At 59.7% G+C, this 57,671-nt stretch carries 43 protein-coding genes (2 of these 43 only partly in view); 20 read left to right on the top strand and 23 right to left on the bottom strand.

Annotated features, from left to right (window positions below):
• Window positions 1–1,136 carry the 3' portion of a PhoH family protein gene (locus LG409_RS04645; RefSeq protein ID WP_227407713.1) on the top strand. It extends 274 nt beyond the left edge of the window, so the window shows 1,136 of its 1,410 coding nt (coding positions 275–1,410); the start codon falls outside the window, past its left edge; it ends in the stop codon at window positions 1,134–1,136.
• A 70-nt stretch (window positions 1,137–1,206) separates the two neighbouring features.
• Here LG409_RS04645 and LG409_RS04640 read toward each other — a convergent pair whose 3' ends face one another.
• The 10 genes from LG409_RS04640 to LG409_RS04595 form a co-directional block, all read right to left on the bottom strand.
• Window positions 1,207–2,211, bottom strand: a complete 1,005-nt coding sequence (locus LG409_RS04640; protein WP_227407712.1) for a YihY/virulence factor BrkB family protein — start codon at window positions 2,209–2,211, stop codon at window positions 1,207–1,209.
• Window positions 2,208–3,977: a proton-conducting transporter transmembrane domain-containing protein gene (locus tag LG409_RS04635; protein WP_227407711.1), complete on the bottom strand. Its 1,770-nt coding sequence runs from the start codon at window positions 3,975–3,977 to the stop codon at window positions 2,208–2,210. The genes LG409_RS04640 and LG409_RS04635 overlap by 4 nt, the downstream gene beginning before the upstream one ends.
• On the bottom strand, window positions 3,974–5,479 hold the full coding sequence (locus LG409_RS04630; protein WP_144979896.1) for a complex I subunit 5 family protein: 1,506 nt from the start codon (window positions 5,477–5,479) through the stop codon (window positions 3,974–3,976). The genes LG409_RS04635 and LG409_RS04630 overlap by 4 nt, the downstream gene beginning before the upstream one ends.
• The gene (locus LG409_RS04625) at window positions 5,476–6,966 is read right to left on the bottom strand and encodes a complex I subunit 5 family protein (RefSeq protein ID WP_227407710.1); all 1,491 of its coding nucleotides are present in this window, start codon (window positions 6,964–6,966) and stop codon (window positions 5,476–5,478) included. Before LG409_RS04625 ends, LG409_RS04630 begins: the two co-directional genes overlap by 4 nt.
• On the bottom strand, window positions 6,963–7,652 hold the full coding sequence (locus LG409_RS04620; RefSeq protein WP_227407709.1) for a hypothetical protein: 690 nt from the start codon (window positions 7,650–7,652) through the stop codon (window positions 6,963–6,965). Before LG409_RS04620 ends, LG409_RS04625 begins: the two co-directional genes overlap by 4 nt.
• Window positions 7,653–7,702: 50 nt before the next feature.
• Window positions 7,703–8,368, bottom strand: coding sequence for an alpha/beta hydrolase (locus LG409_RS04615; RefSeq protein WP_227407708.1), 666 nt, complete (start codon window positions 8,366–8,368; stop codon window positions 7,703–7,705).
• Window positions 8,369–8,440: 72 nt separating this feature from the next.
• Entirely contained in the window at window positions 8,441–10,210 is a 1,770-nt protein-coding gene (locus LG409_RS04610; protein ID WP_227407707.1) for an SLC13 family permease, read from the bottom strand.
• A 222-nt stretch (window positions 10,211–10,432) separates the two neighbouring features.
• Complete coding sequence (locus LG409_RS04605) at window positions 10,433–10,636, bottom strand: cold-shock protein (RefSeq protein WP_009101184.1); 204 nt, start codon at window positions 10,634–10,636, stop codon at window positions 10,433–10,435.
• Between the two features lie 190 nt (window positions 10,637–10,826).
• Window positions 10,827–12,494 carry a GMC family oxidoreductase gene (locus LG409_RS04600; protein WP_446719098.1) on the bottom strand — a complete coding sequence of 556 codons (1,668 nt, stop codon included), beginning with the start codon at window positions 12,492–12,494 and terminating at the stop codon, window positions 10,827–10,829.
• A 51-nt stretch (window positions 12,495–12,545) separates the two neighbouring features.
• Entirely contained in the window at window positions 12,546–14,057 is a 1,512-nt protein-coding gene (locus LG409_RS04595; protein WP_081136048.1) for a CoA-acylating methylmalonate-semialdehyde dehydrogenase, read from the bottom strand.
• A gap of 139 nt (window positions 14,058–14,196) precedes the next feature.
• Between LG409_RS04595 and LG409_RS04590 the strand changes: the two genes are divergently transcribed.
• On the top strand, window positions 14,197–15,108 hold the full coding sequence (locus LG409_RS04590; protein WP_039175710.1) for a LysR family transcriptional regulator: 912 nt from the start codon (window positions 14,197–14,199) through the stop codon (window positions 15,106–15,108).
• A gap of 167 nt (window positions 15,109–15,275) precedes the next feature.
• Window positions 15,276–16,658: an NAD-dependent succinate-semialdehyde dehydrogenase gene (locus LG409_RS04585; RefSeq protein WP_227407705.1), complete on the top strand. Its 1,383-nt coding sequence runs from the start codon at window positions 15,276–15,278 to the stop codon at window positions 16,656–16,658.
• Window positions 16,659–16,759: 101 nt separating this feature from the next.
• Here LG409_RS04585 and LG409_RS04580 read toward each other — a convergent pair whose 3' ends face one another.
• From LG409_RS04580 to LG409_RS04560, 5 genes are all read right to left on the bottom strand, one after another.
• Complete coding sequence (locus tag LG409_RS04580; protein WP_373294976.1) at window positions 16,760–17,239, bottom strand: phosphatidylglycerophosphatase A family protein; 480 nt, start codon at window positions 17,237–17,239, stop codon at window positions 16,760–16,762.
• Between the two features lie 8 nt (window positions 17,240–17,247).
• The gene (locus LG409_RS04575; RefSeq protein WP_039175704.1) at window positions 17,248–17,973 is read right to left on the bottom strand and encodes a tellurite resistance TerB family protein; all 726 of its coding nucleotides are present in this window, start codon (window positions 17,971–17,973) and stop codon (window positions 17,248–17,250) included.
• A 103-nt stretch (window positions 17,974–18,076) separates the two neighbouring features.
• Window positions 18,077–20,677: an AAA family ATPase gene (locus LG409_RS04570; protein WP_227407704.1), complete on the bottom strand. Its 2,601-nt coding sequence runs from the start codon at window positions 20,675–20,677 to the stop codon at window positions 18,077–18,079.
• Window positions 20,674–21,822: an exonuclease SbcCD subunit D gene (locus LG409_RS04565; protein WP_144979872.1), complete on the bottom strand. Its 1,149-nt coding sequence runs from the start codon at window positions 21,820–21,822 to the stop codon at window positions 20,674–20,676. The genes LG409_RS04570 and LG409_RS04565 overlap by 4 nt, the downstream gene beginning before the upstream one ends.
• A 153-nt stretch (window positions 21,823–21,975) precedes the next feature.
• Window positions 21,976–23,559, bottom strand: coding sequence for an SLC13 family permease (locus LG409_RS04560; protein ID WP_227407703.1), 1,584 nt, complete (start codon window positions 23,557–23,559; stop codon window positions 21,976–21,978).
• Between the two features lie 343 nt (window positions 23,560–23,902).
• Here LG409_RS04560 and LG409_RS04555 point away from each other — a divergent pair, with 343 nt between their 5' ends.
• The 3 genes from LG409_RS04555 (at window position 23,903) to LG409_RS04545 (ending at window position 25,431) form a co-directional block, all read left to right on the top strand.
• A complete protein-coding gene (locus tag LG409_RS04555; RefSeq protein WP_039175697.1) occupies window positions 23,903–24,532 on the top strand; it encodes a CDP-alcohol phosphatidyltransferase family protein in 630 nt (209 codons plus the stop codon).
• Between the two features lie 154 nt (window positions 24,533–24,686).
• Window positions 24,687–24,863 (top strand): hypothetical protein, encoded by a 177-nt coding sequence (locus LG409_RS04550; protein WP_227407702.1) that lies wholly within the window; start codon window positions 24,687–24,689, stop codon window positions 24,861–24,863.
• A 247-nt stretch (window positions 24,864–25,110) separates the two neighbouring features.
• Window positions 25,111–25,431 (top strand): hypothetical protein, encoded by a 321-nt coding sequence (locus LG409_RS04545; RefSeq protein ID WP_227407701.1) that lies wholly within the window; start codon window positions 25,111–25,113, stop codon window positions 25,429–25,431.
• A 67-nt stretch (window positions 25,432–25,498) separates the two neighbouring features.
• Here the strand turns inward: LG409_RS04545 and LG409_RS04540 are convergent, their stop codons facing one another.
• Window positions 25,499–25,828, bottom strand: a complete 330-nt coding sequence (locus tag LG409_RS04540) for a hypothetical protein (protein WP_039175695.1) — start codon at window positions 25,826–25,828, stop codon at window positions 25,499–25,501.
• Between the two features lie 257 nt (window positions 25,829–26,085).
• On the opposite strand from LG409_RS04540, the gene sstT reads away from it, so the two are divergent.
• Window positions 26,086–27,309 (top strand): serine/threonine transporter SstT, encoded by a 1,224-nt coding sequence (sstT, locus tag LG409_RS04535; protein WP_193461628.1) that lies wholly within the window; start codon window positions 26,086–26,088, stop codon window positions 27,307–27,309.
• Window positions 27,310–27,429: 120 nt separating this feature from the next.
• On the opposite strand, the gene LG409_RS04530 is transcribed toward sstT, so the two are convergent.
• On the bottom strand, window positions 27,430–28,734 hold the full coding sequence (locus LG409_RS04530) for an MFS transporter (RefSeq protein ID WP_227407700.1): 1,305 nt from the start codon (window positions 28,732–28,734) through the stop codon (window positions 27,430–27,432).
• Between the two features lie 145 nt (window positions 28,735–28,879).
• Here LG409_RS04530 and LG409_RS04525 point away from each other — a divergent pair, with 145 nt between their 5' ends.
• From LG409_RS04525 to LG409_RS04495, 7 genes are all read left to right on the top strand, one after another.
• Window positions 28,880–29,620, top strand: a complete 741-nt coding sequence (locus LG409_RS04525) for an AzlC family ABC transporter permease (protein WP_227407699.1) — start codon at window positions 28,880–28,882, stop codon at window positions 29,618–29,620.
• Window positions 29,617–29,952 (top strand): AzlD domain-containing protein, encoded by a 336-nt coding sequence (locus LG409_RS04520; protein WP_096921328.1) that lies wholly within the window; start codon window positions 29,617–29,619, stop codon window positions 29,950–29,952. The genes LG409_RS04525 and LG409_RS04520 overlap by 4 nt, the downstream gene beginning before the upstream one ends.
• 118 nt (window positions 29,953–30,070) lie before the next feature.
• The gene (locus tag LG409_RS04515; RefSeq protein ID WP_227407698.1) at window positions 30,071–31,546 is read left to right on the top strand and encodes a DHA2 family efflux MFS transporter permease subunit; all 1,476 of its coding nucleotides are present in this window, start codon (window positions 30,071–30,073) and stop codon (window positions 31,544–31,546) included.
• Window positions 31,543–32,556 (top strand): ABC transporter substrate-binding protein, encoded by a 1,014-nt coding sequence (locus LG409_RS04510; protein WP_227407697.1) that lies wholly within the window; start codon window positions 31,543–31,545, stop codon window positions 32,554–32,556. Before LG409_RS04515 ends, LG409_RS04510 begins: the two co-directional genes overlap by 4 nt.
• Window positions 32,550–33,554, top strand: a complete 1,005-nt coding sequence (locus tag LG409_RS04505; protein ID WP_039175685.1) for a FecCD family ABC transporter permease — start codon at window positions 32,550–32,552, stop codon at window positions 33,552–33,554. Before LG409_RS04510 ends, LG409_RS04505 begins: the two co-directional genes overlap by 7 nt.
• The gene (locus LG409_RS04500; protein WP_227407696.1) at window positions 33,551–34,588 is read left to right on the top strand and encodes a FecCD family ABC transporter permease; all 1,038 of its coding nucleotides are present in this window, start codon (window positions 33,551–33,553) and stop codon (window positions 34,586–34,588) included. The genes LG409_RS04505 and LG409_RS04500 overlap by 4 nt, the downstream gene beginning before the upstream one ends.
• 44 nt (window positions 34,589–34,632) lie before the next feature.
• On the top strand, window positions 34,633–35,256 hold the full coding sequence (locus tag LG409_RS04495) for an RraA family protein (RefSeq protein WP_227407695.1): 624 nt from the start codon (window positions 34,633–34,635) through the stop codon (window positions 35,254–35,256).
• 49 nt (window positions 35,257–35,305) lie between these two features.
• Here LG409_RS04495 and LG409_RS04490 read toward each other — a convergent pair whose 3' ends face one another.
• From LG409_RS04490 to LG409_RS04465, 6 genes are all read right to left on the bottom strand, one after another.
• Entirely contained in the window at window positions 35,306–37,222 is a 1,917-nt protein-coding gene (locus LG409_RS04490) for an IucA/IucC family protein (protein WP_227407694.1), read from the bottom strand.
• A 43-nt stretch (window positions 37,223–37,265) separates the two neighbouring features.
• A complete protein-coding gene (locus tag LG409_RS04485; RefSeq protein ID WP_227407693.1) occupies window positions 37,266–38,039 on the bottom strand; it encodes an HpcH/HpaI aldolase family protein in 774 nt (257 codons plus the stop codon).
• Window positions 38,033–39,913, bottom strand: a complete 1,881-nt coding sequence (locus LG409_RS04480) for an IucA/IucC family protein (RefSeq protein ID WP_227407692.1) — start codon at window positions 39,911–39,913, stop codon at window positions 38,033–38,035. Before LG409_RS04480 ends, LG409_RS04485 begins: the two co-directional genes overlap by 7 nt.
• A 48-nt stretch (window positions 39,914–39,961) precedes the next feature.
• Window positions 39,962–41,221, bottom strand: a complete 1,260-nt coding sequence (locus tag LG409_RS04475; RefSeq protein WP_227407691.1) for a type III PLP-dependent enzyme — start codon at window positions 41,219–41,221, stop codon at window positions 39,962–39,964.
• A complete protein-coding gene (locus LG409_RS04470) occupies window positions 41,214–43,007 on the bottom strand; it encodes an IucA/IucC family protein (protein WP_227407690.1) in 1,794 nt (597 codons plus the stop codon). The genes LG409_RS04475 and LG409_RS04470 overlap by 8 nt, the downstream gene beginning before the upstream one ends.
• 218 nt (window positions 43,008–43,225) lie before the next feature.
• Window positions 43,226–45,367, bottom strand: a complete 2,142-nt coding sequence (locus LG409_RS04465; RefSeq protein WP_227407689.1) for a TonB-dependent receptor — start codon at window positions 45,365–45,367, stop codon at window positions 43,226–43,228.
• Window positions 45,368–45,624: 257 nt separating this feature from the next.
• On the opposite strand from LG409_RS04465, the gene LG409_RS04460 reads away from it, so the two are divergent.
• The 6 genes from LG409_RS04460 to LG409_RS04435 form a co-directional block, all read left to right on the top strand.
• The gene (locus tag LG409_RS04460; protein ID WP_227407688.1) at window positions 45,625–46,437 is read left to right on the top strand and encodes an ABC transporter ATP-binding protein; all 813 of its coding nucleotides are present in this window, start codon (window positions 45,625–45,627) and stop codon (window positions 46,435–46,437) included.
• Window positions 46,434–47,336: a sucrase ferredoxin gene (locus LG409_RS04455; protein WP_227407687.1), complete on the top strand. Its 903-nt coding sequence runs from the start codon at window positions 46,434–46,436 to the stop codon at window positions 47,334–47,336. The genes LG409_RS04460 and LG409_RS04455 overlap by 4 nt, the downstream gene beginning before the upstream one ends.
• A gap of 235 nt (window positions 47,337–47,571) precedes the next feature.
• Window positions 47,572–49,419 carry a 3'-5' exonuclease gene (locus LG409_RS04450; RefSeq protein WP_227407686.1) on the top strand — a complete coding sequence of 616 codons (1,848 nt, stop codon included), beginning with the start codon at window positions 47,572–47,574 and terminating at the stop codon, window positions 49,417–49,419.
• A gap of 801 nt (window positions 49,420–50,220) precedes the next feature.
• Entirely contained in the window at window positions 50,221–51,978 is a 1,758-nt protein-coding gene (locus LG409_RS04445) for an HsdM family class I SAM-dependent methyltransferase (protein ID WP_096921341.1), read from the top strand.
• Complete coding sequence (locus LG409_RS04440) at window positions 51,971–54,472, top strand: hypothetical protein (protein ID WP_096921342.1); 2,502 nt, start codon at window positions 51,971–51,973, stop codon at window positions 54,470–54,472. The genes LG409_RS04445 and LG409_RS04440 overlap by 8 nt, the downstream gene beginning before the upstream one ends.
• Window positions 54,459–57,671 carry the 5' portion of a helicase-related protein gene (locus LG409_RS04435; RefSeq protein ID WP_227407685.1) on the top strand. The gene runs 969 nt beyond the window's last position, so only the first 3,213 of its 4,182 coding nucleotides appear in the window; its start codon is at window positions 54,459–54,461; its stop codon lies beyond the right edge, outside the window. Before LG409_RS04440 ends, LG409_RS04435 begins: the two co-directional genes overlap by 14 nt.

The following is a 57,671-nucleotide window of genomic DNA, read 5'->3' as shown; positions in this document are numbered from 1 at the left end:
GGCTGCACTTTTTGTGCTACAACGACCTGAAGCCGCTCGACGCGCTGGATGACAGTCCCGACAACCGCATCCTGGCAGAGACCTGCCGCCTGCGTGACGAGCGCCCGGATGCCTCGGTGATTCTGATCACCAAGGACATCAATCTTCGCGTCAAGGCTGCCGCGCTGAAAGTGCCCGTCGAGGACTACCTCAACGACCGCGCCTTCTCCGATAGCGATGCGATGATCGAAGGGGCCAAGGTGTACGAGGCCGCAGGCCTGGGCGGTGCCTCGCTTTGGGAAAGTCTCAACGTGGAGGTCAATGTCGAGCGCGTCGCGCACCACACTTTCTACCAGCTCAGCGGCACCATGCCCCGGGACTGGCATGTCGGCATGCTGGTGTCGGATAGCGAAAACGGCGCGGAATTCGAAGCCATCGTTCGGGAGCTATCGCCCTCCTCTGCCCGCTTGCAGCTGCTTACCAACTACCGCCACCACGCGGGCGTCTGGGGGGTGCACGCCCATGACAGCCGCCAGAATTTTACCCTGAACCTGCTCATGGACCCCGAGATCGACCTGGTGACCATTGCCGGTAATGCGGGCACCGGTAAAACCTTCATGACCCTGGCCGCCGCGTTTCAGCAGACCCTGGACAGCAAACGCTTCGAACGCATCGTGTTCACTCGAGCACCCATCCCCATGGGCGAAGACATCGGCTTTCTGCCGGGCACGGAAGAGGAAAAGATGTCGCCGTGGATGGGGGCCTTCCATGACAACATGGATAACCTGCTGCGCAACGAGGAGGGAGAGTCGAGCTGGGACAACGGTGCCACGCGGCAGCTGATCGGCTCGCGGGTGCAGATCCGCTCGCCCAGCTTCATGCGCGGGCGCACGCTCAACGATACGTTTCTGATCATCGACGAGGCGCAAAACTTCACGCCCAAGCAGCTCAAGTCGCTGGTGACGCGGGCAGGACGCAACACCAAGATCGTCTGCCTCGGCAACGTGGGGCAGATCGACACCCCCTACCTGACCGCCAACACCTGCGGCATGGCCGCCGTGGTGGAGCGGTTCCGGGATTGGCCCCATGCAGGTCACATAACGCTGAAAAGCGTCGAGCGTTCACGGCTGGCACTGGCAGCAGAGGAACTGCTTTGAACAGCCGCTGACGTCGTTGCCCTACCATCCAACCCACGACCGCCCAGCCTGGCTGGGCGGTCGCCGCTGCTCAATCCTGCGAGTCGCGATCCTGCCAAGGGGTCTTCACGCCCACCGTATCCGCGGCAAAAGCGTCTCTTTCACCCAGCGGGCGCGGCTCGCCGGTGGTGGTGTCCTGGTAGGTCTGGCGCTCCATTTCACAGTTGATTTCGGCCCCCAGCAGCACCACGAAAGCCGACATCCAGAACCACAGCATCAGCGCCACCACGGCGCCCAGTGAACCGTAAAGCTCGCTGAAAGAGGAGAAGTAGCGCACGTAAAGCGACAACCCCCCAGACCCCAGCAGCCAGGTGGCGGTGGCCAGCAGCGTGCCGTAGCTCAGCCAGCGCCACTTGGCCGCTCGGCGGTACGGTGCAAAGCGATACAACAGCGCAATCAGCAGGCTCATCAGCACCAGCAGCGCTGGCCAGCGCAGCCACTGCAACAGCTTGTCAAAGGGAGGCTCCACCATCAGCCACTCCACCAGCATGGGCACCACGGCAATGAACCCCAGCGACACCAGGGTCATGCCGATGAGCCCAAACGTCAGCGCCACTAGCACGACCAGGCGCAGCAGTGCGGGCCGCTTCTCACGCTCGCCGTAAACCACGTTGAGCCCCACCACCAGCGCCGACACCCCTTTGGAAGCGATGTACATGGCCACTAGCAACCCTGCCAGGGCGGCCATGACGTTGCCACGCTGGGCACTTTCCACCACGTCCTGGGCCTGCTGGTCGATCAGGTTGGCCGCATCGGGCGGCATGAAACGGCTGATTTCATAAAGCTGGCGCCCTGCTTCTACCGGGTCGAACAGCAGCCCCCAAATGGAAATCACGGCGGCTATGGTGGGGAACAGCGCCAGCAAGGCGTAGAACGCCACGCAGGCAGCGTACATGGTCACCCGGTCTCGGCGGGCCGCCCTCAACACGCGCCAGCCGATATCCAGCCAGCCCAGCCGGGGTATGTCATCCGGCGTCACGGCCTGACGCCCTCGGTCTTCCTGGTACGCTTGCGACCCCGTCTGCGGCTTGCTCATGCCCGTCCCTCCCACATCAACAGTAGCGCCAGCAGCACGGCCATGGCCATCATCAGCCCGCTGCCGTGCTGGCGCAGCCAGGGCTCTGCACGCAGGCTATGCCTGAGCAGTTGCATGGCCGTTCGCTCGAAAGCCAGGCTGTGCGCCACCGACGCAGCTTTGACGCGCCCCAGCGCATCACTGAAGCGCTGACAGCCCTGCAGGGCATAGCCTGCCAGCGGCGCGTATAGCCACCATAGATCGCCCGCTGGCGGTAGAGAAACTTTCACACGCTGGCGCAGGGAAAGCGCTACCACCAACGCCAACAGACCCACCGGGAAAGGCCAGACGATACCGGCCCACTCGGCCAACGGCGGCACCTCGGCACCGTACAGCGGCAGCCATAGCGGGGTGGCCAGCGCGGCCACCACGGCGGCCAACCAGGCGCCCCACTGCATGGGGTGGCTGCCCCCGCTCTTGCGCAGCTGCCACTGCCGCCACAGGCACACGCTCACCAGCAGCGAGGTGCCCACGGCCGCCCAGGTCAGCAACAGCACCAGCGTGGTCAGTTGGGCATCGTAAAGCACCGATTTGACTCCCCACTTGCTGACCAGCCCGGCTGCCAGGGCACCTGTCAGCGATACGCCCGGCAGCGCCATCAGCGCAAACAGCAGCGGTACACGCCAGCGGGGCATGTGTTCGCTGACGCTGGTTCCCATGAACAGCGCCCCTTTGGCCAGCGCATGATGGGCCGCAAACAGCACCAGTCCGGGCAGCAGCAGTAGCCACGCCTGAGGCACCGTCAACCCGGTGCCTACCAGCGCCGTCAGCATGCCCATCTGGCTGATACTCGAATAGGCCAGTACGGCCTTGGGGTGACGCTGCCACACACCATACAGGGCAGCCCCGAACGCGGCGGCCAGCCCCAGCGCCATCATGGCCTGGCCAAGCAGTACCAGTTCAGGCGCCAGGCCCGACTCGCCCAGGGGCAGCACGTTCAGCCAGCCCAATAGCCCGGCCTTGATCATGGCACCGCTGAGCACGGCGCTGGCAGGCGCAGGGGCGACCGGGTGGGCCAGCGGGAGCCACACATGCAGCCCCACCACCCCGGCCTTGACGCCAAACCCCAGCCATAGCAGCAGTGCCATCCAGGCACCGTGCTCCGAGCGAGCAATGGCCTCGCGAACGCCCTCCAGGGTCAAGGTGTCGATGGAGCCAGCCGCCCATAGCAGCCCCCCCAGAATCAGCCCTTCGCCCAGCACGGCAAGGATCAGGTAGGCCCGAGCCCCCAGCCGCGCCTCGGCGCTGCCGCTATGCACCACCAGCGCGTAGGCGGCAAAGGTCATGAGCGCAAAGCCCAGGTAAAAGCTGGCAATGTCCTGGGCAAGGATCAGCAGGACATTGCCCAGCAGGGCCAGGGGCCACAACAGCGTCAACCGCTGCAAGCGCCGCTGGGCGTCGTCATCGCCCCCCCGAGCCAAGGCTTCCTCGGCGGCAAAGTAGCCCCGGGCATGCAGCGCTGCCAGGCTCCATAGCAGCGCGCTGAAGGCCAGCCAGGGGCGGCTGAGCGCATTCAGCTCCCACCAGCCCCCCAGCATCCAGGCTTCCAGCACCCAACGGCCTTCAGCCATATAAGCCAGCAGTAACGCGGGCCAGGCGGCGCTGCCCCATAGCCAGGAACAGTAGCGCCGCTGCGCTGGCGGGGTGCGGTAGGCATGCCATACCGCCCCGGCAGCCACGCACAGCGGCCAGAGCAAGGCCACGGCCAGCAGCAGTGTCGTCATCATGGTAGATACTCCCCTACCGCCACCCGAGTTGCCCAGTCCAGAGGGCTAAACGGCAAGCCTGCCAGCAGCCCGGCCCCCAGGCTGGCCAGCGCGGTAAACACGGCTGGCCACAACAGCCAGCCATGGGTTTCCAGGCGCCCCAGACGCTGCTCGTTGGGCCACGCACCCACCCCGTGATCGGGCCCCTGCCGGAACCAGAGCCGATGCAGGATAGGCAGAAAGTAAATGGCGTTCAGCGTGCTGCTGGCCACCAGCACCGCCACCACCCAATACATCTCGGCCTGAATGGCACCAATGCCCAGGTACCACTTGGTGATGAACCCCGCGATGGGCGGCAGCCCGATCATGCCCAGCGCCCCCACGGTAAAGGCCAGACTGGTCAGCGGCATGCGTTTGCCAGCACCGTCCATCTCATCGATGCGATGGATGCCCAGCTCTTCGGCGTAGTTGCCCGCGCAGAAAAACAGCGTGACCTTCATCAGCCCCTGGTGGAGCAGATGGGCGAGCGCACCGATGGTGCCGAAAGGCCCAAACAGGCTGACCCCCAGAATCACATACGACACCTGACTGATGGTCGAGAAGGCCAGCCGTGGCTTGAGTTCCTGCTGGGCGATGGCCCTCAGCGAGCCGTAAATGATGGTGATGGAGGCCGCGATGGCCAAGGCCGTGGTCACCCCCAGTTCGACGCTCAGCTCGATCCCGTAGAGGTCATAGATCACGCGGAGAATGCCGAAGGCCCCCGCCTTGACCACCGCCACGGCATGCAACAGCGCGCTCACCGGAGCAGGCGCCACCATGGCTCTGGGCAGCCAGCCGTGCAGCGGCACCATGGCCGCCTTGACCGCCAGGCCGCCGACCAGCAGCACGAAGATCAGCGTCAGCAGGCCACGGTGGTCGGCCAGATAAGGCGACAGCCCCCGCTCGGAGGCAAAGGAGTGGTCGCCTGTCAGGCTATACAGCAGCACGACCCCCAACAGCAGCACGACACCGCCGGTCAGGGTGTAACGCAAATACACGCGCCCTGCCGCCAGCGCCTTGGCCGTGCCCGAATGCACTACCAGCGGGTAGGTCGAAAGCGTCAGCATTTCGTAAAAAATCAGGAAGGTAAACAGGTTGCCGGAGAGCGCAATGCCCAGCGTGCTGGCCACGCAGAGGCTGAAAAAGCCAAAGAAGCGCTTGCGGTTGGCCGCATGCTCCAGGTAGCCAATGGCGTACACCGTGGTGCACAGCCAGAGCAGCGATGAGAGGCCGGCAAACATCACGCCCAGCGCATCGGCGCGCAGTACGAAATCGACGCCCTCGACAATCTGGAAGCTGAAGGTGTCCTCGTAGCCTTCCGCCACGCGCCCGACCATCAGCACGACCAGCACGATCTTGCTGACCGCCGCCAGCAGGTTGATGCCGGTACGCCAGCGCCGCGCCTCTTCGGGTAGCGCAAAAATGGCCACGGCGGCCAGCATGGACGTCGCCAGTGTGGTCAGCGGTAACCAGGCTGCGTTCATGCGCCACCTCCTTGTAGCAGGGCCAACGGCAAGTGGGCCAACAGACCCAGCAGCAGCGCGGCCAGGGCGAGCGCCAGTGCCACCGCATCCATGCCCGGTGCCAACGGCTGGTAGTCATGGCGCGGTGCGGTTTCATCGAACGAGTAGCGAAAGACCCTGAACACGTAGGCCGCGGTCAGCAGCGTTCCCGCCAGTAATGCTGCAACGGCAAGCCACTGCTGAGTGAGCACCATGGCCTGCAGCAGTAGCCACTTGGCCGTGAAACCGCTGCTGGGTGGCAGGCCCATCAGCGTGATGGAGGCGATGCCGAAAGTCAGCAGCGAGAGTGGCAATCGGCGGCTGGTGCCCGCCAGCGCCTGCAGAGCGCTCTTGCCGGTGGCCAGCAGCAGATTGCCGGCCGCCAGAAACATCGCCGCCTTGGCCAGCGAGTGCCCCATCAGCTGTAGCCAGAAACCCTCCCAGGCCAGCGCCTGGGGCAGTGGCGAGGCTTGCGGCCCCAGCAGTAGCGGAAATGCCACCATCAAATAGCCCAGCTGGCCCACCGTGGACGAGGCGATCAGGGTTTTCAGCGACGCTGCCCGCCATGCCACCAGCCCGCCCCACAGGATGGCCGCCATTCCCAGCCAGCCCACCAACTGCGGGGCCAGCCAGGTATCGGGCAGCAGCACGCTCCATACCATCAGCAGAATGAACAGCGAGGCCTTGATGACCAGCGCCGCGTGCAGGGCACTCACCGGCGTCCAGGCGTTTTCGTGCACCGGGGTCAGCCAGCCATGCAGCGGAAACAGCGCAGCCTTCAGCGCCAGCCCCGCGCCCATCAGTGCCGCCGCGACCCAGCTCACCGGGCCCGGCTCGACCACTTGAGCCAAGCCCATCAGCGTCAGTTCCCCCCAGTACCCCAGCAGCAGGGCAATGCCCAGCAGGAACGCCAACGACCCCACCAACGCCAGCAGCAGGTAGCGCATACCGGCCTTGAGCGCACTGCCCTTGCCCGACAGCAGCAGCATGCCGACGGCGGCCAGCCCCATCAGCTCCAAAGCGGCGTAGAGGGTCAGCAAATCGGCCGCCATCCAGATCAACGACAGCGCGCTCACCAGAACGCCCATGAGCGGCCACAGCCAGCGCCCCTGGGGGCCAGGCCGGGAAAGCGCCAAGTGCCCAGGGGTATACAGCGCAGCGGCCAACGCGACCCACTGGGTAATCAGCAGCATGAAGCCGCTCACGCCACTGAAGCGCAGCGCCAGATCCACCCCTGCCAGCTGCCACTGCCAGCGCAACACGCCCGCCTGCTGGGCATCCATGACCATCCACAGGCCTGCTACCAGCACCGGCGTACAGGCCAGCAGGACGGGCACCATGCGCGCGGGACGCAACCAGGCCCCCAGCAGGCCTAACAGGGCAGGTAGCAGCAGAACGACCAGCAGCGCCCAGTGGGTCGACCACAACGGCTCGAAAGTGCTGTCATGCAAGCCAAAACGCCAGCTCATTGCGAAGCCTCTCGGGTTGCCTGGGAGTCTGACGGCTCATCGACCAGGGCCGACACCCCTTCCAGCTGCAGCAGATGTCGTATCAACAGCACGCCCAGCAGGGTGCCCAGCCAGGCAATCAGCAAGCCCACGCCAATCAACGCCTGGGCATTGGGCAAGGGGCCCGCCATGCCTACCAACAGCAGAAACACACCCGACCCCAGCACGTTGAAGGCCATCAGCCGACGCAGCCAGTGTCGATGCAGTGCAAAAGCCCCCATGGCCGCCGAGACCATGACGACCGCCGCCAGCATCAAGGGGTGTTCGCTCAACGAGTAGGCCATGTCGGGCAAGAGGTAGCGCAGCGCGGCGCCGATCATCACGCTCCACGCCAGCGCCAGCAGCCCACGGCTGATGACATGCCCGGCCCCGTGCTGCACTCGGTCGTAGTGGGCAGCCTCCGGGTGAGCCGAGGGAAATGCCTTCAGGGCATAGAAGAAGCTGCCGCCGGTGAGCGCGCCCCCCAGCACCAGCTCCATCAGCCCCAACCAAGGCGCCTGCCACTGCCACCAGGCCAGGCTCATCAGCAGCGTGAACAGCAAAAACAGCCGACAGGTCCGCAGCAGATGGCGGTCCAACAGACAGGCAAGCGCCACTGCCACCAGGCACAGCGCCAGCCCAGCTTCCAACATATCCACCGACATCATGAAGTGCCTCCGCCTATCCTGTGCATTGGCCAGCGAAAAAGGAGGCCGTACTACGCGAGACGTTCGCTCAACCACCTGCCAATATCGTTGACCTGCTGCGGGCAGAGCGCGTGGGCCATGGGATATTGACGATAGTTCACCGAGTAACCGAGCGCCTTGAGACGCTCGGCGCCAGTGCGGCCAAGCGTTTCAGGCACGATGGGGTCAAAGTTACCATGATGCACCTCAATGGGGATATGGCGGTTGGCCTCGGCAAGTTCAATGCTGTCGGCGGTGGCAAAGTAGGTCGACATCGCTAGCAACCCGCCCAGCGGCTGGGGGAACGAGAGGGCCGCCTGATAGGCCACCGCGCCGCCCTGAGAGAACCCCGCCACGATGATGCGCTGGCTATCGATGCCTTGATCGATCTGCTCCTGAATCAGCGCCTGAATGCGCGCAGCGGAGGTTTTCAGCTGCACTTCGTCGACCCGGCGCCCCAGGTCCATGGCCAGAATGTCATACCAGGCAGGCATCACCATGCCCCCATTGATGGTCACCGGCAGGCGCGGCGCATGGGGCATGATGAAGCGCACATGGGCGCTTTCCGGCAAGGCCAGCGCAGGCACCAGCGGCTCGAAATCGTGCCCGTCGGCACCGAGTCCATGAATGATGAACACGCACGCATCGGCGGGTTGACCATGTTGCGGCTCGATAATCAGTTCGCCTGGAGCTGTCATGTCGCATTCCTTGGTGGCTGTCAAAAGCGCCACCCTAGCGTAAAGCGACGCGTTGGGCGAGTCCTTCCCCGCTTAAAACGGCCACACCCACGGAATCAACGTCACCGCAATGGCCCCGGTCAGCAGGTTCAATCCACCTCCTACGCGCAGAAAGTCCCCCAGCCGATACCCCCCTGGGCCATGCACCATCAGATTGGTCTGGTAGCCAATGGGGGTCAGAAAACTGGCCGACGCAGCAAACATGACGGCCACCACGTAGGGCATGGGATTGACGCCCAGGCTTTCGGCCGCCGCCATCACCACCGGAAAGATGATCACCGCCGCCGCGTTATTGGTCACCATCTCGGTGAGCAGCGCCACCACGCAGTAGGTGCCCAACAGCAGTAGCCAGGGATTACCTGCCACCAGAGAGAGAATACCGCCCGCCATCACGTCGGCTGCTCCAGAGGTTTGCAGCGCCGCCCCCACGCCGAACGAGGCCGCAATGGTCAGCAGAACCTGAGTATCCAGACCCCGTTTGGCCGCGCCTACCGTGCAGCAACCGGTCAGCAGCACCATGGCAGCGCCCAGCATGGCAGCATTGAGCATGCTGAGCACGCCAAAGGTCGCCAGCATCACCGCCCCCAGCAGGATCGCCCAAGCCAGCGGCGCCTTTTCATGCACCGGCCTGGCCGCACCGTTGAGCTCACTGATCAGTAGGAAATCCTTGGATTGGCGATGGCGCTCGATGAACGGCGGGCGAGCCTCGAGCAGCAGCACGTCCGCTGGCTGCAGACGTACCTGCCCGAGGTTGCCGGTCACCCGCTCGCCGCCGCGACAAATCGCTAGCACCGCCGCCCCGTACAGAGTTCGAAAGCGGCCGTCGCGAATGCGCTGGCCAATGAACTGGCACTGACTGGAGACCACGGCTTCTACCAACCGTCGCTCCTTGAACTCCTTCTCCAGGCTGGAAGCGCCATCCCGAGAGGGAATCAGCCCCCGGATCTGCTGCAGCTCCACGGCCGCCGCCGAAGTGCCCACGAACACCAGCCGGTCACCGCCCTTGAGCTGCTCGCCCGGCCCCACCACGCTGACCACGTTACCGTCACGCTCGATCTCGACCAGAAACAGCTCCTGAAGATGCCGCAGCCCCGCCTCCTCCACGGTGCGGTTCACCAGCACGCCGGTGGGGTCCACCTCCATCTCGATGGTAAATTCTCTGGGGTTGGCAAAGGCATTGGCGACGCCTTTACGGGCAGGCAGGATGCGCGGCCCCAGCACGATCAGATACGCAAGCCCGGCCAGAGCCACCGGCAGGCCAACCCAGGCCAGGTCGAACAGCCCCATGGCCAGCTCCGGGTAACGCTCCACCAGCAGCCCATGCACCACCAGATTGGTGCTGGTACCGATCAGCGTGATGGTCCCGCCCAGAATGGAGGCAAAGCTCAGCGGCATCAGCAGCCGCTGGGGAGACAGCTTCAAACGGCGGCTCCAGCTCATCACCGCAGGGATATAGGTGGCCACCACCGGGGTATTGTTGAGAAAGCCGCTCAGCGACGCCACCGGCAGCAGCAGCCGGGTCAGGGCGCCCCGCTCGGTGGCTGGGCGGCCCAGCACATAGCGAATGATCAAATCGATGCCGCCGGTTTCACGGATGCTGGCCACCAGCACGTACATGAACGCCACGGTGAACAGGCCGCTGTTGGAGAAGCCTCCCAGCGCCTGCTGCGGGTCGATGACCCCCAGGGTCATCAATACCACCACGGCTCCCAATAGAATGATATCGGGACCCAGGCGCGACAGCGCCATGAGGGGGAAAATCGTCAGCACCACCCCAACGGCAATCCAGGCATCCAGCGACATAAACCCATATCCTTGATAAACGAACCTGGGGATATTGTGCCGCCTGCCCAATATTCTAAAAAGTTATTTTTAGAAACACAGTAAGAACAAAATAGAATATAACCATGAGGGGTGAGGGGTGAGGGGTGAAGCGAAAATCGTGGCAAACAAAAAACCCCGCACGAAGGCGGGGTTTTTTTACAGGCTGACCCGTAGGTCACCTGACAACATCATTCGTTCAGATTACAGAACTTTGATGTTGGAAGCCTGAAGGCCTTTTTTACCCTGGGTGACGTCGAAGGAAACCTTCTGGCCGTCTTGCAGAGTTTTGAAGCCGTCAGCTTGAATTTCGGAGAAGTGCGCGAACAGGTCGTCGCCATTGTCGTCCGGAGAAATAAAGCCGAAGCCTTTAGTGTCGTTAAACCACTTAACGGTACCAGTTGCCATGATCGAAATCCTCGATTTAGCTTAATGAAGAGCCGGGCAATACCCGAGTTGCAGTGGGTAGAACAAGAAACTTTCACCAGACTCAACGCGAGAGCGTTTCGATACTGCTGACTACGTTCGACTTGCTAACCAACTGCATGCAGCATGCGCTTAACGACGCTGCACGTCAACACTATGATGGAAAAAAATGTCAGTGCAATGAATTTTCTTCCAAAATCCATCCGGCGGCCTTTTCGGCGATCATCAGCGTCGGCGAATTGGTGTTGCCACTGGTGATGGTGGGCATCACTCCCGCGTCGGCCACCCGCAGTCCAGACACCCCACGAACCCGCAATTGCGCATCCACCACGGCCATGGGGTCGTCGTCTTTTCCCATCCGCGTGGTGCCGACCGGATGGAAAATCGTCGTGCCAATATCCCCTGCCAAACGGGCCAGCTCCTCGTCGGTCTGGTACTCCACGCCCGGTTTGATCTCTTCCGGGGCGTATCTGGCAAAGGCGGGCTGCTCGGCGATGCGTCGCGTCACCCGCAGCGAATCGGCGGCCACCTTGCGGTCCTCGGGGGTGCTCAGGTAGTTCGGCGCGATTGCCGGTGCCTGGCGCGGGTCGGCGCTTTTCAGGCGCACGGTGCCTCGGCTGGTAGGGTTCAAGTTGCACACGCTGGCGGTAATCGCAGGGTACGGGTGCAGAGGCTGCCCAAAGGCTTCGAGACTCAACGGCTGCACGTGGTACTGGATATTGGGATACGGCTGGTCGTCGGAACTACGCGTGAACGCGCCCAACTGCGACGGCGCCATGCTCATGGGTCCCGTGCGCCGCGTGAGGTACTCCCATCCGATACCGGCTTTGCCCCATAACGTGCTGGCCATGGCGTTCAGCGTTTTGGCATTGCTGACACGATACACCGAACGTATCTGGAGGTGATCTTGCAGGTTCTCACCCACCCCCGGCAGATCGTGCACGACCTCGATGTCATGCTCGGCAAGGTGCTCGGCGGGACCGATGCCCGATAACTGCAGCAGGTGGGGCGAGCCAATCGCGCCAGCACACAGCACGACTTCCTTGCTGGCCTGCACCTGCAGAGTCTTGCCTTCTCGCACCACTTCGACTCCTTCGCAGCGGGGGACGGCCTGATCACGCTCGAAGCAGAGCCGGTTCACCTGGGTGGAGTGCCACAGCGTCAGATTGTCCCGCTTCAAGGCCGTGCGCAAGAACGCCTTGGCCGTGTTCCAGCGCCAGCCGTCGCGCTGGTTGACTTCGAAATAGGCAACGCCTTCGTTACTACCTCGATTGAAGTCCTCGGTTCGAGGAATACCGGCCTGAACGGCAGCTTCGGCAAAGTCATCCAGCACCTGCCACTTCAGGCGCTGCTTCTCCACCCGCCACTCGCCGCCGTGGCCATGAAACGCGCGGTGAGTGTCATCACCGTCGCTGCCTTTATCCAATCGGTAGTGGTTTTCGTGTTTGATAAAGTCCGGCAGGCAGTTCTCCCAGCGCCAGGCATCGCTGCCGGTCACTTCCGCCCAGTGGTCGTAATCCCGCGCCTGGCCGCGCATGTAGATCATGCCGTTGATACTGGAGCAGCCGCCCAGGGTCTTGCCGCGCGGGTAGATCAGCGAGCGACCGTTCAATCCCTGGTCGGGCTCCGTGCGAAACAGCCAGTCGGTGCGCGGGTTGTTGATGCAATACAGGTACCCGACGGGTATATGAATCCAGTGGTAGTTGTCTCGGCCACCGGCTTCGATCAGCAGCACCCGATTGTTCGGGTCGGCGCTCAGTCGGTTGGCCATCAGGCACCCTGCAGTGCCTGCGCCTACCACGATATAGTCAAAGCATTGCATGGCGGCATGAGCCGCCATGGGGGTAGTTGTATTGTTGGACATGCGGGTGACTCCGGTGAAGAGCGGGCGTTACTTCGCCGTGGGCATCACGAATTCGGCACCGGCGTCGATGGAGTCAGACCAGCGCTGCATGATCGACTTCTGCTTGGTATAGAAGCGCACGCCCTCTTCGCCATAGGCATGGGTATCGCCAAACAGCGAGCGCTTCCAGCCGCCGAAACCGTGCCACGCCATGGGCACGGGAATCGGCACGTTGATGCCGACCATACCCACCTGGATACGGCGGCCAAACTCACGGGCAACGCTACCGCTTTCGGTGAAGCAGCTCACGCCGTTACCAAACTCATGGTCGTTGATCAGCTGAATGGCGGTGGCCACGTCCGGCACGCGCACGCACACCAGCACCGGGCCGAAGATCTCTTCTTTATAGATCGTCATGTCGGGGGTCACGTGATCGAACAGCGTGCCGCCCATCCAGAACCCCTCGGCGCAGCCTTCTCCCGCGTTGGCGCCGTCGAATTCACGGCCATCGACGATCAGCTGTGCACCCTCGGCCACGCCCTTTTCGATGTAACCGGTAATGCGCTGATGGGCCTGACGGGTCACGATGGGGCCCATTTCGGCGTCCAGCTGCATGCCATCCTTGACCTTCAGCGCCTGGGCTCGCTCGGTGAGCATCGGCACGACTTTATCGGCAACGTCGCCCACCAGCACGGCCACGCTGATGGCCATACAGCGCTCACCGGCGCTGCCGTAGGCGGCACCGATCAGCGCATCGACGGCCTTGTCCAGGTGGGCATCGGGCATCACCACCATGTGGTTCTTGGCGCCGCCCAGCGCCTGCACGCGCTTGCCGTGCTTCGCGCCACGCTCGTAAATCAGGTTGGCAATGGGGGTGGAACCGACGAACGACAGCGCCTTCACCTCCGGATGATCGATCAGCGCTTCCACGGAGTCCTTGTCGCCCTGCACCACGTTGAACACGCCATCCGGCAGGCCCGCCTGCTGCAACAGGTCGGCAATCATCAGCGAAGCGCTGGGGTCCAGCGGGCTGGGCTTGAGAATGAACGTATTCCCGGCGGCAATCGCGATGGGGAACATCCACATGGGCACCATGGCCGGGAAGTTGAACGGGGTGATCCCGGCCACCACGCCCAGCGGCTGTCGCACGGTCCAGTTGTCGATGCCGGTACTCACCTGCTCGGTATAGTCACCCTTCAACAGCTGAGGGATGCCACAGGCAAACTCGACGATATCGATGCCACGCGCCACTTCCCCCTGGGCGTCGGTGAACACCTTGCCGTGCTCTTTGGTGATCGCTTCGGCCAGCGCATCCTTGTGTGTATTGAGCAGCTCCAGAAACTTGAACATCACCCGAGCGCGGCGAATGGGGGGCGTGTCGGCCCAGGCAGGGAAGGCCGCCTGGGCCGCCTGCACGGCCGTGTCCACATCCGCCGCCGACGCCAGTGCCACGCGGCCGGTGACCTGGCCCGTGGCCGGATTGAAAACGTCCTGAGCAGTACCGGAGGTGCCTTCGCTGCGCTGGCCGTTGATGAAGTGGTGAATGGCGTGAGTTGTCATTGTCGCTACCTTTATAAACATCGTTTAAGTGATGAGGAGAATCTGCCCTAGACTACCCGGCGCCACAGGCCAAGCAATTGAGTAATTTTTAACCCGGATATAAGCTCTGCTAATAACATGACAACGAAGGTCATCGACCATGCAGGAGTACGCCACGCTACGGGCCTTTGTGGCCGTTGCCCATACCGGCAGCGTGTCTCGCGCCGCTGAACAGCTGCACCTCACCCAGCCTGCCGTCAGCCTAAAGTTGAAGCAGCTTCAACAACACCTTGGCCTGACGCTGTTCACCCGCCGCCCTCAGGGCTTGCGCCTCACTGCCGATGGCTATGCCCTGCTGCCCGCCGCCGAAAACGCCCTGGCCAGTGCGCTGGCATTCGAACAAAGCGCCAGTGCCCTGCACAGCACCCTGCGCGGCAAGCTGCGCATCGGCACCATAGTGGACCCTGAATTCATCCGCCTGGGCGATTTTTTGAGCCGCCTGATGGCCCGCGCGCCCCAGCTGGAAACGGAGCTGCACCACGGCATGAGCGGCAGCGTGCTGGAAGACGTGGTGCACAGCGAGCTGGATGTGGGCTTCTTTCTGGCACCGCCCGGCGAAGGCCCGGCCCATGACGCCTTGGCCTGGCGTGAGCTGACCCACTTTCATTACCACGTGGTGGCGCCCCCGGGCTGGGAGTCCAAGTTGGCCGACACCCGCTGGGAAGCGCTGGCCAGCCTCCCCTGGATCGTCACCCCCAGCGTGTCTGCCCACTCGCGCCTGCTCCAGCGTGCGCTGGCTGCCAGCGGCGCCACGCCGCACCGAGTGGCACAGGTCGACCAGGAAGCCTGCATGCTGGACCTGGTGCGCGCCGGGGTCGGCCTGAGCCTGGCCCGCGACGCGCTGGCCATGGCCGAGCGCCAGGAGAGCGGGCTGGCAGTGGCCGAGCACGTTCGCCTGCCCTGCGCCTTGAGCCTGATCTGGCGACAGGATCGCGCCATCGAGCCCACCATCAAGGCAGCGCTGGACACCCTGGATACCGTGTGGGCCCACCGCCCTTCCCTGGCGCCATAAAAAGCGCCAAAGGGTGAGCGGGTGAACAGACCGCGAAATTTGGGCAAATGGGGATTTTTCTACTAAAGTGGAAAATCAGCGTGAATAGACCAGTCGGCCTAAAGGAACGACTAGCCGCTGTGTGGTCTACCCCCTCACGTCCCGTTGATCTAAAGATAGGAGATCTTATGAGCAACACGATCAAGACCGTCAATCCCACCACGGGTGATACCCTCGAATCCTACACACTGATGGATGACCAGCAGGCTCAGCAGGTCGTCGAGGCCTGTCATGAGGCCTTTCTCGATTGGCGGCTGACCTCTCTGGACGAACGCGCCCGTGTGGTCAAGGCCATTGGCCAGGCGCTGAAAGCGCATCGGGAAGACCTGGCCCAGCTCATGGTGAAAGAGATGGGCAAGCTGCCGGATCAGGCCCGTCAGGAAGTGGATCTGTGCGTGGGCATTTGTGACTACACCGCCGAACACGGCCCCACCAAGCTGGCCGATGAAGAGCGCCAGCCCGGTAATGGCGAGCGCGGTTTCGTCACCTACTCGCCCATGGGCGTGATCTACGGCATTCAGCCCTGGAACTTCCCTGCCTACCAGGTAGTGCGCTACTCCATCGCCAACATCATGGCGGGCAACGGCGTGCTGCTGAAACACGCTGAAAACGTCACCGGCAGCGGCCTGCTGCTGGAAAAGATCTATCGTGAGGCGGGCCTGCCGGAAAACGTCTTCCGCACTCTGGTGATTTCCCATGAAGTGTCCGACAACATCATCGCCCACAAGGCCGTGCGGGGCGTGACCCTGACCGGCAGCGACGGCGCTGGTCGCAAAGTGGCCGCCAAGGCCGCCGAGCACCTGAAAAAGACCGTGCTGGAGCTGGGCTCCAACGACGCTTATCTGGTGCTGGACGACGCCGACCTGGACGTGGCCATCGACACCTGCGTGACCGGTCGCGTATTCAACGGCGGCCAGACCTGCGTGGCCGCCAAACGCTTCGTGGTCACCGAGAAGCACTACGAAGCGTTCAAGGAGCGCTACGTGGCGCGCATGAAGGACCTGAAAGCGGGCGACCCGACCCAGCAAGACAGCGACCTGGGCCCCATGGCCCGCGTGGATCTGCGCGATACCCTTCACGAGCAGGTGGAAGAGAGCGTGCGCAAGGGCGCGAAAATCCTCTGCGGCGGTGAAAAGCCGGAAGGCAAAGGCGCGTTCTACCCGGTCACGGTGCTGGATGACGTCACCCCCGGTCAGCCCGCCTACGACGACGAGCTGTTTGGCCCGGTGGCGGCGCTGATTCGCGCCAAGGATGACGACGACGCCATGCGCATCGCCAACGACAGCCGTTACGGCTTGGGCGGCGGCATCATCTCCAAGGACGTGAAACGCGCCACCGAGCTGGCCAGCAAGTATTTCGATACCGGCATGGTGTTCATCAACGGCTTTGGTGTGGCCACGCCCGAGATGCCGTTTGGCGGCGTGAAGGATTCAGGCTACGGCCGTGAGCACGGCGGCTTTGGCATGCACGAGTTCGTTAATGCCAAGTCGGTGATCGTGGTTCAAAGCTGATAGCGAACGCCTACGCTGCTCCGGTAGGCAAAAGCACAACGCCGCAGCGTCGCTTTCGCGACCTGCGGCGTTTTTGGTGGTTAGCGTCGAGAGAAGCGATGTTAAACGATTTGCCGCTGCCGACGCTGCCATAGCGTCACCAGCAACGCGACCACCAGCCAACTTACCAGCGCAGCAATCACGTCATCCAGCACGATCCCCACTCCCCCGGTAACATGTTCCGCCAGATGAATAGGCGGTGGTTTCAGGCCATCAAAGAAGCGGTAGACGCCGAACGCCAAGGCCAACACCAGCGGATGGCGGGCAGCTTTTAGCCCCAGCACTGCCAAGGGGAAAGCCACATATTCATCGGCGACGATACTGCCATGATCCTGTCCATCAAAATGCAGGGACGCCATGTGGCACACCGGCACGGCAGCCAACAGCATCAGCGTGATGATGACCACCTGCTGACGGGTCGAGCGACCTGACAGCCACCAGGCCAACGGCAGGCCAAGCAAGGAACCAAACGTGCCTGGGGCCACGGGCATCAGCCCCAGCCCAAAACCGGTGGCTAACCACAAGTTGGCAGTGCCAACGATATCGAGCATCAGCTGGCCTGCTGGGCCTGATGTTCCAGTTCTGCCACCATGTCGGGCGACAGGTTCAGGGCGCTGGCCAACTGGTCCAGCCAGGCGCGTTCCATGGGGTTCTGGTCGTCGGTCACCGCCACGCTGATCAGGTACATTTCACGGGCGGCCTGGGGGGAGTCTGCTTCACGAGCCAGTGCCCTGGCGTCCAGCGGGGCGCGCAGCTGCTGCTCTACCCAGCGGTGCATCTCGTCGTCGGCACCCAGCGCATCGATCTGCTGAGTGATCAGCGCCTGCTCCTGTTCATCGATATGGCCATCGGCGCGGGCTGCCATGATCATGGCTTGCAACAGCTCCAGGCTGCGGCGCTCCTGGTACTCACCGCTGAGTACCTCGACACGCTCCCCTTCTGCCGACGCCGCCGTGGCACCGCCGTTGGCCTGGGAGCGTTGCCAGGCTTTCCAGGCCAACACGCCAACCCCGGCAATGGCCCCATACTTCAGCGCTTTGCCCCCCATGCTGCGGCCTCGCTTGGAGCCAATCAGCATGCCCATGGCCCCGCCACCCAGCAGGCTCTTCATGTCGAACCCGCCCGAGCTGCCGCCGGAGCGCGCCGCTTGACTGCCACTGCCGCCCAACTGCCGCGACAACCCATCCATGATGCCCTGCACGTCCATGCCACCACGGCCGCCTTTGCCACCACTGGCCTGATTCATCAACTGCTGGAGAATCTTGCTCGCATTCATCCTTGCTCCCCCTTCGGGTCATCATCGTGAATTGATCGGTTCTGGTTATAAAGCATCGAACATGAACGCAACGTGAACCGCCGGGCTCGTCACCCTTCACCCTTCACCCTTCACCCTTCACCACGACCGTGCTGCCCTGACGGCTGGGCAGCACGTCGATACGAATCGGCATCTGCTCCTTGAGTTCGCTGACATGCGAAATGATGCCGATCATGCGCCCGCTCATCTGCAGCTCGCTGAGCATGGCGATGGCTTGGTCCAGCGCGTCCTGGTCGAGGCTGCCAAAGCCTTCATCTATGAATAGCGTATCCAGCTGAATACCGCCTGCATAGGCTTGCACCACATCGGAAAGCCCTAGCGCCAGCGCCAGCGCAGCCATGAACGACTCGCCGCCGGAAAGCGTCGCCACCGGGCGATTCTTGCCGGTATAGGTATCGGCCACGTCCAGCTCCAGGCCAGAGGCTTTATTACCTTTGGAAGGGTCTTCTCGGCGCACCAACTGATAGCGCCCGCGGCTCATGCGCACAAGGCGCGCGGAGGCTTGAATCAGCACATCGTCCAGCAGCACGCCCAGCACGAAGCGCTGCAAGCTGATGCGATTCCCGGTGCGCCCGTTGGCCACTTCGCTGAGCGTACCCCATAGTTTGTACTGCTCGTCCAGGGCCGCCTCCACATTGCGCGCCTCTGCCAATCGCTGTCGCGTGGCAGTGAGCTGGTCTACCCGTGCGCTCAGCCGCTGGTAATGCTGTCGGCACGCCTCCTCCCGGGCCTTGCTGTTGCCAGCCTGGGCATCGAGAGCAGCAACGTCGGGCGGCGTCTTGCCTTCCAGCAGCGGCGCACTGGCTTCGAGCTGCCCTTCCAGCCTGGCCAGTTCCCGTTGAAAGCGCGCCACGTCGTCACTCAGCCGCTGCTGTTCGGCGGTGTCCAGACGGGCGGTGATAAATGCCTGCTCATCCTCAAAGGGGCTACCCTGCAGGGCCGTTTGCCACTCGGCCTGGGCCGCTTCCAGCGTCCGCTGCGCCTCGGCCTGGCGCTGGGTTGCCTGAGTGAGCGTGGTTTGCGCCTGGGTGAACGCCGTGTGGGCGGTCTGGGCCTGACTCTGGGCGGTTTTCCAGCTCCGCTCGCAGGTGTCCATCTCACGCTTCACGGCCGCTAACGAGGCATTCACGCTCTCCAGCGATGCGCTATCGCCCAGCTGTTCACGCAGCTTCTGGCACTGCTCACCGACGTGCTCGGCCTGCTGCTCCAGGCGCTGGGCATCTTGTTGGGCGCTCACCCATGCCTGTCGAGCGCGCTCATGGGCGCTGCGCGCCTGCTTCACCTCCTCTTGCGTGACCAGTAGCTGGGCCGTCGAGGCAGGCGCGGGATGCTCACGGCTGCCACACACCGGACAAGGCTGGCCACCCTCCAGCTGCTCAGCGAGCAGAGCCGCCTGGCCCTGGTGCCAGCGCATCTCCTGCTCGATGGCGTGCTGCTCCTGTTGCGTGGCCGCATGCTGCTTCTGCTGTGCATTTTCGCGCGCCCGGGCCACTTGCTGGGCAAGCGCTTGCTGCTGTTTCTCCAGCGTGGCCAATGCCTGACACTGATCGAGGGATTGCTCTAGCGCATAGGCCTGGCGCTGCAGGGCGGGCAGCTGTTCATATTGGGCATTGGCCGCCTCGAGCGCTTCCTGAGCCTGCTGGTGAGCCGCTTGGCGCGGGGCAATGGCCTGTTCGGCGGCGGCCCACTCGCGCTGGGCCGCCGTGGCATTTTGCTGGGCGCTTTGCCGGGCATAAAACGGTGTTGCCAGGGCCTGGGTCTGCTCATGCTGACGCAGCTGCTGCTGGGCACGCTGCACGGCCGGCTGCTGCACCAGCAGCGCGGCTTTGGCATTGACCAGCGCGGCGTGCTGCGCGAACTGGCGGGCCAGCGCTGCCGCCGACTGGGCGGCCGCCACGGCCTGCTCCCGCTGCTCGGCGGCCAGGGCCAAGTCGTGCCTGGCGGTCTGGTGGTCAGGGGCCAGCGCAGCGAGGGCAGCTTCCAGGGCGGCTTCGCTCTCGACATCGCTGGCCGCCAGCATGCCCTGTACACGCTGGCGGTGGTCGTTCACCTCACGCACGATGTGCTTGGCCTGGTCCGCCAGGCGCTGTTCGATGCGCTGGAAGATCTGGGTCTGAAACAGCTGGGCAAAAATCTCCTCGCGCTCCTTGGAGCCTGCCAGCAACAGCTCGCGGAACTTGCCCTGGGGCAGCACCATCACCTGGCGGAACTGACGAGCATCCAGCCCCAGCAACTGCTGCAGCTGGCCGTTGGCATCGGTGACCTTGCGCGCCACCAGGCATTCGTCTTCCTGACCCTCTGGGGTCAGCCGCCACAGCTGGGCTTCGGCAGCCTGGGTGGTGGTACCCTCGCCATTGGCTTTGGGACGCTCCTGCTGGGGCACGCGGCGCACCCGATAGGTGCTTTCCCGCAGGCGAAACGTGAGGGTGACTTCGGTGAGCAGGTCTGGCGCAGCCTGGTCGCAGCGCATCTGGCCAGCGTCCCGTTCATTGCCGGTGGTTTGGCCGTAAAGTGCGAAGCAGATGGCATCGAGTATCGAGCTTTTGCCAGCACCGGTGGGGCCATTGATCAGGAACAGCGGGCTTTTGCCCAGCGCGGTGAAGTCGATGGTGTCACGCCGGGCAAACGGGCCAAAGGCCTGCAGGGTCAGTGTCAAAGGCGTCATGCTGGCCCCTCCTGCTCGCGGTCAAGGGCGGTGATCAGCTCGCCCATGGCGCGGGCCTGCTCGTCATTCATGGGCTCGCCGCTGGTCTGGGCGAAGAAATCGCTGAACATGTCCAGCGCGCTGAAAGCGAGTCGTTCACGACTCAGCGACTGGCGACCTGCCGTTTCCAGCATGCCGGGCTTCTCCAGATGCAGGACGTTGGGATACACCGCCCGCAGCTTGCCCATGGGGTCGAGAATGGCGTGCCGGTCGGTGAGGCGCACCAGCAGGTAGTCATCGGCACCGGGGTCTTCGCCCCCCATGGCCAGCAGCTGCGCCAACTCTCCCTCCAGCACGCGCACGTCGCGCCTGGGCGTCAACGGATGCTGGGTGATGCTCACCAGACCTTCGCTGCCCATCTCCACCAGGGTGACGCCCTTGCGCTGCGTCGCCTCGGAGAAGCTGTATTTCAGCAGCGAGCCGCTATAGCGGATGTGCTCGCTTCCGCGGTACTGGGGGCCATGGAGGTGCCCCAGCGCCACGTAATCGAAACCCTGCATGGGTTCCCAGGCAACGCTTTCGGCACCGCCCAGGGTGAGCGGGCGTTCGGACTCGCTGGCCGTCCCGCCCTCCACGAAGCAATGGCTCATGAGCAGCGCCGGGCGCGCGGGATGGCGCTGGGCGTGAATACGCTCCAGCAGGTGGCGGTGGGCGGCATCGAAATCGCGCACGTCGGCGCCAAACTCGCTGCGCACGTACTCCGGGTCGGCGTAGGGAATACCGAAGACATCCACCGTCGTGCCATCGACGGCAAGCGTCACCGGCTGATCGCAGGTGGCCAAATCGGTGAGGATGTGTAACCCGGCCTGGCGCAGATGACGCGCCCCAAACCCCAGCCGCGCGGCGCCATCGTGGTTGCCAGAGATCATGATGACCGGCAGGCCACGTTTCTCGCACAGCTCGGCCAGTATCTCATCCAGCAGGGTCACCGCCGCTGCCGGGGGCACCGAGCGGTCGTAGATATCACCAGCAATCAGCACCGCATCCACGCGCTCACGGTCGATGATCGTCAGCAGCTGTTGCAGGACATGACGCTGGTCGTCCAGCAGCGAGAGATTGTGAAACAGCCGACCCAAATGCCAGTCGGCGGTATGAAGTAGTCGCATGACAGGCTCGATCCAGAAAGTATGACCGCATCATACCAACCCGATGGCCAACGACGCACAAAAGCCGAGCACAAAAAGCCCCGCACGAGGGCGGGGCCGGAGCCTGGTGGCTTCCCGCTGGCCTACCAGAGGAGCCAGCGGCGACACACCGGGTTAGTTGCGGAACGCGTCCGGGTATGTGGTCAAATCCACGCCCCAGAGTACTGGCAACATGAAGTATACCGCCGCGGCAATCAGGAACATGGAAATGATGTTCAGCCAGAAGCCGTTGCGCACCATCTCCATGATGGTGATCTTGCCCGTGGCAAAGATGATTGCGTTGGGCGGCGTGCCCACCGGCAGCATGAAGGCACAGTTGGCCGCCATGGCCGCAGGTACCATCAACACGAAGGGATGGATGTTCAACGCCAGCGCCAGCGACGCCAGTACCGGCAGAATCATCGTGGCCGTGGCCGTGTTCGAGGTGATTTCCGTGAGGAACAGCACCATGCCCGTGGCCAGCAGAATCACCAGCATGAAATTGACGCCTTCCAGCACGCTCATCTGACCGCCAATCCAGGACGCCAGGCCCGAAGAGCCGAAGCCCGCCGCGATGGCCAAACCGCCCCCGAACAGCAGCAGAATGCCCCAAGGCACGTCTTTGGCCACGCTCCAGTCCAGCAGGCAGCCGCCTTTGGAGGGCGAAGGAATCAGGAACAGCGCAATGGCCGCGGCAATCGCGATCATGGTGTCGTTGATGCCAGGAATGTTGATGATCTGCCCCTGCCACAGGAACGAGCGGGTGATCCAGAAGAATGCCGCGAACAGGAAAACGCCCAGTACGGCTTTCTCTTCGAAAGATATCTTGCCCAGCGCCTCTTTCTCCTTGCGAATCAGCGCACGGCCACCCGGCAGCTTGGCCAGCTTGATGGGATAGATGAAGCGCGTCAGCATGACCCAGCCGATGAACAGCAGGATCACCACCACGGGGAAGGCAAACATCAGCCAGCCCGCAAAGGAAATTTCGACGCCAAACAGCTCGCTGACGATAGCGGCCAGAATGATGTTGGGCGGCGTGCCGATCAGGGTGCCCAGACCGCCGATGGTGCCACCGTAACCCACACCAAAAATCAACGACTTGCTGAACTTGTCGATTTCGGCACTGTGGTCTTCCGAGCTCTTTTTCAGCTCTTCCGTTACCTGGAAGACAATGGCAGTACCAATCGGCAGCATCATCATGACCGCTGCGGTATTGGATACCCACATGGACAAGAAGCCGGTGGCCGCCATGAAGCCAAAGACGATGCTATTGATGCTGGTGCCCAAAATGGAAATGATCGACAGCGCAATGCGCTTGTGCAGATCCCATTTTTCCATGGCCAGAGCGATCATGAAGCCGCCAAGGAACAGGAAGATGATCGGGTTACCGTAGGCCGCCGTCACCGTATTGCCATCCAGGGCGCCGGTAATCGGCAGCAGGATGATGGGCAGTAACGAGGTGACCGGGATCGGAATCGCTTCGGTGATCCACCAGACGGCAACCCACAGCGTGGTAGCCAGCACCATGCGCCCTTCGAAGCTCAGGTCGGCCGGATGGAAAAACAGCAAAACAAAGGCAAAGAGAGCTGGCCCGAGTACCAGGCCAATTTTTTGCGCCGTGTTGAAGGCAGGCGGACGCGGAGGCTGATTGCCTGGCTGTGCGTCAGAGGAACCACCTCGCCCAGCGCTGCCCGTGCCAGAAGTGGGCAGCGCACACATGAGGAGGTTTTTTGCTTGGTCGTGGGAATGCCAAAGGGAGTCCCAGAGCGTCATCGTGGCAGTTCTGCGCATTATGAAGTACCGCTCGCAGTCAGGGTGAACGAATGGGCGCCGTACGGGCCAACCCAAGGACAAATGTGCCAGCGCGTCTGGCTTTTTTGAGGTGCCCTTTATTCACTGCCATAAGCCATTAGTCCAGTAAATTGACGGCAATTACAACCAAAGTCTAAACACTTTGGTCGTAATTATTAGCATTGGCTAAGATGTTGCCCGCAGAGAATCAAGGTATACAAATCTGTTTCACTGCTCCAGGCTGAGCCCCACACCGCTCAGGAGTTCACCCATGCTGGACCGCTTTACCATGCCCCTGACCCACCCTCCGCTACGCTGGGTCGCCCGCGCGCTTCACGCCTGCCGCATCACCCCGGACCAGGTGACCCTGGCGGCCTTTCTAATCGGTATGCTGGCCCTGCCCCTGCTGGCCTTCGAGCATTATGGCTGGGCGCTGCTGGCCATCGTGCTCAATCGTATAGGCGACGGCCTGGATGGCGCGTTGGCAAGGCTTGGCCAGCAACAAAGCGATGCAGGCGGGTTTCTCGACATTGGGCTGGACTTCGTCTTTTACGCCGCCGTGGTACTAGGCTTTGCGCTGGCAGCCCCGGCGCAAAACGCACTGCCCGCGGCCCTGTTACTGTTTGCCTTCATTGGAACAGGCACGTCGTTTCTGGCGTTTGCGATTGCGGCTCGAGCACACCAGGTGGAACGCCCGCATTTTCCGCAAAAAGCTTTCTATTACCTGGAGGGTTTGACGGAAGGCACGGAAACCGTGATAGCGCTGATCGTGTTCTGCCTGTTTCCCGACCATTTCCCCTGGTTGGCGTACCTGTTCGCTGCAGCCTGCCTGATCACCACGGCAACGCGGCTGTGGGGCGGCTACTGGACCCTGCGCCATCACGATGACATGACACGATAGTTAACATTTTGTATAGCTTTTATGAATTATTCCGTGACGCCATGGTCTATGCTTTCAAGACAGAACACAGTGTGACAACAAGCACTGACAAAGCGCTACCGCAGTATTGCTAGAGGGGGTCACACACATTACCCACCCTGAGGGAGGTAAGCTGATGCGACAACATCTTTATAAAGGCACACAGCCAGGAAGCCGTGAGCATTTAGAAAAATACCTTATGGATCAGAAACGTAGCCGCGCAAAAACCAAAGAGCCCGATACGCTCGCCATTGCCACCAGCGCGTTTTTCCTGGGCTGCGCCATGACACTACTGGCCATGATGACGTTTTAGCCCATCGCCAGCGGCCCACAGCACCACTGAAATCCCCACCTGTCGCGTGGGGATTTTTTTAATTCATGTGATTTTTTCCTTACCTGCCACACGGCGATTGATTCTCGTCTCTCCCTGTATTACTCTCAATTGGTACAAGACGCGTACAAATAGCTACCACAGAGCAATTTGACGCATCAACCTGCTGATACAGCAAGGGAAGATGGCCCTTCAAGGGCGATCACTAGCATTCACAAGGAGACGTGGCATGCCATTTACACAGTTGACCGATATTTCTCAGGAAGGACTGCAACTGGCCATTCGCGAACTCAGGGAAGAAATGTTCGACACTCCCGAGTGCGATTACACCATCGCCAAGCTGCTCTGCCATTGCGGCCAGTTCGAAGCGGCAGAACGTCACATCGATGACATGCTGCTGAAATGGGGCACCTCTCCGGAGGTCGTCACGCTTACCGAAAAGGCCTATGCCGACATGGCAACCTTGAGCGCCTCACAGCACGCTGAATCTTCCAGTGCCGCTAATCAAGCGATGAAAGCGACGTCATCCGTTTCTGTCGCCGTGGCTTGATGCACTGACTACCCAGTTTCCTACAAGGCTTACTTCGGCTTGCGCTCCCTGAGCGCAAGCCGTTTTTTTAGTCCAGATGCTCCAACGTGACCACGATATCCTGGCGCGATACATCGATGTTCCAGAAGGTATAGCTATCGTCATCCTCATCGACCAGGCGAATATCGAAGTAAGGGCTGCGATAGCCCGTCAACGTCACCCGCTGGGTATCACCATTCATCAACACATCGCTCCCTAGCACGTCCTCTTCCCAGCTGGAAGACGATGCTGGGCTCACGTACATGTAATAGATGGTGTAGCCGGTACGATTGGTGATATCCACATAGTAATCGTCCGCCATCACGAGCGACGAGCTGCACAGCAGCAATAAAGAGAAGAGCCACACTTTGATACGCATGGGTGTATTCCTGATGTTTTTTTAGAGGAAACCACGTTAGCGCGCCAAGCCTGCTGACGCCGAGCCCAGACGCTAATATCAGTATATCTCTGGCCTGCCATTTTCGAGATAGCCTTAGGCGCTTTTTTGCAGCCCCCACAGCTTCTGCGTAGCTGATAGAATACTGCCCCTTTCAGGCACGGGCTGGCGGCTTGCCAGCTCGCGGCTCCACCGACTACTGCACCTACTATCTGCACCCACTACCTGAGAGTTCCGTCATGATAGCTACCGCCACTGCCCTCTTCCGACCACTGTTACAATGGGGGCTCGTACCCCAGATCGTGATGGGGATCATTGCGGGGGTGCTGCTGGCGCTGCTCGCCCCTACGGTCGCCAGCGACATTGCCTTGCTGGGCCAACTGTTCATCGCCGCCCTGCAGGCCGTCGCCCCCATTCTGGTATTCGTACTGGTCGCTGCGGCTATCGCGGCACATCGCCAAGGGCAACCTACGCACATTCGTGCGGTGCTGCTTTTATATGTATGTGGAACACTGATCGCCGCGCTGATTGCGGTGGCCGCCAGCTTCTGGATGCCGACCGAACTGACGCTGGATGCCGGACAGGTAGACGGCAACCCGCCCAGCGACATTTTCAGCGTACTGCGTGACTTGCTGCTGAATGCGGTCACCAACCCGGTCAGCGCGCTGATGGAAGGCAACTTCATCGCCATTCTGGCCTGGGCCATTGCGCTGGGTCTGGCGCTGCGCCAGGCGGCCGATACCACGCGCCAGGCGCTGCAAGACCTCTCCAACGCCATTACCCGCATCGTGACGCTGGTGATTCGGCTGGCCCCCATTGGCATTTTTGGCCTAGTGGCGGGTACGTTGGCTGAATCCGGTATGCAGGCGCTGCTCAACTATGCCCAATTGCTGGGGGTCATCGTGGGCTGCATGCTGTTCGTCGCTCTGGTGAGCAACCCCTTGCTGGTCTATCTGGTCACTCGCCAGAATCCTTACCCCCTGGTGTTCACCTGCCTGCGCGGCAGTGCCATCACCGCCTTCTTTACGCGCAGCTCGGCGGCCAATATCCCGGTGAACCTGGAACTGTGCCGTCGCCTCAAGCTGGATGCCGATACCTACTCCATCTCCATTCCGCTGGGTGCCACCATCAACATGTGCGGCGCCGCCATCACCATTACCGTCATTACCCTGGCCACCACCCATACGCTAGGCATTGCCGTGGACTTCCCCACTGCCCTGCTGCTGTGCGTCGTCTCGGCCCTGGCGGCCTGCGGTGTGTCTGGCGTGGCCGGTGGGTCGTTGATGCTGATTCCCATGGCGGCGAGCCTGTTCGGCATTCCTACCGAAGTCGCCATGCAGGCCGTGGCAATCGGCTTCGTCATCAGCGTGGTGCAGGACTCCACCGAAACGGCGCTCAATTCGTCCACCGACGTGCTGTTTACGGCTGCCGCCTGCCGGGCGCAAGAAGCGAAGCGCGCGTAGGCGTTTGCCTTGGGGAGTGGCGGCTGGCCACCGCCACTCCCCCGCGCGCCCTCCCACGACGGTTACCCACGGTTTTCTCTACGGCTCTTCTCAACTACTTGGCTCTACGACGCTCTCGTACTACCCGCTGGATGTTTTCAGCAGTCTCGCCAAACGCTCACGCTCATCCTCTTCATAAAGACTCGGGTCATCAAAGAGGTCGCGCTGGGTATCATCGAAGATCATTTCCAATACCTCTGCACTACTTTGGACCATCGGCTCGAAGTGCGCCGTATGCGTGCCCCATGCCCTGACACGGCGGCGGCGATAGAGGGCATAGATACCCAACAGGGTAAAGACGCAGGCAATATAGATAGGCAGGCCGTGGCTGCCGACCAGGGTCATCAGTGACCCGGCAGCCATCGGCGCCACGGCACACCCCGCGCCGTGCATGACCAGCATATCCGCCGAACCCGCGACAATTTCATCCGGGTGGAGCTGGTCAATCAACTGCGCTACCGCCAACGGATAGAGGGAAAACGCCAAACCACCCCAGATAAAATAGAGCCCCAGCAGCACCTCGTGACTGGGGGCAAAGGGCATGGCGGCGGCGGTCAAGGCCGCCAGCAGCACCACCCAGATCATCACCTTGGGGCGGTCATGCTTGTCGGAAAAGCGGCCGATGGGGATCTGTAAAAGCGCGCCGCCCATGATCGCCACACTCATGACCCAGCCAACACCGCCAATATCAAACCCCAGTTGCGTGGCGTATATCGGCGTCATCGACCAGAACGCCCCCATGGCCAGCCCGGATAACGCGGCAGAAGCCACCGCCAGCGGCGCAAAGCTCAGCAGTGCACGCAGGCTGCTTTTGGGCCGTTCGGAGATTTTGGGCTGAACGCGACGGGTCAAGGTAATGGGTAACAGCGCCCAGTTGATCAAAATAGCGATCACCACAAAGAGTAGAAACCCTACCGGCGAAGAGAGGCGCAACAGCTGTTGGGCGAGTGCCAAGGCACCCAGATTAACCACCATGTATACCGCAAAAATACGCCCCCGCTCATGGCTGGCGGCTTGGCTATTCAACCAGCTTTCGATCACCGTAATTAAGGTAATGAACGCAAGCCCGTAGATCACCCGCAACGGCAGCCATACCCACGGGTCGATAAACACCAGATGCAGCAGCGCCACCGATGAACAAATGGAAGCGCAGAAGCCAAAGGTACGAATGTGCCCCATACGCCGAATCAAGCGCCCGCTTACCCAGGTGCCGCAGATAAACCCGACAAAATAGCCGGACATGATGATTCCCAGCACCGCGCTGGAGAAACCTTCCGCCGTGCCCCGCAGGGTAAGCAGCGTGTTGAGCAGGCCATTGCCCAGCAACAGCAGTGCCACACTGCGCAGTATCGACTTAACGGGATTGAGCATGGCTAATGAATACATCGCGCTTCCTCGTAGCAGCCTCGCTACAGACCATGCATGAAAGATGCCACTGGAAATCTTCTCTACGCATGACACGCCCCTGACAGAAGGTCATAATAGTTGCCAGGCTAACGTTTCCTACTGACGGCCAAGGGAGTACGCCATCGTGAGCCAGTCGATCGAGCAAGCCGATACGAGCCAGCATTCCGCCCTGCGCGCAGGTTTTCAGGGCGTTCGCGAAGCCATCCCTCTGCTGGGAGGCTATGTGCCCGTTTCGCTGTCGTTTGGTCTGGTCGCGACCCAGGCAGGCTTCACGACCTGGGAAGCCGCGATCATTTCGGCCCTGATCTACGCTGGCGCCTCGCAGTTTCTGTTCGTGGGCATGATCGCGGCTGGCGCGCCGCTGTGGCTGGTGGTGGCGCTGACCCTGCTGATCAACGTGCGCCATGTGGTGTATGGGCCGAACCTGGCGCCTTTGCTACCCCGTAGCCGCCACTGGCCCTGGCTGATGCACGGCCTGACCGACCAGGTATTTGCCCTGGCGCTCACCCGCCTGCCGCAGCTCCCCGAGGTCAAACGTTTTGCCTGGTTCGTGGGCGCGTCGCTGCTGGCCTGGGGGGTGTGGATCATAGGCACCATCGCCGGAGCCAGCGGTGGCGAAGCCGTCACCGCCCGCTGGCCATTGCTGGGAGAAATCATGCCCTTTGCCCTGCCTGCGCTCTTCCTCACCATGGTGGCACCGCGCTTTACCAGCAAACACTGGGCGGCCGCCACCACTTGTACCGTGCTGGCCGCACTGGGCTTGAACCTGGCAGGCTGGAGCAATGTGGCCATTCCGCTGGCGGCGGCCTGCGGCGCCTTGTGTTTCTACACCCTGACCTTTCGCAGCCGGGAGCACACGCCATGAGCGCATCGCTGTGGGTTGCCGTGGTGATATGTGCGCTGGGCACGCTATTGATGCGGGTGGTGCCCTTTCTGTGGATGCAGCGCCGCCTGGGTAGCGACACCGGCCTCAATGCCATGCCGCAGTGGCTGGTGATCCTCGGCCCGCTGATGATTGCAGGTGTGCTCGGGGTTTCCATCGTGCCCGTCAACCCCAGCCCGACCTCGTGGCTCGCCACGGCCATCGGGCTGAGCGTGACGCTGTTGGTATGGCGGCGCCTGCGCTCCCTGGGCTGGCCAGTGGCGGCGGGGGTCGCGGTGTTTGGGATGGTGGAGCTCGCTTTTGCCATCCTGTAATGCGCCCACCCAACACAATTGATAACTATTTGCATCAAATAGACTGACGTGACATCATGTCTGCGCTGAATATCCGCCCTGCTGGATAACCATCTCGAGCACAGACAAGTGAACCTATATGCCGATCATGATGAGCGATGGCAGGAGAGTACTAGTCAGTGTATTACTAGGCACCTTCACCGTCAGCCTCAACAATAGCGCGCTCAATCTTGCCGTCGCCGAGCTGATGGCGTCCTTCCAGGCCAGCGCTTCTCATGTCAGCCTCGTGGTGACCATGTTCATGATTGCCATGGGCATGACCATGCCCTTGACGGGTTATCTGGCGGGGAGATTTGGCCGAAAGCCCATCTACCTGCTTGGCTTATGGGGCTTTTTGGCGGGCTCCACGCTTGGCGCCATTGCCCAAAGCCTGGATGGCATCATCGTCGCCCGTGGCCTACAAGGCATAGCGGCAGGGTTGATGATTCCGCTCTCGCTGTCCTTGATCTTCTCTGCTTACCCTAGCGAACGGCGTGGCCAGGCCAGTGGCATATGGGGCCTTGCCGTGATGTTGGCACCCGCTATCGGCCCAACGGTTGGGGGGCTGCTGCTTGAAGTCAGCCATTGGCGAGCACTGTTCTTGATGAACATGCCTTTTGCCCTACTGGGGCTACTGTGCGGTTATCGCTACTTGCCATCCGAGCCGCATCCGTCCAAACGCCCTTTTGATCTGACGGGCTTTGCCCTGATCACGTTGGGGATGGGCGCTATTCTCTTTGTACTGAGTCGAATAGAGACACTGACGGACCTTTTGCACCTTCAAACCGTGGCGCTGATCATGCTTGGGCTTGCAGCCCTGCTACTGTTTGTAAGGGTCGAACGGCGCCATGACACTCCGCTGCTGGATCTGTCTCTCTTGAGCCATCGGCGCTTTCGTCTAAGCGTCATGCTGGCATGCCTGCAGTCCATCATTCTATTCGGCTGCATCTTGCTCGTGCCGCTGTGGATGCAGAATACGCTCGGCTTTGGCCCACTGACCACGGGCCTGGTGTTTCTCGCCACGGCGCTGGTAGCGGCAATCTGCTCCCCCATGGCAGGGCGCCTCATCGATCGCTACTCACCCCGGTGGTGTATTGGCGTAGGGCTCATTGCCACCCTCGTTAGCTTGATAGGCTTGGGCACGCTCACGGCGGCGACTCCCGTTTGGATGATTGCCGCGTGGATGGCCCTGCGCGGCGTGGGTATGGGGTGTGCCTATCTGCCCTCTTCCACGGTGGGCATGAAGGATCTTCCTGAACAGAGCGTGACCCAGGCTTCTGCGATGAACAACATGTCTCGGCGACTCGCCTCCTCCTTGGGCATCGTCGCACTATCCATCTATTACGACGTGTCTGTGCACGCCGCCCTGCAACAGGGTGTGCCTTATTCGGACGCTAGCGCCACGGCGCTGCACATGGCATTTCTTGCTCTGGCCGGTATCGCTCTTGTTTGCCTTCCCCTGGCGTGGCAGCTTGGCAGATCCGTAGAGGAGTCTGATAACCGCCTGATCGGCGCTTCTCGAGCTGGAACCGCCCACCCCTCGTTGCCAAGCAACTCGGCCAGGAGAGCAGAATGAACCCTCTTCTGCTGCCCATGGCTCGGCGAATGAGCGCCGTGCTGTTACTGCTGGTGGTGAGCATGGGCGTGGCTCATCATGCCAACAGCTGGGCAAGCGCAGAAGCCCCACCCGACACCAGCAACTCGACCTCACAACGCATCGTGACCCTGTTCCAGGGAGCCACCGACAGTGCCGTAGCGCTGGGGCTGACGCCGGTGGGAGTGGTCGAGTCGTGGCTGGAGAAACCCATGTATCCTTACTTGCGTGATGCGTTGGATGGCGTCGAATACGTGGGGCTGGAAACTCAACCCAACCTGGAGAAGGTTGCCTGGCTAAGCCCCGATCTGGTCGTGGCGACCGATTTCCGGCACGAGCGTATACAGCCACTGCTGACACGCATTTCCAATACCGTAGCGCTCCCTGACGTATTTGACTTCAAAGACACGCTGGCAGCAGTGGCCGAGCACACGGGCCGTCAGGAAGAAGCCGCTATCTTGTTGCAGGAGTGGGATACACGAGTGAGCGATTTCCGTCGGCAGATAGCCGACTCCCTGGGCTCCGAATGGCCGCAAAGAGTCGCCGTGATACGTTTCAAGAGTGATCATGTGAGGATCTACTCCGGCGGATTTTCTGGCGACATTCTGGATGAGCTAGGTTTTGAAAAGCCCGATACGCTCAGCACACATGGCTGGGGAATGAAGCTTTCCAGTACCGAAAACATCCCGATTCTGGATGCCGACGTGATTTTCGTCCTGCTCGAACCGAACCCGGCCATTGCCGACAATTATCAGCGCTGGGCTTCGCATCCGTTGTGGCAGCAACTCGACGCCGTCAAGAGCCAACGTGTTTTCGAGGTCGATCCTATCAACTGGATGATGGGCGGTGGCATCCTTGCCGCCAATGCCATGCTCGACGATCTTTATCGCCACTATGGCCTGCACCAACAGCCATTGGCTTCCTCGACACAGAATCAGGTGTGCTTGGCTACCTCGTTCGCCGTGACACAAGGAATCACCACCGGATGTTGAATAGCGGCATCGCCAAAAGCATGGGACTCCTGGCGGGAGCCCTCGCCATGCTGGTGGCGTTCATGATGAGCATCATGTCGGGAACAACCGAAATACCCTGGCCAACGCTATGGGCCGCCCTGCTCCATTACGATCCTGGCCAGGTGCCCCACATCATTTTATATACCGAACGCTTACCGCGTGCCGTGATTGCTGCTCTGGTGGGCGCCAGCCTGGCCATCGCCGGGGCATTGATGCAAACCATGACGCGCAACCCGCTGGCGTCACCGGGAATCCTGGGTATCAACGCAGGAGCCATGTTCTTCGTCGTGGTTTCCGTTTCCATCTTGCCACTCCATACACCGGCTCATTACGTGTGGGCTGCCCTGCTGGGGGCGCTTATCGCTGCGCTGCTGGTGATGCTGCTCAGCCGAGGGCAGCACGGCGAGCTATCGCCTTTGCGGGTCGTGCTGGCAGGGGTCGCGGTGACGGCGATGTTCGTGTCCTTCAGCCAAGGGCTGTTGATCGTCGATCAACAAAGTTTCGAAAGCGTTCTCTACTGGCTGGCAGGCTCGGTTTCGGGGCGCGATCTCTCCCTGATCGTGCCGCTGCTGCCTCTGTTCACGGGGGCACTGGTAGTGTCAGGCCTGTTGGCACGCCATGCCAACGCACTGTTGCTGGGTGACGACATGGCTACGGGACTGGGCCTGCCCGCCACCACGATCAAACTGCTGCTGGGGCTCGTGGTCATTGTCCTGGCTGGTAGCTCCGTTGCCCTGGCAGGCATGATCGGTTTTATAGGTCTCATTGTGCCTCATATGGCGCGGGGCCTGTTTGGCATTGACCACCGCTGGTTGCTTCCCGCCTGCGCACTGTTGGGCGCTTGCCTGTTGTTACTGGCAGATGTCACGTCCCGTTTTCTGATGCCGCCCCAGGAAATACCGGTAGGCATCATGACGGCTCTGATTGGCACGCCATTCTTTATTTATCTGGCACGACGCAAGATGGCAGGACAATGAAACCGCACGCGACTTCCTCGTTTTCTTCAACGGTGGCGCCCCATAGTGCCCGGCTGCTGCCCCGAATGCTGGCACTGTGCCTGTTGCTGTTGGCAAGTACGGCCCTGTCGATCAGTCTGGGAAGCTTTCCCACGACGTTCATGCAAGTGATACGTGCGCTGGCCGCCCCCCAAGGTAGCGACATTGCCTTCATCGTCTGGGAGTTGCGTTTGCCACGCACCTTGCTGGCCATACTGGTGGGGGCTGCATTAGCCATGGCTGGCGCCGTTCTACAGGGAATTGTCCGCAACCCGCTGGCCTCCCCGGACGTTATTGGTATCACCAGCGGGGCGGCCTTGGCAGCCGTCATGTTTTTGGCACTCCTCGGCAGCCTGAGCATCGACTGGCTTCCGGTTGCCGCGATGCTCGGTGCAATGGTGTCGGCACTGCTGGTTTTCAGCCTTGCGTGGAAGAACGGCCTGCATCCATCTCGCATGGTGCTGGTAGGCATCGGCATGGCAGCCGCCATGGGGGCCTGCACCACACTGCTTATCGTGACCAGCGACGACTCTGCAGCCATGTCTGCTTATGTGTGGCTAACCGGAAGCCTTTATGCCGCCCAGTGGAGCGATGTAAGAGGAATACTGCCGTGGCTGTTGGTAGCAACCCCCGTTTGCCTCGCCTTGGCACGTCATGCCGATGTCATGATGCTGGGAGATGACGTTGCGGAGGGCTTGGGTGTTGCCATCATACGCAGTCGATTGAGCCTGCTGGCCTGCAGCGTTGCCTTGGTTGGCGCTGCCGTGGCTTATGCAGGTGCTCTCAGCTTTGTGGGCTTGATTGCCCCGCATGTGGCAGCAAAGCTGGTAGGCCGCTCCCTGATGAGGCTCATTCCCGCATCGGCGTTGGTAGGTGCGTTGATCGTGCTGTACGCCGACCTGCTGGGGCGGGTGGCCTTTTTACCCAAAGATCTACCCGCCGGTATTTTCGTGGCCGGCATAGGAGCACCCTTTTTTGTTTACTTACTGCACAGGACTCGGTACCAGCGTTCTTGAGTGTCGCTGCCGCCTTTCATGCATCTGATGGTGACGAACTGCCCATGTTTCATATCCAGCCTCGGAAGGACCACCTCTCGCTCCAACAGCGGCAGCGTTTCGCACGCATCGCCACCTCGACGTTGGGGCATTTTACCGATTTCGGCGCCATTTCGACGCTTTCACCTGTCAGGCGTCCGGTGCGGCTCTTGGGCACGGCCCTGACCGTACGCATCCCCCATGTGGATGGCAGCATCATTCGCGAGGCGTTGACAATGGTCTGTCCGGGCGATGTCCTGGTCATCGATGTGGGCAACGACCACCATCGGGCCTGCTGGGGTGAATTCAGAGCTTACGCCGCTCTGCGTAAGCAACTGGCTGGCATCATCACCAATGGCGCCGTCACCGATTGGGAGCACCTGTCCAGACTGTCGCTCCCGACGTTCGCGCGTGGCCACAGCCCACTCACCACAAGGGCATTGACGTTGGAAGGCGAGATCAATACGCCGGTTACCATCGAAGGGTGTGTGGTTACTCCTGGCGATTTGATCATCGGGGATGATGACGGCCTCTTCGTGGTTCCCCCCCACCGTGCCGACGCCTTGGCCGAGGCCGCAGGCAAGAAGCAGGCCCAGGAAGAGGAAAAACGGCAGGCCCTGAAAGCCGAACATCCCGATTGGTTTTACTGACGCTGCACTTGTCTCGATGCCGCCCGCTCCCACGAGCGGCAAGTGCACATCACTCCTCCATGGCTACCTCTTCTTTCACGCCTACTGACAACGCGCTTGCCTGCAGAAAAGGATTACAGGTCAAGCTGGTACCAAAGGGCATGCTGCCAGGCCCTCCTGCACGCTCGATGATGGGTGCAATCAGACGCTTGTAGGGCCACTGCTTCTGCTCGAACAGCTGTGTCATCAGCAGGGTTCGATCCTGTTGATCAAACGGCAATGTCGTTATCTGTGCTTTCAACCGTTCGGCCAGCGTCAGCCAAAGGGTATTGGCAGGCAGCGCATAATATTCCGCGAGAGTATCGATGATGGCCCTCAGGTTGACCTGAATAGCGAGCGTTTGCAGCCAGAACAGCAACGCCTCCAGACTATCGTGGTACAAGGTGTTGGAGTGGCCCTGCTTGATGCGATAACTCGGGTCCTGCATTCCTTGCTGCGTTAGTCGTTCGACACAGATACGCAGGGAGTCGTGATCTCTGAGTAGCAAACCATCGCAGTGGCCCGCCTTGAAGACCAATACTGCATTTTGGCCATGCACCTCGGCCAACATGCCCAAGCGGAACATGCGCAGATTGATGTCAAAGAAGCGGTTGCAGAGCTCACCGAACAGCGCCTTGACGGATGTCGGGGTAGCGGGCATGCCACGCTGCTCTAGCCAGTCATCGAACACATGGTGCTCGCCCTTCGGCAGTGGCGTCCCAAGCGTGGCCATGGGCACCAGGCGAACATCCGCATCTTCCAGCAACACTTTCGGGTAGCTGCGCACCATGGCGGAAAGGTGGCGCGGCGCTTCGTCGAATAGCGTTGCCCCCTCTGGCATGTAGGCCCACCACTTGCTTTCATCGCAAAGGTACAGCCCCTTGGCCAACTGGTCATCCAACGTTTTGGCCTGCTGCAGCAAGTGGGCGCTCAGATCGCCATTGAGCATTTTGACGGCCGGAAGATACCGAGAGGCGCCCAGAGAGTGAATCGCCATCGGCAGCTTCAGGAAATGCGTGCTGTCGGTGGTAGGGGCAAGAGAACGCAGTGAAGAGGTTGCCCACCAGGGTTCGGTCACCGCCTCCAGCGACACACAGTCGCCTGCCTCGAAAGCCGTCTTTAACCATAGCGGCAACGAATGCTCGTGCTGCCACGGATGAACGGGAAGAGCGACGTGGGTATGCCGCACGCCTCGCACATCCATCTCCTGCGCTACCGCCTGTACGCCAGCTTCACTGGCGAGCCAGTGCACCGGCGGAAGTGTTTTATCAGTGACACCCGCTCCGCTCATCAAGCAGTGTTTGTCGATGGCCACCCAGCGCAGCGTAATAGGGCCATTGAACTCGGCCATATAGGCTTTGTATTCTGCTTCATTCAGCCCTTGCTTGGCTTTTGCGATCGGATGATAAGGTCGATCGAGAAGTGATGCCCACTGCTCCATCACCTTGAAATGCTCAGCGGTAGAAAGCATCGACAGCGCTTCGGTTCTGACATCATGGTCCACCGAGCTGGCAGCCTGCCAAAGCGTGTCGGACAGCGCGCGAAGAAATACCTGTTGCCCCTCCGTGAACGACGCCTCTTTCCCTGAGGTGCCTGCGGTAAAGAGTCGTCGTGCAAACGCCAGGGCGTCCAGGCGATGCCACTGCCTCTCAGGGTGGTCGACCAGCATCACGGGGGTATGAGGCACTTTTTCCCACGCCTGGGTAATCCCAGGCTGCAGCAGCAGCGCAATACTCTGACTCTCCCCTTGGGGCCAATACCAGATACGCTTTGTCTCATCGTGCGAATGATCGCCCAAGAGAGGCAGCCAGGTAAGGCGATCATCCACTTGCGTCGTGCTGATCCACTCTGCCTTCAAATGCTCCAGCAAGCCCTCTACCAAGCATCCATCTACCAGGTACTGAAGAATCTGACGTTGCGAAGGGCACTGGGCGTTAACGATTTCCATGTTCATAAATCCCCAAAAAACATTAGCAACATTGACTGTGAATTCAGACTGACCCACTTCTGGCCTGATGCAGCGCCCCTTGCAAAGCACGGAACGCGATCCCCCTCTCGTCTCCCAGCATGAAGGTGTTCACTCCCCGCGCTTGCCATCGCGCTTTAGCGTCTGGCTGGCGCAGAAAGGCGCAATAAGGGATGTGGTGTTCATGAGCTGTGCGCTGGACATGTTCCAGCGCCCGAATCACATCCGGGTGTCCGGTTTGCCACGTCACACCTAGGGACTGGGAGAGGTCGGCAGCCCCCTCGATCACCATGTCGAGCCCCGGAACGGCACAAATACGCTCTATCTGCTCCACGCCGAGGCGGCTTTCGAGCATGGCAACGACCATCACCTCTCTATTCGCTTGCACCACGTACTCCGCCAGCGACGTTTTTCCAAACCCGCCTGGGCGACCGGCATTGAGACTGCGCTGCCCTTCGGGGGCGTATTTGCAGGCAGCGACAGCACTGAGCAACGTCTCCGCCGACTCTACGTTAGGCAGCACGATGCCTTGGGCCCCACCATCCAGCAAACGCAGCATGGCTTTGGGTTCCGCATCGGCAACCCTGACCAGAGGCGTCATGGCGTAACTCTCGGCCGTACGAATCATGTGCTCGATGGTTTCCGGGTTGATCAGGACATGCTCGGTATCGATGACGACAAAATCAAAGCCTGCCTCTCCAATCAGCTCTATCGATGCGGCCGTGGGCATGGAGGCCATCACACCATGCACTTCTCTACCCTCGAGCAGCGCTTGCTTTAATTGGTTGGCTCTCAACATGAGGTCTCTCCACCAGGTGCGTAGGCAGCCATGGGGTTGGGTACGCTCTTGACCTGTGGGCGGTCATCCCCGAACAGCCGACGCCGGGTCAGAGCCTCCACCTCCCACTCCGGTGCAAAGATATCGAAGCAGCGATAGCGCTCTTCATGTTGTGGATTGTCACGCTGATACTGTTTCACCACCTCGGCGGTGATCGACCAGAAACGAGACTCTTCGAAGCCAAAGTGGCGATGCAGAAAAATGGCCATTTCGCCCAGTGCGATAAAGAAAAATGCATCGCAGGAGTAGTCGCGCACGGCCGTCACATCGTCGGTCACGAGAAAGGAGTTACGATTGAGCGCAGCATGACGCGGGGGGACGGGTTCGAGATCGGGTGCCAATTCAGGGCGCGCAAGATGAGCAGTGCTGAACCGAACTCCGTCATGGAAATCCTTTAGCGCCACCCGCGTCGGCCAACCATCTCGGTGAATCACGACGATGTTCTGGCCGTGAGACTCCATGCCCACTCCTTCGGCAAACAGCAGGTGGATAATGGGCAGCGTGGAAACGTAGATGAGCTGGCGAACCCAGGTCTCCAATCCATAGCGATCTATCCAGGGAGAGATAAAAGGCGTAGAGGGATCGCCTTCAGCGCTGCGAACGAATTGGCTCAACCCATTGAAAGGCACGGCTCGCTCTCGCTCATCCAGGAAATGGCTGATGTTTTGCCGCCAGATGGCACCGACCTTGCCATAGATTTCGTTATAACGCGCCGCGGGAAATGCCCGTTCATCCAGGGCGGCACCTGCCACCTCTCCCAGCAGGACGAAACCAGCGGAGGTTGCCACCTCATCGCTTGCTACCAGCTGCTGGAGCCATTGCGTAATGATCGGACCGTTGGTGACCGTGTGGCGTGCCAGGATACGCGTACTGGATGTATTGGTGATGCTCAGCGCCAGCTTGAGATAGGGCTTGTCACGCTCGAGCGGTGCCAAGGTCCGTATCGATTGTTGAGGGGTATAAACCGAGTTGCCTTCCCCTAAAAACGCAATCTCGCCACTGGCAAGCTCAGGATACAGCACGTGGACCAGTGCATTTTCCCACTGCCATGGATGCACCGGCACCAGAACGACGTCATCGCGCAGGCACTGCCGACGCTCCAGATACTTCTCCAAGCGTGCCAGCACATCTGCCCCAGCCTCGCGTAAGGCCCTTTCAGCCACCTTCTGGCCATCGACGGCGCCAGCCTGTGCCAAGTGAGCTGGCACAGCCAGCCAGAACACGTTGAGAGGATTGGCAAACTCTGGCCCATAACACCAATTATCCCGTAGCGAGAAGCCCAGCCGTGACTTGTAGCAAGGGTGATAGCTGTGGGCGTCGGTAAAATAGTTCTCGAGAGCATCGGCTTCCAACGCATGAGGCTCAGCGCCACTATTACCCGTGCAAGCAGACGACTGCGTATCCTTGATCAACGTCTGGACCAACTCGTTGACAAAGCCCGCTTGAATCGCAGTATCCGTCACGGTCTCTTCCAGGTCGGTCATAAAGCGTTGCAAGCTTATGGATTCAGCGTCGCCCTGCGCCTTGCATACCCGCAGCGTGGCGTGATCTAGGCGAATCAGCTGAAAGCTGTGGCATCGCCAGCCATCGACCTGGTAACGACGGCTTCCCAGGGTTAATGAAAAACGCGTTGCTCCGGCACGTGCGTCGGCGGGGTTCGGAGCGGCGGTATAGCTCAATACATCCTCATAAAGCAGCGTTTGCAGCAACTGACCTATGACTCTCCGTTCGATGCGTGCGTGATGGCGCCATATGTCCGTGGAGGCAAAGGGTGGGTCCACCCGTGTCGTCTCGACAAATGTCACAGGGGAGTGCACTCGTTCATGTGATGACATGGAATACCTTTTTGACGTAATGAAATGAATCACGGCCTACCGACCCACTCACACCTGCGCGCAAATCGTGTGCGTGTCGGCAGAGGCGGAAGCCGCCGTCGAAGAGTGTTCAATGAAGTGCTGCTCCGGCCGGGGGTGACAAAGAAAATCGGCATGGGAGATGTTGTAGCCATAAGCGCCAGCAAGGGGCAGTACCAACAGATCGCCGACCGCGACACCACGCATCATTTGGCGGCGGCTCAACACATCCTTTGGCGTGCATAGTTGGCCCACGACCGTCCACGAGCGGTTCTCGCCTCTGCTCGCACGACAGGAGTCCTCGGGTAAGTGAATGACCGGATGGTCATGCCCCTGAGCCACGGGTAGACGAAACTGATGCGTTCCCCCTCGACAAACCAGAAACCCTTCACCATGACTGACCTTGGTATCCAGCACCTCGATGGCGTAGTAGCCACAGAACGCCGAGAGGTAACGTCCGATTTCGAAACGCACCAACGGAGGCGCCTGCATGGCACTCAGATGCTCTCCCAAAGCTTGGCACAGCCCATGCCAATCGAACTGTTGCGAAGGCTGGAGATAATTGACGCCAATGCCCCCGCCGACGTTGAGCTGTGTCAGTTGCTCTGGATCACGCGCCAGTGCTCGCCACTGTGGCCAGCGTTCCAGGTAGAACGCCAGCAGCTGCTGATGGCGACGCAACTCGATTTGATGTGACATGGCATGACTGTGAAAGCCTCTCAACGAGAGGTTAGGGGCGTTATCGACGGCGCTGACCGCAGCGGATAACTGCGCTTCATCAATGCCAAAGGGAGTTGCCGCCCCCGCCATCTTCAACCGACTGGAGAAGGCGGCGGGCAGAACAGGATTGATACGCAGCAGTACCGGCTGTATGCGATTCAATTCCGCCGCTACCCTCTGCAAACGATCGATTTCGCTCAGGCTTTCAATATGAAACGCCTCTATGCCCTGTTGCATCGCGCATCGCATGTCCGAATCCAGCTTGCCCGGCCCCGACATTACCCATGGCCGAGGCGTGACACTGTTGCAAGCCCGCTCGATTTCCCCGCCGGAGGACAGCTCCAGTCCATCCACGATGGGAGCCAACGTATCGATAATCGCAGCTTCACTATTCGCCTTGATGGCATAAAACAGTTCGACCCCAGGGGGTAATGCCGCCTTCATACTCCGGCCATGGGCAGCCAGGGCTGGCAGGTCGTAAAAAAATGCGGCGATGGGATCACGAGACTGCTTGCGGTGCTGCGCTATCGCCGAGCGAACATGCTCAGGTAGCAGGGTGTACTTATCCATAGGCCACCTCCCGCTTGGCAGTCTGGGTAACCCATGGATTGGGCAATCGTACGTATTGAGCTTGCCTGTCCGCCTGAGCCATCAGGCGCAACTTGAAGTTGGTCTTGCAAGGCAGCGAGCCCCCGTGCAGCAACTCTTCCAGCTCTGGCGCGGGAACGTTCAGTTCACGTTTGACGCGATGCAATTCATCGAACGTATCCTGCCACAAGGCATCTGCCTGACCCGGGCGCTGCCAGCTCAGCGCCAGAATCGCCTCCGCAAGATGGTTCACGAACAAGCAGTAAGCGATACGGTTCCATCCTTGTTGACGGCTATAGGTCATGGAAGCTTTCACTCGCGGGTGTAGAGACTCTCCCGCTAGCCAATCCAGGCCCTTGTCGCTGGTCAGCTTCACACCTTCGAAATCGCGCAGCAGCATCTGGCGAGGAGTGCCGTCAGCATGGATCAGGACGCAGTTTTGCAAATGCGGCTCCATGACGATGCCATACCGGAAGAAAAGCCCCATGACCGGTGCGAGCAGTGTGCCCACGTACGCTTGAAACCAGGCCCTGATCTTGTCTGGCTCAGGTAACGCCTTCGGCTCCCCCGCGATGAAGTCAAGCACCATAGGCATTAGCTCGGGGTCGCGGGCAAACAAGGTGGCGCTCAACAGGCAGGTTTGAGGTGAGAAGCGCTGGCAGAAGTTCTCGCGCAGAATGACCCCGGTTTGCTCTCGAAACCAGCGCTGTTGTTCATCGTCACTCCCTTCGGGCGCCCAATGAACCGTTGCAGGCTCTTGAGCCACGCATAGGGCATCGAGTGATGGCTCCTGCGCCTGCAGCAACTGATGCATGATGCGGTCGATCACCAAGGTGCTCTCAAGTTCGTACCAGGCATTTTTACGCACACAGTTGGTAATGCGCACGTTCAGCGAGCCTTTGAGAAACCACGGATGCCCTTCGATATACCAGGTACGCATGGACGCCGTTGGCGTAGCACACCAGCCGCTCTGTCCCAGGTCGCGGATCACCTTGTCTTTTAACAACTCACTGACACGAGCATCCTGTTTGAACAATTCGGCCTGCACCGGATGCATGCTGAGCACGATACGCTCGACATCTTCCGCTGCTCCCTGGTCTGCCACCTGTGCCAATACCTCCTCATGCTCGAGCCGGTTCGCCTGAACACTCAGCCCATGCCGTGGGAAGGAGAATTGATATAGCGGAGTCGTGGCGCCAAACTCTGGCGCATAAGCGGGCTTGTCCTGTAGCAGATGTGATGGCCACTGCCGGGCCTTGGGGGTGGGATGATTCGGATGGCCGAACCATAGTCCCTGCTCACTACTGGGGTAGTCTGCCAACGGTGTGCATCGCGGCTGCTCTGCGGCATGCGCCACGATAGAAGCCATCACCTTCTGGCTCTGCCTTGCCTGAACACTCAACTCTTGATTGAGCGCTCCTTCATGCCATTCACAGTGCTCCAACAAGGCGGTGATCAGTTCAGGCAATTCAAGAACTTGCCAGCGATCATCGCCAGCCACTCGCACATAGGTATCGGAAAGATAATAATGGCTACCCAGCACTGATTGGCGGTCCACCATGACCCATAGTGAGAGTGAAGCCGACCATCGAATCAGTAGCGGCGCTCCCTCCGAGTACTCTGGCAAACCTTTGCGACACGCTGGCCAGCGGTACAGCAAAGTCTGTTCAGGAATGGCCACTTCCTTGATAAGGCAGTTCAACAGCGCATGCATAGAAGCATGTCGGCTGATCTCACTTGGTAATCGAGACTCGCGTGCGTAGCTCATATGGCCTCCGCAAAAATGCATCCGTTTAAGTCCAGCACACTCCTGAGTGTGTGGCTCCTTGCCTCCCTGGCTAGTCACTTTGCGAAGTTGTTATTTAAGTGCCGATACAGCGTTGTTATGAAGCGTGGCAAAGCATGGCGTTGCTTGATTGATGAGAGCAGCCGCTGCCAACGGCCTGCTCTCGATGCCACCATGGGCGATGAAGATCATCTCAGCGATCAGAAATCGAGACGGTACCCCAGCGTCAATGTCCGACCTCGGCCAGCAAAATAGCGTTCGTCATTGACCAGCGCACTTTGCGAGTAGTAGGTGACGTACTGTTCATCCAGCAGGTTGGACACCCCGACATTCACCCGTCCGACCGGCAGCTGGTAGCCCACGGCGGCATCCATGAGCAGGTAGCCATCGAACTCACGTTCGGGCTCGTCGAAGGTCATGTCGAAAGCATAGTTGGCTTGAACATAGGTCGAGAGCTGGTCGGTCCAGTTGGCCGACCAGCTTGCCACCAGGCGGTCCGGGGCCACATCGATGCCGGACAGCGAGGCATCCAGGTTGCCGTCGTCGTTACTGTCGTAGCGGCCGCGCATGCGGGAATAAGAGAGCCGACCGGCGTGCTGATCCGTGAACTGGTAACCCACGGCGGCTTCTACCCCCTTGATCTCGGTTTCCTGGCGCGACATGAAGAAGGCACCATCGCGCTCGTCCAGGCGGCTGCCAAAATCAGACGACGACACATAGTAGTTCAACTCGGCAGCCAGCCGACCGTCGTCGTAGCGAACACCGGTTTCGATATTGTCGGTGACGATAGGGCGCAGGTTCTCGATACTGTCGACCGACTGCCCCGGGGTTTGTATGCTGCGCAGCGCACGCCCCACGTCGGGCACGGTGAAACCTTCGGAGTAGTTGGCAAACAGGCTCCAGTGCTGGACGGGCTTCCACACGGCTCCCAGGTTGTAGAGCGTCTCATTGAAGCTGGGGGAGCCCCCTTCCACATCCACGCCATTGCGGGTGTAAAGCGTCTGGTAGTCGTCGATGTTCAGCTTGGCGTACTCGTAGCGCACCCCCGCCGAGAGCAGCAGCGACTCTGCCGGGCGCAACTCCGCCTGGAGGAATGGCGAGAGGTCGGTGTACTCTACCGGCGGCACATAAGTACGGTCGGTCTGGTAGAGGTACTGCTCGGTGTCATCGAACAGCGTGTCGAAGCCCGCCGTGAGCGATAGGCGATCATCCAGCAGGTCTTCGCGGGTCAAGCTTACCTTGGTGCCCCACTTGGAGGTGTCGGCCATGGTCTGGTCGTAAAAAGTGCCGATGGGGGCATAGGCGGGGTCCTGGAACGTCGCCGAATTATCGGCTCCAAACAGCGCCTCATAATCCTGATAGAACACCTGGGCACTCAAGTGCATGCCTGCCAGGTCGTAATGGTCGTAGCTCAAGCCGGTGGTCCAGACCCGGTTATAAGGCGCTTTACCCTCTGGCGTGCCGCGCTCGGAAGTGGTCACCACGCCATTGGCGCGATCTCCGGTGACACTCAGATAATTATTGTGCCCCTCGATGTTGTAGTGATTGAGGGTGAACTGGAGACGCTGGTCATCATCGAACCAGTACGCCAACTTGCCAAGAATATCGAACGACCGCGCATCCATCAGATCGCCCTGGGTATTATCCACCCCCACCGCCTGGCCATTACCATCCAGAAACAGCCCCTGGTCTTCGAGGCTGGCGGAAAACAGATAATCCACGTTGCCGCTGTTGCCGCTGACGCCATAAGTGGTGCGATAGCTCAGGGTATCGCTATCCAGCTCCCGCGTGGGCGTCGTGACCTGAGCCTCTATGTGCTGGTTGAACGACCCCGGCTCTGGGCGCTTGGTCACCAGGTTGATGACGCCCCCTTCCGCGCCAATCCCGTTGGTGGCGTTGGCCCCCTGGATCACTTCGATCTGTTCCACCATGGAAAAATCGATGGTGTGGGCCTCGCGCCCAGTGGGGCGCAGCGGATTGGACTGAGGAATACCATCGATCAGGATCAAGGGCCTGCGGCCACGCAGCGTCTCACCACTACCACTCATCTTTTGCCGGCTGGGCGAGTAGGAAGGCAGCAGGTTACTGAGAATTTGCGAGGAGTCGCTGGTCAGCTGCAGCTGCTGCTGGATCTCTTGCTCGCTGATGATGCGCACGGTCTGCGGCGAGTCCTCCTTGGTGGTATTGGTTCTCGACGCCGTGACCACCACGGTGGGCTCCGTATTGTTGCGATTGCTTGGCGGCTCTACCTCGATGCTCTCCTGAGCATGGGCCTGACTGGCCGACACCAGACCGGCCAACGTGACGGTCGGCCAAAATACCTGACGCTTCATCGTACGCATGTTCTTTTTATCCCCCTGCGGATCAGTGTGACGTGAACTTCCTTCGCTGCAAACGCAACTCATAACTAAATGATAATGATTGTATTATGCATATAAGATAAGAAAGATCTAGGCTTGGGGAACGAACCGTTCGATATAATGAAATGACTGAGGGGTATGTCGCTTTGCCTTGGGCGCACGGTTCTGGGCATCACCGTTGAAAATGAGAATGTTTTGAATTAGGGTGCTGAGCTTCGTATTTTCTTGTGAGTTCGCCCATGTCCGCCACGAGCCCTCCCCCTCCTCGCTTGAAAGGCGATGCCCTGCAGGCAGGCTATGAATCGCGACGAGTGCTGGATGGGGTCGACATTGCCGTGGCCGAGGGCAAGCTGACGGTACTGCTGGGGCCCAATGGCAGCGGCAAGTCCACCTTGCTCAAAACCCTTGCCCGCACGCTGACCCCGCAGGCAGGGCACGTCTATCTGGATGGCAAGGATATACACCGCAGCAGCACCCGCGAGGTGGCTCAGCGGTTGGGCATTCTGCCCCAGGGGCCAGTGGCGCCAGAGGGATTGAGCGTGCGGCAGTTGGTGAGCATGGGGAGGTTCCCCCATCAGCGGTTATGGCACAAGGATGCCGAGCGCGACGCCACCGCCATCCGTGAGGCCATGGCCTATGCCAATGTGACGGAGTTCGCCGACCGCAGCGTGGATGCGCTGTCTGGCGGCCAGCGCCAGCGCTGCTGGATCGCCATGGTGCTGGCACAGCAGACCGACCTGATTCTCCTGGACGAGCCCACCACCTTTCTCGATTTGAAAGTACAGGTCGATTTGCTGGCGCTGCTTTCTCGCCTCGCCCACGATCATGGCCGTACGCTGCTGCTGGTACTGCATGACCTGAACCTGGCCGCCGCCTACGCCGATCAACTGGTCATGATGCGCGAAGGCGCCATTGTGACGCGCGGTTCGCCCAACGACGTCTTTACCGCCGACAATCTCAAGCGGGTCTTTGATCTGGATGCCCATGTGCTGCACGACCCCGCCAGCGGCAGCCCCATCTGCGTGCCTTTCAAGCGAGCCATGGCCTCATGAAACACACCTTCTGCGCCGACCTGAGCCACCAGCAGAACGACCCTCTGGGCGGTAGTGCAGCCCACCTGGAACACAACCTGCTGATAAGCTGGCCCCGAGCGAAATGGCTTCGTACCATGCGCCATGCCAGCGACATGAGCGAACCACTGAAACACACGCTGGACCGCATTGCCGCCAGCGGGCGCAGAATCAACCTGATTCATCGGCATCATCAGGATCACCATCAGCATCGGGTATTTCTGATGCCGGAAAGGCGCCACTTCAGCGTGGCCCGCGAGCACCTGGAGACTTTCCTGCACGCCTGGCAGCACGACCTTCCACTGGAACAATGGGAGCAGCCCCCCCCTGAGCACGACCTGATTCTCTGCTGCACCCACGGCAAAAAGGATAAATGCTGCGCCAAATACGGCTACCAAACCTACAAGGCACTGGCCAAGACGGTGGCTGATGAGCAGCTTCCCTTCGACGTTTGGGAAAGCAGCCACCTGGGCGGCTGCCGATTGGCGGCCAGCCTCCTGCTACTTTCTCCCGTGCGCAAGTACGGGCGCATCACCCCTGCAGAAGTGGCTGCGTTCCTGCACAGCGAGGCGCGCCAACAGCGCTATTTACCCGGCTATCGTGGCGACTCCCAACTGTCACCCGCTCAGCAGGCCAGCCAACTGGCCGCCCTGCACCATTTGAGTGATGCACAAGAACAACCCCACCTGACCCTGCTGAACGACGAAGGCGACGAGCAGCAGCGCCGGATTCAATGGCAATGGCAGCGCCCTGATGGCCAGGGCCAGCTGACCGTCTATTGCCAAGCCACGACGATCCAGCGTGTGGATAGCTGCGCCGACCTGGATCAGGGGCCAACAGAAAGCGTCGTGTGGCGGGCGTATGCTGTCAACGCCGACTGACCCGCCACCCTGCCGCCGTTACCAGCGGTAGCTTGCACTGCCTCTGCCAGGCACCGGCATAGCCCACCATATCCAGCACTCGATGGCGCCATTTCGATATACGTGACCTCGGGTTGCCCGCCGCATCGTCACTTCCGGGTTTTCTAATTGAAGCCACCCGATACGCCGGATAGAATGAATTACCAAATAAAACTTCATGATTGGGTAGATGGCCCGATACCGGAGCCCTCACACCATGGCCAAATTCATCCCCACGCTCACCACCATTCCCCGCATGACCGCTGGCGAGCGACGTGTCGCGCAACGCCTCGATAGCCTGCTGGAAGACGACTACATCGTCTGGTACGACATACCGCTGGGGCAAAAGCGCCGCTACCCAGATTTCATCGTTCTGCACCCTGCCCGAGGGCTGCTATTTCTCGAAGTAAAAGATTGGAAGATCGAAACGCTCCGCTCGATCACCCCCGACAGCGTCGAGATCGATACGCCTCAAGGGCGCAAGACCGTCAGTAACCCACTGGCTCAGGCCCGCCAATGCGCCTTTTCCGCCATCAACCAGCTACAGCGAGACCCGCAGCTCACCCAACGCGACGAGCGTTACCGGGGAAAGCTCTGCTTTCCTTATGGCTTTGGGGTGGTCTTTCCCAACATCACTCGGCTGCAGTGGAATAACGCGATTGCCGAAGCCGACCAGGAGCTAGTGCTGCCGGGCCACCTGGTCATCTGCAAGGACGAGATGGCCCCCTCCACCGACCCGGAGGCATTTCAGGAACGCCTCTGGAACATGTTCAACTATCAGTTTGGCGAAAAACTGAGCCTTCCTCAGCTCGACAGGATTCGCTGGCAGCTCTTCCCGGAAGTGCGTATCGACGCCCCCACCGGGGACCTGTTCGCTGACGAGGAAAGCAGCGAGACGCCCACGACCGAGGTCGTACCCGATATCGTTCGCGTCATGGATTTACACCAGGAACAGTTGGCGCGCAGCATGGGTGACGGCCACCGCGTGATCCACGGCGTGGCAGGCTCCGGCAAGACCCTGATTCTTGGCTACCGCTGCCTGCACCTGGCCCAGGCAACGACCAAGCCGATTCTGGTGCTGTGCTTCAACATCACCTTGGCTGCCAGGCTCCGCTGTTTCATTGCCGAGAAAGGAATTGCCGATAAGGTGCAGGTTCACCACTTCCATGAATGGTGTGGCCTACAGCTCAAGACCTACCACGTGAGCCTGCTGCCAGGTAGCCGCCCTGCTTACGAGCGCCAGGTCGAGAGCGTCATGGACGCCGTGGATCGAGAGCAGATCCCCCGCGCGCAGTACGCCGCCGTGATGATCGACGAAGGCCATGATTTCGAGCGGGAGTGGCTCAAGCTGGTCGTTCAGATGATCGACCCGGACACCAATTCGCTACTGCTGCTCTACGACGATGCGCAGTCCATCTACCGCAAAGGCTCGCTGTCATTCCCACTGTCGGCGGCTGGCGTTCAGGCGCGCGGTCGTACCACTATTCTCAAACTCAATTACCGCAACACCCGGGAAATTCTCACCTTTGCTTACGACTTCGCGCGGGACTTCCTCGAAGCGCACGACACCGACGAAGACCATGTGCCGCTGATCGCACCGGAAGTGGCCGGGGTCAGCGGCCCACCTCCCGCGTTTCGCGACTTCGACAGCGACCAACAAGAGAGCCGCTATCTCGTGCACTGCATCAAGGCGTGGCAACAGCAAGGCAGCACGTTAAACAGCATGGCCGTGGTGTACACCAACAACGCCCAAGGGCTTCATTTCCACAAAGCCTTTCAAAAAGCGGGCATTCCCAGCCGCTGCTTACAGAACGCTGCCGACAAACGCGCTTACAACCCGGACGCCAACGAAGTGGTGCTGTTGAGCCGCCAAAGCAGCAAAGGCCTCGAATTCGACACGGTGCTGCTCAGCGGGCTGGGCGCCCTCAGCAACGATGAAGCACAACAAGCCCAGGAAGCCCGCCTACTCTATGTCGGCATGACCCGAGCCCGCCGCCTGCTCGTGACCAGCAGCCAGGAGAATTGGTACACCAAGCGGTTGAAGGAACTGGCGAGGGCTGGGTGAGGATGATGGTGTGTGGCGCGTGTTGGGGCTCTTTTAGTCTTGCCCATTGTGAGTATCTGAAATTTATCAAGTGGTAATAAAGAATGAAGATAAAAAAGCAAGAGTAAAGAAGCGAGGAAGGTGGTGGGCCCAGCTGGACTTGAACCTACGACCAAGGGATTATGAGCTCGCTTTTAAAACAAGAAATTACTGACAAAAAAGTAAAAACTACCGTAATCGAACGAAAGGCATAGCACCGTGGAATCAGTAGGTTAGCGAAGTTTGAGGATAGAACAGGAAGCTGGTGTGTGTACCGTTGCTGCACCGCTCTGCTGACCTCGCCCAGCTACCATAAGCAACGAAACGTTGAAAGCTATGTACACGAGGCTCAAGCAGAGCCTACCTGCTTTATAGAGCGGTTGCCATCATGGAAGTGGCTTTACTGATTGTTGTGATTGTGGCTCAGTTGGTCATCCTGGACACTACAGGTAGAGGCTATACACTTGATCACCCAGGAAAAGGGCATAGCTCTCACCCTGAACACGTTCTAGACGGCAACGACCGTAGGTGAGAGACTGCTCCAGGGCCAGCTTCGTGAAAGGTGACACATGCCCATCTCGGAAGAACACCGCCACAGTAGCGAGACTACTATCCCTCGCCGAGCGAGCATGGCATATCGAGTTGTAGATGGTCCCAATATGGTGCCTTCTTGGCCCCCCGGAGTTCAGCTTCGTACTACTCACGGGTGTCATGTAAAGGATATTTTTCAAAAAAACCTTGGCTACAGATAAGATTCTTTATACAAGCCTAAGCAAACACCCCATGAAAACTATTGTTCGTTCCAGCATCGCTACAAACAGCCAAACTCTCAAAAAACAAAAACAGTGCTTTCGCAAATATTTGTCTCAACTTCAAGCTCTACCTAGCTGCCTCACCCCCCGAGACATCCTTCTATCGATTCTTGATCGCTATCTAGACTCACCGGAGGCCTTCAAGGGCATTGACTATACTTGCGTCAAAAACACAGCCGTAGATGACACACTCAAATGGCTCATAGATCTGGATCTTGAATATGCCGCTTACTGGGTAGGCTCCTTTTACTCCAATCTTATCCCCTCAGAAATCCGTAAGCGTCAGGCAAACTACTTCACCCCACCACCACTGACCAACCGGCTTCTAAACAAGATAAATGGAGGCGAGAAGAGCTTGTTATTTGGCAAAATCATTGATCCTTCCTGCGGTGGTGCAGCATTCCTTATTCCTGCCCTCCTTCGCCTTAAGGGCAATAAGCGATTTCAGAGAATGACCCCGCATGAACGTTTACTTCACGTGGAATCCCACTTCTTCGGCGCTGACATTGACTCAGTCTTAGTCGAGATCACGAAGATTTTTCTCTACGCTCTAATGGCCGATGATATCTCTTACTCAACCTACAGACCTCAGTGGAAAATCCTGACTGGAAATGGTCTAGAGGCTTTCAGTGAAGCACTAGGCTCCTTCGACTTGGTGCTGAGCAACCCTCCCTATCGCAAGATGAAGCGTGCTGAAGTGGAGAGGCTAGATACCCCTCGTCTGCGCAATATTGTGGAGGGCCAATCAAACCTATATGCCCTATTTAGTTTACGGGCACTGGACCTGCTCAAGGACGGTGGCGAGGCTTGTCTCATTACTCCAATGAGCTTCTTTTCCGGGAAAACATTTTGCAAGCTGCGTCAGGCCCTCGACAACGAGGCTCACATCAAAAGCTTGGACTTGATTCATGAAAAGGGTAGCTCCTTCTTCGGCGCAGAGCAGGATGCAGTACTGACTCACTTGAGTAAGACTGGTCATCTTGATAGCCATCAGACGCAGATCAGCCTTATTGACACGGAAGAACGAGTAACCGATTTGGGGAAGTGGACCATTAGCCAAGGTTCCTCGCCCTGGACATTCCCTAGGACAGTTGAAGGTGTACATGTACTGACTCGTTCCCGGAAATTTAACGCGAGGCTTGTGGATTATGGCTACAAAATCGTTACAGGCCACCTAGTCGACTACCGAGATAAACGACCGAGATACGCCAGTCTAGACAAGGCACCGAACCCCCGAAATGTGCTCCCTTTGATATGGGCCCATGCCGTCCAGCCGGGCGTACTTGATCTTGAGCGGGCCCGAGAAGCTGGGTGCCCTTGTTTTGTAGATCAATCTACCAATCCAAGCAGAACCGGTGAAATCCATACACCAGCTGTGGCCCTACAGAGGGTTACCGCGCCCAAACAAGCGAGACGCCTGGTTGCTGCTGCAATTCCTACCGAACTATACGAGGCCTTTGGAGGTGTAGTGGGTGAAAATCACGTCCTCTTTCTCGTTGCTACAGAGAACCTACCTCTTATTCCAGCCGAAGGATTAGCGGTCTTGATCGGGTCGTCCTGGACAAATGAGCAGTTTCGTTGCATATCAGGGGCAACTAACGTATCCAGTTATGAACTGGGTCAGTTGAGATTCCCTCCTCCTGAACACCTAGCCGATGCTTACGAAAAAACAAGAGACTGGGCAGAGGCAGTAACACAGATTACTCAAGAGGACATAGTCTATGCCTGAAGGGGAGATCAGAATTCTACCCGAGCTAAATCAAGAACTGGGAACGTTCATGGAAGGCCTATTGGCTCAAGAGGATACTCCTGAGAAGCCACTGGAATTGTCCAAATCATTCCTTAGGTGGGTAGAGATAACACGCACTCTGGTAGATTCTGGTGGTATTGCAGCTCGTCTGCTATGGCCAGGCAAAGTGCCTCACCCAGGGCTGACCCACCTTATGGCTAACCTCGTCGCCTACGAGGAAGACTCTAGTGCGCTAAGAACCTTGATCTATCCAGCTTCGTTGTCGCGATTTAATCAACTTAACAGATATATTCTTTTCGGAGAGCACCTACGGAAACTGGCTAACGAGTATCAGGAGTACTACCTTTCCGAAAACGGCGGCTTGCGCTACAACACCACGTTGCTGCTGTTTGCTCTTGCGCGCTTACCATGGGTATATGCTAACGAGGTACTGCCGTCCTACCATTACCGCACCGGTGAGTCCACATGGCCCGTTCGCCCCGGGAACCTGTTCCGGGAGAGTGACCTCAGCTACCTCAAAGCTGGCGACCGCAAGAATGCCCGTGCGTTAATGGAGCAGAATGCCGTTCTCGAATCGCCCATGGGTCTGCTCTCCATCGGCGGGCGCGTAAAAAAGGACATGGTTACACGTGAATTGCACAATCTTTTCGCTGACCCAGTAGCGCGGCCAGGACTAGTCATCTTCGACGCTCGACGCATTATGCTCAATCTCTCTGGATGGGATCACGACTCCATGGTGGCGCGCCTGGCCGATCTTGTCTCTCTTATTGAGGAGACTACAAACCCACCGGGATTGCTGATTCTCACCGACGCTCCCTCTACTTGGCGTCACTTGCAGATCACTCTAAAAAGCCGTAGCGCTAATATCTCCGAGGCCATGACGCGTACGCTGCTAGACAATAGTGCTATATGGGCCACGCCCCGTGACCACATGCTTACCCAGTTCAAGGCGGAGACTTTGCAGGCCTACCAGGTTGAGCTCGACAAGCCATATGTCATCGATGCTTACGCAGCTTGTGTTATCCGGAAGCTACATCGCTTGCCCTACGAAATGAGTGCCATTGACCGCGATGGTCAGACTGTTCTGAGACATGCTTCCAGTGTTCTAGGCAACATCTCCGCCCTGACATTAAACCTCGAGAAACTCAAGGCACTAATGTCAGACATAACAGGCTTCGAACGATCCTTTGACCGCATCGATTGGCGCAAAGCTAAGCGTGCGGTACTCCAGTGGGCCCGTGATGCTAATTGGGTGCTCGAAGGCTCCGAAATTGAGGCAGCGCTCAATGCAGGCGATCAGCTCGTCGAACACTGGAAGGAAAAAGGACAGCCCTTTGCCCAAGCCGTAACCGAGCGTATCAATAAGTCTCAGGCTGACCACTTGCAGCTGGTGGTTGGCTCCTCTCTGGAAGCCTATGCCTGGAACCAGGCCAGCCTAGCAGGCTTGGAAGCTATACCTATATCTCGGGTTACCACCGATGTGGAACAGCACAAAACTACAATCTACACGGCTCTGACTTCGCAGCTGATCGACGAATTACTGCTGACTCCCCAATGCGATGATATCGAGATTGTTCTCACACCCAAACATGTGCGCCTAGCCCAGCACCATCTTGAGGGCCTGCTCGCGAGCTCGGGTCTTGAGCCATTCAAGCCGGCTATCGAGGGATTGCTCATGATTTTCGACGAGGCCAGCAGGGATGAGAGCTTTGAAATCCTGGTGCAGAGCCAGACCGGATCCAAAAGAGAGTGGGTATATGACAGTTACAGCTATGGCCCTGAGCTACTGATCCAATTAGATCACGAGGAGCTCTGGTACCGATGGAACAATTCTCAGTTTCTTCGTCAAAATCGCCAGGGTGGTATGGAGCTGGTGAAGGGACGGAGCCTGCGTAGGGGTGACCGGATACTCGGCATCAGTGATGAACTGCGCGAGGAACTGCGCGATTTTCTCAGTGAGAAAGACTTCGATGTCCTTATGTCCAGCCATCAGAGCAGCGGCTTGCTGAGACTCTATCACCGTGAAATTTGCCGCCGATATGAAAGTTACCCAGTATCGGAAGATCAGCGTTTCAAGGCGATTAGTAAAGCTATGGCGCAAGCGTACCCTAAGTTCAACATCAGCCGCGACATGCTGTGCAGCTGGCTAGCCCCAGCTCTAGAGGAGAACCTTAATGGCCGCGCACATGCCCCACAGAAAGAAGAGCACTTCAATGCCTTTTGCAACATTATGGGTGTCCCGGAGGCGATGTGGGACGTTTTCTGGCAGGCCGTCCGCGCCCACCGCGGAGCCCGGCGACGAGACGGCCGGATTGAGAGCGGCTTGATCCTCATGTACCTAATGAAACCGGAAGCCATCGTTTACCTAGATACTCCGAAAGAAAAATTGCAGCGCTTCAGAGAGCGTCTGTTGATGAACTTCTCGGAAATTACCGATATCAATCCATTGGAGGATGCCGATGATGAATCGTGACAATCCCGCCGATATTCCAGAGACGTTGAAGGAAGCCGTCACTCTGGGAATAGTGCAAATGCTCAATGATCGAGTTGCCGGGAGAGACGAAGATACTGACATTATTTTTGGTACAGCACCGACAGATGTCCTAGTCTCCGGTTTCCTGCTACCGCCGCGACCACAAAGCAGCGGGATAGCTAGGAATGAAGGGGATACGGATGAGACCCTCAAGGCATTTGACGAAGGTGATCCGGTCACCCGCCAGATTCATATCAGCAATCACGGTCTGGACTTACTAATCCATGCGCACGGCGAAGGCACCCTCACCGTGCGTCCGCGCTTTAACATCTATCTGCGCATGATCCCAACCCAGGAAGAGCTCAAACAACACAATCTGCGACCGGTTCCGCGGCTCTCTGGGGATGCCCGACGAGTAATCAGGGAAAAGCTCAGAGCGCGCAAGGAAAGCTCCCTACCAAAAGAAGGGGAGAGCCAGAAAGCGCTCCATGAACGTCTGCTCGACGAAGTGCGCACGGAAATTGGCCTACCACGGTTGAGCATGGAGAAGGACATGGCTGACGAGGCGGCGGTCTCCCTAGAAGAGGCCGTGGACAGCCTGCTGGTTGATGCCACAGAAGGGAAAACAGTGCAGGACAAAGCGGATGATACAGCCAACGTCAACGCCCTGTTCGACCCTATTCCCGTGCCACATAAATGGGTGCGTATCCCGGTGCATCCCTCCCCCCTGATCCTGGATTTTCCGGCCTGCCGGCCCGACCTGGACACACATCTTCGCTCTCACGAGGCACTCATACAGCAAGCGATTAAGGATGCCATCCAAACCTGGATACAGACCGATCCCGAACGGGATCGGGATCGGTACCTCTACCGAAGCCGCACATCTATCCTGTACAGCGAGCTGGAAAACTGGGACAGCTTCATCAATCGCGTCAATAGCGTAGACCAGTCTCCGGTGTTACCCGCGCACAAGGTGGCCTGGGATATCGGTTTCAGGAATAACTGGGCAAATCCAGAGCAACTGAGCACCCGAATATCCCTGATCAACGATAGTCGAGACCCGGATGACAAACGGAAACTTCTGCGGGCTAACCGTGACTGGGAAGGCGCTCTGTTCGATCTAAGCCTCGAAGTGGAGCTTGAGGAGAACCTGCATGTGCCTTTGAAGATGAGCCGCATCAAGCGCTCCTATCGAGTGAACCGCTTCCTGAACTACCCTGCCATCGGTATCAACGGCGGTGTGCGTCGCTTGCGTTCATTACCCGGGCGTATTCGTCTGGGAACCACCTGGACGCCACAATTCACTCAGCCGCGGATGGAGCCGGTGCCACACAAGGGCATTAATCGACGCATACGTGATCTCGCCCAGCCGGGTGGCCACGTTCATCTGCAGGGCTTGCGTGAAGCTTATGCGCACTGGATCGATGACGTGGCCAAAAACACCGAGCTAGAGGCAATGGGTTTCAGCGGCGAGGAACTAGAGAAGGAAAAAGGGGCTCTCGCCCGAGATGTTGAGGAAGGCTGGAAGGTAGAGATGGCTGCGGTCAGTGCTGGCCTGCATATACTGGAGAGCTCTTATGAAGCCTGGAAAGCCAGGGGGCCACAGAGCGACCCAAAGGCCGCGCCGTACGAGGCTTGGCTGGCCATGAACGAGACCATGGCAAACGTGATGCAGGTCTCTACGGGTAAAGACGATGCCCAATGGCGACTGTTCCAGATCGCCTTCATTCTCGCCAACCTACCGACCCTTGTGACACGCATGAAAGCCTTCCATGGCTTGTTTGAGGAATATAGGGACGAGGCAGTCACTCTACTGTATTTCTCCACCGGTGGCGGCAAATCAGAGGCCTTCCTCGGTCTGCTAGTCTTTAATCTTCTACTCGATCGCATCCGTGGCAAGCATTTTGGTGTAACCGCCATGCTCCGCTATCCGCTGCGGTTACTAACCATTCAGCAGGCCAGCCGTACTGCGCGGGTGCTTGCCCAGGCTGAGCTCGTACGCAAGTCACACCAATACGGCGGAGAACCTTTTGCTATTGGCTTCTGGGTAGGCAGTGGCGGCTCACCAAACTGGCGGAAGGATGTTAAGGGTGTTCCCCCCCTGAGCAAGGGGATCGGGCAGCTCTCTGAAAAAGAGGCCAGCACGTACGAGAAGGCCAAGGAAGACTGGCTCAAGATCATCAAGTGCCCTTTCTGCGGCAATTCCACCATGCTGCGCAAGGCGGACAACGGGCTGCTGGCCCACGTTTGTACTGATGTCCATTGCGGAACTCATGCCGGTCAAGCCTACCAGCCTCTGCCGTTCTACATTTGCGATGAGGATATTTACAAGAAGGCACCGTCGGTACTCCTCGGAACAGTCGATAAGCTAGCCCTTATCGGGCAGAACGACAGCACTCTCAAGAAGGTATTCAGCATGTTCGGACTCGCTGGATGGCTCGATGAGAGCGGAGAACTGGTGACGCCCACTCGCGCCAATCTCGAGGCGGCGGAGAAGACCCAAAGCGGATTCACTCGCCTAAAACCGGCGTTTGAGGACGGTGTTGACCTATTCCACGACCCATTCCCCTCTTTGCTGGTACAGGACGAAGCGCACTTGCTCAACCAGTCCTTGGGCACCTTTGCCAGCATTTTCGAAACTCTCTTCGAAGCCTCACTCGACCACCTAGGCGAGAATATGCCGGACAAGACGGTAGCCGGCTATCCAGGAACCGGGGACACCACCCGCCGCAAGGCCAAGGTCATCGCCGCCACAGCTACGGTATCTGATCCAGAACGGCACATGGAGCACCTCTACCAGCGCAAGATCCCAACCGTACAATTCCCCCATCCGGGTCCAGACATCTACCGCTCGTTCTACGCCCAACCTAAAGTGCGTGATAACCCACCTTCCAACCTCAAGCCGGATCAGGAAGAGCATACTGCGCACTGGTCACGCATTTATTGTGCGGTCCTCACCAACGGCCGAGCCCATACGTCGGCCACGGCCAATATTCTTGGCAACTTTCATCTGATCATCACCGAGCTTTACGAGGCGCTATATAGCTGCGATGAAAATCAACAGGAAGCAGCGCGTCAGAGACTATTGAAGGCCATTGACCCAGAGCACCCCAACGCGGGACAGTTTCGAGACCAACTCCTGCATGAGAGAACCACCCCTGAGCGGCTACTGACTCTTGTAGATCTTCATCGTATTGCG

The sequence above is a fragment of the Halomonas sp. NyZ770 genome, assembly GCF_020616575.1.
GTDB classification, from domain to species: Bacteria; Pseudomonadota; Gammaproteobacteria; order Pseudomonadales; family Halomonadaceae; genus Vreelandella; species Vreelandella hamiltonii.
This window is presented reverse-complemented; position numbering and strand designations above follow the sequence as displayed.

Coding starts and splice junctions, on each gene's coding strand:
- LG409_RS04640 (WP_227407712.1), bottom strand. CDS start 2,211: ATGAGCAAGCCGCAGACGGGGTCGCAAGCGTACCAGGAAGACCGAGGG.
- LG409_RS04635 (WP_227407711.1), bottom strand. CDS start 3,977: ATGATGACGACACTGCTGCTGGCCGTGGCCTTGCTCTGGCCGCTGTGC.
- LG409_RS04630 (WP_144979896.1), bottom strand. CDS start 5,479: ATGAACGCAGCCTGGTTACCGCTGACCACACTGGCGACGTCCATGCTG.
- LG409_RS04625 (WP_227407710.1), bottom strand. CDS start 6,966: ATGAGCTGGCGTTTTGGCTTGCATGACAGCACTTTCGAGCCGTTGTGG.
- LG409_RS04620 (WP_227407709.1), bottom strand. CDS start 7,652: ATGATGTCGGTGGATATGTTGGAAGCTGGGCTGGCGCTGTGCCTGGTG.
- LG409_RS04615 (WP_227407708.1), bottom strand. CDS start 8,368: ATGACAGCTCCAGGCGAACTGATTATCGAGCCGCAACATGGTCAACCC.
- LG409_RS04610 (WP_227407707.1), bottom strand. CDS start 10,210: ATGTCGCTGGATGCCTGGATTGCCGTTGGGGTGGTGCTGACGATTTTC.
- LG409_RS04605 (WP_009101184.1), bottom strand. CDS start 10,636: ATGGCAACTGGTACCGTTAAGTGGTTTAACGACACTAAAGGCTTCGGC.
- LG409_RS04600 (WP_446719098.1), bottom strand. CDS start 12,494: ATGGCGGCTCATGCCGCCATGCAATGCTTTGACTATATCGTGGTAGGC.
- LG409_RS04595 (WP_081136048.1), bottom strand. CDS start 14,057: ATGACAACTCACGCCATTCACCACTTCATCAACGGCCAGCGCAGCGAA.
- LG409_RS04590 (WP_039175710.1), top strand. CDS start 14,197: ATGCAGGAGTACGCCACGCTACGGGCCTTTGTGGCCGTTGCCCATACC.
- LG409_RS04585 (WP_227407705.1), top strand. CDS start 15,276: ATGAGCAACACGATCAAGACCGTCAATCCCACCACGGGTGATACCCTC.
- LG409_RS04575 (WP_039175704.1), bottom strand. CDS start 17,973: ATGAATGCGAGCAAGATTCTCCAGCAGTTGATGAATCAGGCCAGTGGT.
- LG409_RS04570 (WP_227407704.1), bottom strand. CDS start 20,677: ATGACGCCTTTGACACTGACCCTGCAGGCCTTTGGCCCGTTTGCCCGG.
- LG409_RS04565 (WP_144979872.1), bottom strand. CDS start 21,822: ATGCGACTACTTCATACCGCCGACTGGCATTTGGGTCGGCTGTTTCAC.
- LG409_RS04560 (WP_227407703.1), bottom strand. CDS start 23,559: ATGTGTGCGCTGCCCACTTCTGGCACGGGCAGCGCTGGGCGAGGTGGT.
- LG409_RS04555 (WP_039175697.1), top strand. CDS start 23,903: ATGCTGGACCGCTTTACCATGCCCCTGACCCACCCTCCGCTACGCTGG.
- LG409_RS04550 (WP_227407702.1), top strand. CDS start 24,687: ATGCGACAACATCTTTATAAAGGCACACAGCCAGGAAGCCGTGAGCAT.
- LG409_RS04545 (WP_227407701.1), top strand. CDS start 25,111: ATGCCATTTACACAGTTGACCGATATTTCTCAGGAAGGACTGCAACTG.
- LG409_RS04540 (WP_039175695.1), bottom strand. CDS start 25,828: ATGCGTATCAAAGTGTGGCTCTTCTCTTTATTGCTGCTGTGCAGCTCG.
- sstT (WP_193461628.1), top strand. CDS start 26,086: ATGATAGCTACCGCCACTGCCCTCTTCCGACCACTGTTACAATGGGGG.
- LG409_RS04530 (WP_227407700.1), bottom strand. CDS start 28,734: ATGTATTCATTAGCCATGCTCAATCCCGTTAAGTCGATACTGCGCAGT.
- LG409_RS04520 (WP_096921328.1), top strand. CDS start 29,617: ATGAGCGCATCGCTGTGGGTTGCCGTGGTGATATGTGCGCTGGGCACG.
- LG409_RS04515 (WP_227407698.1), top strand. CDS start 30,071: ATGCCGATCATGATGAGCGATGGCAGGAGAGTACTAGTCAGTGTATTA.
- LG409_RS04510 (WP_227407697.1), top strand. CDS start 31,543: ATGAACCCTCTTCTGCTGCCCATGGCTCGGCGAATGAGCGCCGTGCTG.
- LG409_RS04505 (WP_039175685.1), top strand. CDS start 32,550: ATGTTGAATAGCGGCATCGCCAAAAGCATGGGACTCCTGGCGGGAGCC.
- LG409_RS04500 (WP_227407696.1), top strand. CDS start 33,551: ATGAAACCGCACGCGACTTCCTCGTTTTCTTCAACGGTGGCGCCCCAT.
- LG409_RS04495 (WP_227407695.1), top strand. CDS start 34,633: ATGTTTCATATCCAGCCTCGGAAGGACCACCTCTCGCTCCAACAGCGG.
- LG409_RS04490 (WP_227407694.1), bottom strand. CDS start 37,222: ATGGAAATCGTTAACGCCCAGTGCCCTTCGCAACGTCAGATTCTTCAG.
- LG409_RS04485 (WP_227407693.1), bottom strand. CDS start 38,039: ATGTTGAGAGCCAACCAATTAAAGCAAGCGCTGCTCGAGGGTAGAGAA.
- LG409_RS04480 (WP_227407692.1), bottom strand. CDS start 39,913: ATGTCATCACATGAACGAGTGCACTCCCCTGTGACATTTGTCGAGACG.
- LG409_RS04475 (WP_227407691.1), bottom strand. CDS start 41,221: ATGGATAAGTACACCCTGCTACCTGAGCATGTTCGCTCGGCGATAGCG.
- LG409_RS04470 (WP_227407690.1), bottom strand. CDS start 43,007: ATGAGCTACGCACGCGAGTCTCGATTACCAAGTGAGATCAGCCGACAT.
- LG409_RS04465 (WP_227407689.1), bottom strand. CDS start 45,367: ATGCGTACGATGAAGCGTCAGGTATTTTGGCCGACCGTCACGTTGGCC.
- LG409_RS04460 (WP_227407688.1), top strand. CDS start 45,625: ATGTCCGCCACGAGCCCTCCCCCTCCTCGCTTGAAAGGCGATGCCCTG.
- LG409_RS04455 (WP_227407687.1), top strand. CDS start 46,434: ATGAAACACACCTTCTGCGCCGACCTGAGCCACCAGCAGAACGACCCT.
- LG409_RS04450 (WP_227407686.1), top strand. CDS start 47,572: ATGGCCAAATTCATCCCCACGCTCACCACCATTCCCCGCATGACCGCT.
- LG409_RS04445 (WP_096921341.1), top strand. CDS start 50,221: ATGAAAACTATTGTTCGTTCCAGCATCGCTACAAACAGCCAAACTCTC.
- LG409_RS04440 (WP_096921342.1), top strand. CDS start 51,971: ATGCCTGAAGGGGAGATCAGAATTCTACCCGAGCTAAATCAAGAACTG.